General features: G+C 67.3%; 57 protein-coding genes (1 of these 57 only partly in view). 29 read left to right on the top strand and 28 right to left on the bottom strand.

From position 1 onward, the window contains the following. Positions 1-108: 108 nt before the first annotated feature. Genes E5P2_RS22750 through E5P2_RS22760 form a run of 3 tightly spaced genes read left to right on the top strand, consistent with a single transcriptional unit; the run spans position 109 to position 3,895 of the window. On the top strand, positions 109-1,737 hold the full coding sequence (locus tag E5P2_RS22750) for a class I adenylate-forming enzyme family protein (RefSeq protein ID WP_162569410.1): 1,629 nt from the start codon (positions 109-111) through the stop codon (positions 1,735-1,737). 32 nt (positions 1,738-1,769) lie between these two features. Then, positions 1,770-2,969 carry an ABC transporter substrate-binding protein gene (locus tag E5P2_RS22755; RefSeq protein ID WP_162569411.1) on the top strand — a complete coding sequence of 400 codons (1,200 nt, stop codon included), beginning with the start codon at positions 1,770-1,772 and terminating at the stop codon, positions 2,967-2,969. A gap of 5 nt (positions 2,970-2,974) precedes the next feature. Then, positions 2,975-3,895, top strand: coding sequence for an NAD(P)-dependent oxidoreductase (locus E5P2_RS22760; RefSeq protein WP_162569412.1), 921 nt, complete (start codon positions 2,975-2,977; stop codon positions 3,893-3,895). Here E5P2_RS22760 and E5P2_RS22765 read toward each other — a convergent pair. From E5P2_RS22765 to E5P2_RS22825, 13 genes are all read right to left on the bottom strand, one after another. After that, positions 3,892-4,674, bottom strand: a complete 783-nt coding sequence (locus tag E5P2_RS22765) for an enoyl-CoA hydratase/isomerase family protein (protein WP_162569413.1) — start codon at positions 4,672-4,674, stop codon at positions 3,892-3,894. The genes E5P2_RS22760 and E5P2_RS22765 overlap by 4 nt on opposite strands. 31 nt (positions 4,675-4,705) lie before the next feature. Beyond that, the gene (locus tag E5P2_RS22770; protein ID WP_162569414.1) at positions 4,706-5,866 is read right to left on the bottom strand and encodes an acyl-CoA dehydrogenase family protein; all 1,161 of its coding nucleotides are present in this window, start codon (positions 5,864-5,866) and stop codon (positions 4,706-4,708) included. Between the two features lie 63 nt (positions 5,867-5,929). Beyond that, entirely contained in the window at positions 5,930-6,889 is a 960-nt protein-coding gene (locus E5P2_RS22775; RefSeq protein ID WP_162569415.1) for a Bug family tripartite tricarboxylate transporter substrate binding protein, read from the bottom strand. 23 nt (positions 6,890-6,912) lie between these two features. Beyond that, entirely contained in the window at positions 6,913-8,070 is a 1,158-nt protein-coding gene (locus E5P2_RS22780) for an acyl-CoA dehydrogenase family protein (RefSeq protein ID WP_162569416.1), read from the bottom strand. A gap of 36 nt (positions 8,071-8,106) precedes the next feature. After that, positions 8,107-8,874 (bottom strand): SDR family NAD(P)-dependent oxidoreductase, encoded by a 768-nt coding sequence (locus tag E5P2_RS22785; RefSeq protein WP_162569417.1) that lies wholly within the window; start codon positions 8,872-8,874, stop codon positions 8,107-8,109. After that, positions 8,871-9,326, bottom strand: a complete 456-nt coding sequence (locus E5P2_RS22790; protein ID WP_162569418.1) for a MaoC family dehydratase — start codon at positions 9,324-9,326, stop codon at positions 8,871-8,873. Before E5P2_RS22790 ends, E5P2_RS22785 begins: the two co-directional genes overlap by 4 nt. 22 nt (positions 9,327-9,348) lie before the next feature. Next, a complete protein-coding gene (locus E5P2_RS22795) occupies positions 9,349-10,092 on the bottom strand; it encodes an SDR family NAD(P)-dependent oxidoreductase (RefSeq protein WP_232077234.1) in 744 nt (247 codons plus the stop codon). Positions 10,093-10,106: 14 nt separating this feature from the next. Next, positions 10,107-10,862 (bottom strand): enoyl-CoA hydratase/isomerase family protein, encoded by a 756-nt coding sequence (locus tag E5P2_RS22800; protein WP_162569420.1) that lies wholly within the window; start codon positions 10,860-10,862, stop codon positions 10,107-10,109. Positions 10,863-10,875: 13 nt separating this feature from the next. Continuing rightward, on the bottom strand, positions 10,876-12,894 hold the full coding sequence (locus E5P2_RS22805) for an oxidoreductase (RefSeq protein ID WP_162569421.1): 2,019 nt from the start codon (positions 12,892-12,894) through the stop codon (positions 10,876-10,878). A gap of 3 nt (positions 12,895-12,897) precedes the next feature. After that, positions 12,898-13,689, bottom strand: coding sequence for an enoyl-CoA hydratase-related protein (locus E5P2_RS22810; protein WP_162569422.1), 792 nt, complete (start codon positions 13,687-13,689; stop codon positions 12,898-12,900). Between the two features lie 32 nt (positions 13,690-13,721). Continuing rightward, positions 13,722-14,636, bottom strand: a complete 915-nt coding sequence (locus E5P2_RS22815; RefSeq protein ID WP_162569423.1) for an SDR family NAD(P)-dependent oxidoreductase — start codon at positions 14,634-14,636, stop codon at positions 13,722-13,724. Positions 14,637-14,671: 35 nt separating this feature from the next. Beyond that, positions 14,672-15,850: a CaiB/BaiF CoA transferase family protein gene (locus E5P2_RS22820; RefSeq protein ID WP_162569424.1), complete on the bottom strand. Its 1,179-nt coding sequence runs from the start codon at positions 15,848-15,850 to the stop codon at positions 14,672-14,674. 11 nt (positions 15,851-15,861) lie between these two features. Then, a complete protein-coding gene (locus E5P2_RS22825) occupies positions 15,862-17,022 on the bottom strand; it encodes an acyl-CoA dehydrogenase family protein (protein WP_162569425.1) in 1,161 nt (386 codons plus the stop codon). Positions 17,023-17,193: 171 nt separating this feature from the next. On the opposite strand from E5P2_RS22825, the gene gcvA reads away from it, so the two are divergent. The 6 genes from gcvA to E5P2_RS22855 all read left to right on the top strand — a co-directional run bounded on the left by gcvA (position 17,194) and on the right by E5P2_RS22855 (position 24,696). Next, complete coding sequence (gcvA, locus tag E5P2_RS22830) at positions 17,194-18,111, top strand: transcriptional regulator GcvA (protein WP_232080807.1); 918 nt, start codon at positions 17,194-17,196, stop codon at positions 18,109-18,111. Positions 18,112-18,394: 283 nt separating this feature from the next. Continuing rightward, positions 18,395-19,558, top strand: a complete 1,164-nt coding sequence (locus E5P2_RS22835) for a CaiB/BaiF CoA transferase family protein (RefSeq protein ID WP_162569427.1) — start codon at positions 18,395-18,397, stop codon at positions 19,556-19,558. 21 nt (positions 19,559-19,579) lie between these two features. Next, on the top strand, positions 19,580-20,335 hold the full coding sequence (locus E5P2_RS22840) for an enoyl-CoA hydratase/isomerase family protein (RefSeq protein ID WP_162569428.1): 756 nt from the start codon (positions 19,580-19,582) through the stop codon (positions 20,333-20,335). Between the two features lie 14 nt (positions 20,336-20,349). Next, positions 20,350-21,414 (top strand): acyl-CoA dehydrogenase family protein, encoded by a 1,065-nt coding sequence (locus E5P2_RS22845; protein ID WP_162569429.1) that lies wholly within the window; start codon positions 20,350-20,352, stop codon positions 21,412-21,414. Then, positions 21,407-22,564, top strand: a complete 1,158-nt coding sequence (locus E5P2_RS22850) for an acyl-CoA dehydrogenase family protein (protein ID WP_162569430.1) — start codon at positions 21,407-21,409, stop codon at positions 22,562-22,564. Before E5P2_RS22845 ends, E5P2_RS22850 begins: the two co-directional genes overlap by 8 nt. 14 nt (positions 22,565-22,578) lie before the next feature. Further along, the gene (locus E5P2_RS22855; RefSeq protein WP_162569431.1) at positions 22,579-24,696 is read left to right on the top strand and encodes an acetate--CoA ligase family protein; all 2,118 of its coding nucleotides are present in this window, start codon (positions 22,579-22,581) and stop codon (positions 24,694-24,696) included. A gap of 46 nt (positions 24,697-24,742) precedes the next feature. On the opposite strand, the gene E5P2_RS22860 is transcribed toward E5P2_RS22855, so the two are convergent. Next, positions 24,743-25,726 (bottom strand): Bug family tripartite tricarboxylate transporter substrate binding protein, encoded by a 984-nt coding sequence (locus E5P2_RS22860; RefSeq protein ID WP_162569432.1) that lies wholly within the window; start codon positions 25,724-25,726, stop codon positions 24,743-24,745. Between the two features lie 289 nt (positions 25,727-26,015). Here E5P2_RS22860 and E5P2_RS22865 point away from each other — a divergent pair, with 289 nt between their 5' ends. The 14 genes from E5P2_RS22865 to E5P2_RS38165 all read left to right on the top strand — a co-directional run bounded on the left by E5P2_RS22865 (position 26,016) and on the right by E5P2_RS38165 (position 38,392). After that, the gene (locus E5P2_RS22865) at positions 26,016-27,263 is read left to right on the top strand and encodes an ABC transporter substrate-binding protein (protein ID WP_197908541.1); all 1,248 of its coding nucleotides are present in this window, start codon (positions 26,016-26,018) and stop codon (positions 27,261-27,263) included. After that, positions 27,263-28,168: a 3-hydroxyisobutyrate dehydrogenase gene (gene mmsB, locus E5P2_RS22870; protein WP_162569433.1), complete on the top strand. Its 906-nt coding sequence runs from the start codon at positions 27,263-27,265 to the stop codon at positions 28,166-28,168. Before E5P2_RS22865 ends, mmsB begins: the two co-directional genes overlap by 1 nt. After that, positions 28,165-30,126, top strand: a complete 1,962-nt coding sequence (locus E5P2_RS22875; RefSeq protein ID WP_162569434.1) for an AMP-binding protein — start codon at positions 28,165-28,167, stop codon at positions 30,124-30,126. The genes mmsB and E5P2_RS22875 overlap by 4 nt, the downstream gene beginning before the upstream one ends. Before the next feature lie 72 nt (positions 30,127-30,198). Further along, the gene (locus E5P2_RS22880; RefSeq protein WP_162569435.1) at positions 30,199-30,999 is read left to right on the top strand and encodes an enoyl-CoA hydratase/isomerase family protein; all 801 of its coding nucleotides are present in this window, start codon (positions 30,199-30,201) and stop codon (positions 30,997-30,999) included. A 23-nt stretch (positions 31,000-31,022) separates the two neighbouring features. Further along, positions 31,023-31,781: an ABC transporter ATP-binding protein gene (locus E5P2_RS22885; RefSeq protein WP_162569436.1), complete on the top strand. Its 759-nt coding sequence runs from the start codon at positions 31,023-31,025 to the stop codon at positions 31,779-31,781. Then, complete coding sequence (locus tag E5P2_RS22890; protein ID WP_162569437.1) at positions 31,771-32,493, top strand: ABC transporter ATP-binding protein; 723 nt, start codon at positions 31,771-31,773, stop codon at positions 32,491-32,493. Before E5P2_RS22885 ends, E5P2_RS22890 begins: the two co-directional genes overlap by 11 nt. Positions 32,494-32,507: 14 nt before the next feature. After that, entirely contained in the window at positions 32,508-33,398 is an 891-nt protein-coding gene (locus tag E5P2_RS22895) for a branched-chain amino acid ABC transporter permease (protein ID WP_162569438.1), read from the top strand. Further along, positions 33,395-34,408: a branched-chain amino acid ABC transporter permease gene (locus tag E5P2_RS22900; protein WP_162569439.1), complete on the top strand. Its 1,014-nt coding sequence runs from the start codon at positions 33,395-33,397 to the stop codon at positions 34,406-34,408. Before E5P2_RS22895 ends, E5P2_RS22900 begins: the two co-directional genes overlap by 4 nt. A 13-nt stretch (positions 34,409-34,421) precedes the next feature. Then, positions 34,422-35,198, top strand: coding sequence for an SDR family NAD(P)-dependent oxidoreductase (locus E5P2_RS22905; RefSeq protein ID WP_162569440.1), 777 nt, complete (start codon positions 34,422-34,424; stop codon positions 35,196-35,198). 20 nt (positions 35,199-35,218) lie between these two features. Continuing rightward, positions 35,219-36,187 (top strand): Bug family tripartite tricarboxylate transporter substrate binding protein, encoded by a 969-nt coding sequence (locus E5P2_RS22910; RefSeq protein WP_162569441.1) that lies wholly within the window; start codon positions 35,219-35,221, stop codon positions 36,185-36,187. A gap of 7 nt (positions 36,188-36,194) precedes the next feature. After that, positions 36,195-36,659: a MaoC family dehydratase gene (locus E5P2_RS22915; RefSeq protein WP_162569442.1), complete on the top strand. Its 465-nt coding sequence runs from the start codon at positions 36,195-36,197 to the stop codon at positions 36,657-36,659. 20 nt (positions 36,660-36,679) lie between these two features. Continuing rightward, positions 36,680-37,438: an SDR family NAD(P)-dependent oxidoreductase gene (locus E5P2_RS22920; RefSeq protein WP_162569443.1), complete on the top strand. Its 759-nt coding sequence runs from the start codon at positions 36,680-36,682 to the stop codon at positions 37,436-37,438. A 176-nt stretch (positions 37,439-37,614) separates the two neighbouring features. After that, on the top strand, positions 37,615-37,998 hold the full coding sequence (locus tag E5P2_RS22925) for a hypothetical protein (protein WP_162569444.1): 384 nt from the start codon (positions 37,615-37,617) through the stop codon (positions 37,996-37,998). A 268-nt stretch (positions 37,999-38,266) separates the two neighbouring features. Further along, the gene (locus E5P2_RS38165) at positions 38,267-38,392 is read left to right on the top strand and encodes a hypothetical protein (protein WP_269475699.1); all 126 of its coding nucleotides are present in this window, start codon (positions 38,267-38,269) and stop codon (positions 38,390-38,392) included. 230 nt (positions 38,393-38,622) lie between these two features. On the opposite strand, the gene E5P2_RS22930 is transcribed toward E5P2_RS38165, so the two are convergent. From E5P2_RS22930 to ruvB, 4 genes are all read right to left on the bottom strand, one after another. Continuing rightward, positions 38,623-38,844 (bottom strand): hypothetical protein, encoded by a 222-nt coding sequence (locus E5P2_RS22930; RefSeq protein ID WP_162569445.1) that lies wholly within the window; start codon positions 38,842-38,844, stop codon positions 38,623-38,625. A gap of 188 nt (positions 38,845-39,032) precedes the next feature. Continuing rightward, positions 39,033-40,214 (bottom strand): glycosyltransferase, encoded by a 1,182-nt coding sequence (locus E5P2_RS22935; RefSeq protein ID WP_162569446.1) that lies wholly within the window; start codon positions 40,212-40,214, stop codon positions 39,033-39,035. Further along, complete coding sequence (locus E5P2_RS22940) at positions 40,211-41,092, bottom strand: UDP-2,3-diacylglucosamine diphosphatase (protein WP_162569447.1); 882 nt, start codon at positions 41,090-41,092, stop codon at positions 40,211-40,213. The genes E5P2_RS22935 and E5P2_RS22940 overlap by 4 nt, the downstream gene beginning before the upstream one ends. A 179-nt stretch (positions 41,093-41,271) precedes the next feature. After that, on the bottom strand, positions 41,272-42,327 hold the full coding sequence (gene ruvB / locus E5P2_RS22945; protein ID WP_162569448.1) for a Holliday junction branch migration DNA helicase RuvB: 1,056 nt from the start codon (positions 42,325-42,327) through the stop codon (positions 41,272-41,274). 95 nt (positions 42,328-42,422) lie between these two features. On the opposite strand from ruvB, the gene E5P2_RS22950 reads away from it, so the two are divergent. Continuing rightward, positions 42,423-42,854 carry a hypothetical protein gene (locus E5P2_RS22950; protein WP_162569449.1) on the top strand — a complete coding sequence of 144 codons (432 nt, stop codon included), beginning with the start codon at positions 42,423-42,425 and terminating at the stop codon, positions 42,852-42,854. 9 nt (positions 42,855-42,863) lie between these two features. On the opposite strand, the gene ruvA is transcribed toward E5P2_RS22950, so the two are convergent. Further along, positions 42,864-43,436: a Holliday junction branch migration protein RuvA gene (gene ruvA / locus E5P2_RS22955; protein ID WP_162569450.1), complete on the bottom strand. Its 573-nt coding sequence runs from the start codon at positions 43,434-43,436 to the stop codon at positions 42,864-42,866. Between the two features lie 32 nt (positions 43,437-43,468). Between ruvA and E5P2_RS22960 the strand changes: the two genes are divergently transcribed. Then, complete coding sequence (locus E5P2_RS22960) at positions 43,469-44,416, top strand: PhoH family protein (RefSeq protein ID WP_162569451.1); 948 nt, start codon at positions 43,469-43,471, stop codon at positions 44,414-44,416. Between the two features lies 1 nt (position 44,417). Then, positions 44,418-44,870: an rRNA maturation RNase YbeY gene (gene ybeY, locus E5P2_RS22965; RefSeq protein ID WP_162569452.1), complete on the top strand. Its 453-nt coding sequence runs from the start codon at positions 44,418-44,420 to the stop codon at positions 44,868-44,870. Positions 44,871-44,896: 26 nt separating this feature from the next. Here ybeY and dtd read toward each other — a convergent pair whose 3' ends face one another. The 3 genes from dtd to tyrS are packed head-to-tail and all read right to left on the bottom strand — an operon-like array spanning position 44,897 to position 47,520. Further along, positions 44,897-45,334 carry a D-aminoacyl-tRNA deacylase gene (gene dtd, locus E5P2_RS22970; RefSeq protein WP_162569453.1) on the bottom strand — a complete coding sequence of 146 codons (438 nt, stop codon included), beginning with the start codon at positions 45,332-45,334 and terminating at the stop codon, positions 44,897-44,899. Further along, a complete protein-coding gene (locus E5P2_RS22975) occupies positions 45,331-46,272 on the bottom strand; it encodes a cation diffusion facilitator family transporter (RefSeq protein WP_162569454.1) in 942 nt (313 codons plus the stop codon). The genes dtd and E5P2_RS22975 overlap by 4 nt, the downstream gene beginning before the upstream one ends. A gap of 15 nt (positions 46,273-46,287) precedes the next feature. Then, on the bottom strand, positions 46,288-47,520 hold the full coding sequence (tyrS, locus tag E5P2_RS22980) for a tyrosine--tRNA ligase (protein ID WP_162569455.1): 1,233 nt from the start codon (positions 47,518-47,520) through the stop codon (positions 46,288-46,290). A gap of 162 nt (positions 47,521-47,682) precedes the next feature. Here tyrS and E5P2_RS22985 point away from each other — a divergent pair, with 162 nt between their 5' ends. Together E5P2_RS22985 and E5P2_RS22990 are read left to right on the top strand one after the other, a co-directional pair. Further along, complete coding sequence (locus E5P2_RS22985; protein WP_162570619.1) at positions 47,683-49,032, top strand: M23 family metallopeptidase; 1,350 nt, start codon at positions 47,683-47,685, stop codon at positions 49,030-49,032. 30 nt (positions 49,033-49,062) lie between these two features. Further along, a complete protein-coding gene (locus E5P2_RS22990) occupies positions 49,063-50,175 on the top strand; it encodes an anhydro-N-acetylmuramic acid kinase (protein WP_162569456.1) in 1,113 nt (370 codons plus the stop codon). A gap of 24 nt (positions 50,176-50,199) precedes the next feature. Here E5P2_RS22990 and mdtD read toward each other — a convergent pair whose 3' ends face one another. The 4 genes from mdtD to rplM all read right to left on the bottom strand — a co-directional run bounded on the left by mdtD (position 50,200) and on the right by rplM (position 52,997). Continuing rightward, entirely contained in the window at positions 50,200-51,618 is a 1,419-nt protein-coding gene (gene mdtD, locus E5P2_RS22995) for a multidrug transporter subunit MdtD (protein ID WP_162569457.1), read from the bottom strand. Between the two features lie 60 nt (positions 51,619-51,678). After that, entirely contained in the window at positions 51,679-52,044 is a 366-nt protein-coding gene (erpA, locus tag E5P2_RS23000) for an iron-sulfur cluster insertion protein ErpA (RefSeq protein WP_162569458.1), read from the bottom strand. Positions 52,045-52,163: 119 nt separating this feature from the next. After that, entirely contained in the window at positions 52,164-52,556 is a 393-nt protein-coding gene (gene rpsI, locus E5P2_RS23005) for a 30S ribosomal protein S9 (RefSeq protein WP_162569459.1), read from the bottom strand. A gap of 12 nt (positions 52,557-52,568) precedes the next feature. Next, positions 52,569-52,997: a 50S ribosomal protein L13 gene (rplM, locus tag E5P2_RS23010; RefSeq protein WP_162569460.1), complete on the bottom strand. Its 429-nt coding sequence runs from the start codon at positions 52,995-52,997 to the stop codon at positions 52,569-52,571. Between the two features lie 208 nt (positions 52,998-53,205). Between rplM and E5P2_RS23015 the strand changes: the two genes are divergently transcribed. Then, a complete protein-coding gene (locus E5P2_RS23015) occupies positions 53,206-54,105 on the top strand; it encodes a 23S rRNA (adenine(2030)-N(6))-methyltransferase RlmJ (RefSeq protein WP_162569461.1) in 900 nt (299 codons plus the stop codon). 15 nt (positions 54,106-54,120) lie between these two features. Here the strand turns inward: E5P2_RS23015 and E5P2_RS23020 are convergent, their stop codons facing one another. Both E5P2_RS23020 and metF read right to left on the bottom strand, forming a co-directional pair. Then, positions 54,121-54,816 carry a septal ring lytic transglycosylase RlpA family protein gene (locus tag E5P2_RS23020; protein ID WP_332107555.1) on the bottom strand — a complete coding sequence of 232 codons (696 nt, stop codon included), beginning with the start codon at positions 54,814-54,816 and terminating at the stop codon, positions 54,121-54,123. Further along, on the bottom strand, positions 54,813-55,139 hold the end of the coding sequence (gene metF, locus E5P2_RS23025) for a methylenetetrahydrofolate reductase [NAD(P)H] (RefSeq protein ID WP_162570621.1). It continues 507 nt past the right edge of the window; only the last 327 of its 834 coding nucleotides appear in the window; its start codon lies beyond the right edge, outside the window; the stop codon is at positions 54,813-54,815. Before metF ends, E5P2_RS23020 begins: the two co-directional genes overlap by 4 nt.

The following is a 55,139-nucleotide window of genomic DNA, read 5'->3' on the forward strand; positions in this document are numbered from 1 at the left end:
CCCACGTCAGCAGTCGATTTAGTTTTACTGGCTGCCTCGAAAAAATAATTCGATTGTCAGCAGGGACTGTTCGCGAACCAATACGTCTCCTCGGCCAGGAGACAAGACGTGAAGGAATGGTTTCGAAGACGCACCATCGGCATGTTGCCGGCGCAGGCCGCGCGCAGGTGGGGTAGGAACGAAGCGCTGGCCTTCAACGGACAGCGCTGGACCTACGCGCAATTCGACGTCGAAGTCGACCGGGTGGCACGCGCGTTGATCGGCGCCGGCGTGGCGCCCGGCGAGCGCGTCGCGGTCTGGATGACCAACCGGCCCGAGTTCCTGTACCTCTTCTACGCCATCTGCAAGGTCGGCGCCGTCTTCGTACCGTTGAACACGCGCTACCGTACCCTCGACCTGAGCCATGGTCTGCGCCAGTGCGGCTGCGCGACCTTCATCACCGTGGAGCGTTCGGGGCCCATCGACTATCTCGACATGGCGCGAGAGGTGCTGGGCGAGGTCGACGTGGGAGCCGATGGGCTCCTGCGATCTTCCACCTGTCCCGATCTGCGCCGGGTCGTCGTCTTCGAGCAGGGCGCCTTGCCGGGCGCGTTGTCATGGACGACCTTCATGCAAGGAGCGACGGATGCCGCGGACGGCGAATTGGAGAGGCGCGCCGCAGCGGTCGACCCGGACGCCGCGGCGCTCATCATCTACACCTCGGGCACCACCGGCAAGCCCAAGGGCGTGATGCTGAGCCACATCGGCATCCGGCTCATGTCGGAGCGGGCGGCGGCGCTCGGGCTCACGAGCTCGGACGTCTGCCTGAACAACCTGCCGCTGTTCCATATCTATTCGCTCGGCAACATTGCCTTGCACAGCATCGTGACCGGTGCCAGGCAGGTGGTGACCGAGACCTTCGATGCAGAGCAGTCATTGCGCCTGATCGAAAGCGAGCGCGTCACCATGCTGTCCGGCTTCGATACGCACTATCGAGACCTGATCCATCAGAAGGCCCGCCTGCCCGCGATCGACACGAGCAGCCTGCGGGTCGGTCACTTCGGGGCTGGCCTGAAAAACGTGGAGGAACTTGCTCACGAGATTCAGCGCAAGCTGTGCCCCACGGTGGGCGCCTACGGCATGACCGAATGCTGGGGCGCGGTCAGCCACTCGTTTCTGGACGCCACGCTCGATCAGCGGACCCAGGCCTCCGGTTACCCGCTGCCCGATGTGGAGCTGCGTGTCGTCGATCCCCAGACCGGGCTGGATCTTCAACCCGGTGAACAGGGCGAGATCCTGATTCGCAGCTACACCAACATGCTCGGCTACTACAGGCAACCCGAGGCAACTGCGCAAACGATAGACGGCGAAGGATGGATCCACTCCGGCGACGCCGGCATTCTTCGCACAGATGGGCACCTGCGCTTCACCGGCCGCTACAAGGACATGCTGAAAGTGGGCGGCGACAACGTTTCACCCGCCGAGGTCGAACACCTGCTCCTGCAGATGCCGGGCATCTCCGAAGCGGCCGTGATCGGCTGCCCCGACCTCCGGCTGCACGAGGTGGTGGCAGCCTTCGTCGTCACGGCAACCGACGCGCAAATCGGCTTGCCGGAGGTCGACGCCTTTTGCCGCGGAAAGATTGCGAGCTTCAAGATTCCGCGCCGGGTCGTCGTCGTCGATGCGCTGCCCCTGACACCGAGCGGCAAGGTCCAGAAGCAATTGCTGCGCGATCGCCTGCGCGAGATCTCAGACTGAAAACACCCTCACTTTCCTTGCGAGCACCTCTCATGAATTCCAAGACAATCCTCGCGGCACTGGCCATTGCGCTGAGCCCCGCCTGTGCCTTCTCCCAAAACGATACCGGTCCCGTCCGGATCGGCTTCATCACCGACAAGTCGAGTCTCTACGCCGACATCGACGGCCCGGCCGGCGCCGAAGTCATCCATTGGGCGGTCCAGGATTTCGGTGGCAAGGTGCTTGGGCGTCCCGTCGAGGTCGTGTCCGCCGATCATCAGAACAAGTCCGACCTGGCGAGCTTGCAGGCCCGCCAATGGATGGACAACGACAACCTGGCGGTGCTCTTCGGTGGCGGCAGTTCCGCCGCGAACCTGGTGATGGCGCAACTGGCGCTTGCGAAGAAGCGACCCTTCATTTCGATCGGGGGAGCCACAGCGCGCCTGACCAACGAGGAATGTTCCCCCTACACGCTCCACTATGCCTACGACACAGTCGCCCTGGCGAAGGTGGCCGGCACCGCGTTGGTCAAGGCCGGCTACAAGAACTGGTACTTCCTGACGGCTGATTACGCGTTCGGTCATTCGCTGCAATCAGACGCCGCCGAGGTGGTGAGGGCCAATGGAGGAACCGTATTGGGCAGCGTTCAACATCCGCTGAACGCCTCCGATTTCTCCTCCTTCCTGCTGCAGGCCCAGGCCTCCAAGGCCCAGATCCTCGGGTTGGCGGATGCCGGCGGCGACTTCACGAACGCCGTCAAGGCTGCCAAGGCATTCGGAATCGACAAGACGATGAAGATCGCGGGCCTGCTGGTGTTCATCAATGACGTGCACAGCCTCGGCCTGTCGAACACGGCCGGACTGCAATTGGCGGACAGCTGGTATTGGGACCAAAGCGATGCTTCCCGAAAATTCGCAAGCCGTTTCTTCGAACGTTTCAAGCGGATGCCCTCGAGCATTCAGGCGGCGGACTACTCCGCCACCATCAACTACCTACAGGCCGTGGCGGCGGCTGGCACGATCAACGGCGACAAGGTGATGGCCGTGTTGAAGTCGAAGAAGTACGACGACTTCTATGGCAAGGGCTTCGTCCGGGCCGACGGCCGCATGATCCACGACATGTACCTGTTCCAGGTCAAGTCGCCCGCCGAGTCGACCCGGCCATGGGACTACTACAAGCTCGTCGCGACGGTTCCCGGCGAGCAGGCATTCACCACCGTCGCCGAGAGCAAATGCCAGCTCCTCAAGAAGTAGCCGCCATGGAAAGCGCACCGGTGCGCCGGGTCGGCTTCGCCGGCCTCGGCGTGATCGGCATCGAGATGGCCCGGCGGATCCTGCAGGCCGGCTTCGAACTCGAGGTCTGGAACCGCAGCGCAGACAAGGCAGCGCCCCTGGTCGCGCTCGGCGCCACGCTCGCGGCCACGCCCGCGGCGCTGGCGCGATCGGTGGACGTGCTGTGCCTTTGCGTCACCGACGCGCATGCCGTGGAGCAGGTCGTTTTCGGCGACGACGGAATCGCCACGGCCGGTCCCGCCAGTCTGCGCGATCTCGTCGTCGCCGATCACTCCACCTTGCACCCCGCGGCCACGCGAAGCATCGCCGCCCGCTTCCACGCGGCGGGCGGCGCCTGGGTGGACGCGCCGGTCACCGGCGGCCCGTCCGGTGCGCAGCAAGGCGCGCTCGCGGTGTTCGCCGGCGGCGAGCCGCGGCATGTGGAGCGCGTGCGGCCGGTGGTGATGAGCTTCGCGCGCCAGATGACGCACCTCGGTCCGGCCGGCAGCGGCCAGGCGGCGAAGGCCTGCAATCAGATGGTCAGCTTCGGCACCGCCGCGGTGCTGGCCGAAGCGCTGAACCTCGCGCTCAAGCTGGGGCTGGATGTCGCGCGCCTGCCGCAGGCCATGGAGGGCGGGCTGGCCGATTCCGCCGTGCTGCGCCGCTATGCGCCGGCCATGGTCAGCGGCGAACTCACGGGCTCGGCACGCACGGCGCTGAAGGATCTCGAGATCATCATCGACCTGGGCCGCGAAACCGGATCGCCGATGCCGCTGACCGGCCTGCTCGCGTCGCTGCACCGCATGCTGGCGAGCCAGGGCCACTTCATGGGCGGCATGGCAGGCGTCATCCGCCTGTATGCCGAGGGCGCGCTCACGGGTGCGGCCGTCGACCCTGGGGATGCCTAGTACGTCGGCGCGCGCTTGGCCTCGATGGCGTCGAGCGCCGAGGCAAAGTCGGGGCCGGACAACAAGCGGCCCTGCTGCAGCAGGTTGAACTCCCACTCGCCGGCCAGCGTGCCCTCCATGGAACGGCGCAGCGCCACCTTGGCGGCGCGCAGGGCGTCGGCCGAGCGGCAGGCCAGGTCCTTCGCGAAGGCCTGGCCCTCGTCGCGAAGCTGGGCATCGTCCTGCGCCAGATGCGTCGCCAGGCCGATCCGCACGGCCTCCTCGCCGTACACGCGCTGCGCCCGCATCACCATGTTGGCGGCGCGCTCCAGGCCGATCAGGCGCGGCAGGAGGTACATCGCGCCCAATGGCGGGATGCAGCCGATCGCCGTCCAGTTCTCGTGAAAGAAGGACTTCTTCGAGACCACGCGGAAGTCGGTCGCGAGCGCCAGATCGCAGCCCGTGCCGACCGCCGCGCCGTTGACCACGGCCACGGTCGGCTTGCTGCACAGCTTGATGAGGCGCACCGCGCCCTGGAAGAAGCTGTAGACGTTCTTTTGCACTTCGTCCGGCGTCATCTTCTGGACCTCGCGCAGGAAGCCCTTGTCGCCGCCCGAGGAAAAATCGGGGCCGTTGCCGGTGAACAGGATGACGCGCACGCCGGGGTCGGCCTCGAAGGCCTTCACGGCCTCCATGACCTCGCCGAGAAACTGCGGCACCAGGCCGTTGCGGGTCTCGGGGCGGTTGAAGATGATCTGGGCCACGCGGTCTTCCACGCGGGTCTGCAATTGGTCGCTCATCGGAATGGTCCTTGATTGGGGAATGCGGGTGTCAGTGCAGCGCCGAAGCGGCGCGCACCAGGTGCTTGGCGATGGTGATCTGCTGGATCTGGGTCGTGCCTTCGTAGATGCGGAAGATGCGCGCGTCCCGGTACAGCCGCTCGACGGCCGAGTCCTGCATGTAGCCCGCCCCGCCGAAGACCTGGATGGCGCGATCGGCCACGCGGCCCACCATTTCGGATGCGTACATCTTGCAGCAGGCCGCATCCATCGAGAAGTCCTCGCCGCGGTCGCAGCGCGCCGCGGTCTGCAGCACGAGCGCACGGGCCGCGAGATGCTCGGCGCGGCTGTCCGCGAGCATGGCCTGCACCAGCTGGAACTGCGCGATGGGCTGGCCGAACTGGCGCCGCTCCAGCGCGTAGCGCAGCATCTCGTCGATCAGGCGGCCTGCGAGACCCACCGACGCCGCGCCGATGTGAAGGCGCCCGCGATCGATGGTGCGCATGGTGAGCTTGAAGCCCTTGCCCTCTTCGCCCAGCAAGGCATCGGGCGGCACCACGCAGTCCTCGAAATGCAGATCGCCGGTGTGCGCGCCCTGCTGGCCCATCTTGCGATCGGGCGGCGCCTGCACCAGGCCCGGCGTGCCGCGCTCGACCAGCAGCACCGACACGCCACTGCCCCCGGTCGAACCCGGCTCGGTGCGCGCGACGACGTTGATCACATCCGCTTCGGAGGCGCCGGTGATGAAGCGCTTGCCGCCGTTGATGACCCAGCAGCCGTCGGCGCGGCGGTGCGCGCGCGTGTTCAATGCCGTGGCGTCGGAACCGCTGCTCGGCTCGGTCAGCGCAAAGGCGGTGAGCAATTCGCCCGACGCGATGCGCGGCAGGTAGTGGTCGCGTTGCCTGTCGGTGCCGCCCCACAGGATGGCGCGGCCGCCGAGGCTGTTGTTGGCGCCGATGTAGCCGCGAAAGGCCGGCGCGGCGTAGCACAGCTCGAACACGACCTGCACTTCCTCGCAGGCATTCAGTTCGAGGCCGCCATACTTCTGCGGCAAGGTCATGCCGAACAGGCCGAGCTTGCGCATGTCGGCGATCACCTCCTCGGGGATGCGGTCCTCGGCCGCCACCCGCGCCTCGGCGGGGATCAATCGGTCGCGCACCAGGCGCGCCACGCTGGCGACGAATTGCTTCAGGTCTTGGGGATCGAGGGCCAAGCTGTTTTCCTTTGTTTGCTCGGTGGTACGGTCTCGCGGTCTCGGATCGTCCTTGACGATCGACTACGTCTTCTTGAGGATCGCGCCCCACTGCGCGTACTCGCGCTTCTGTTGCGCATCCAGGTCGGCGGAAGATCCCGGCATCGGTTCGTAGCCCAGCTTGACCAGGGCCGAGCCGTACTTCGGCGCCACCTGCGCGCGCTGCAATTCGGCGTTGAGTCGAGTCACGATCGCGGGCGGCAGTCCCGCCGGCCCATAGAGGCCGAACCAGCCCACGTGGTGGTAGCCGGGGATGGTCTCGCTGACCGTCGGCACGTCGGGCAGCAAGGGCAGGCGCCTGGCGCCGGTGGTGGCCAGCGGGCGCAGCTTGCCTTCGCGGATCAACGCGTCCACGCCGCCGACGATGTCGACGATCAGGTCGATGTGGCCGCCCAGCAGATCCACCACGGACTGCGACGCGCCCTTGTACGGCACATAGGTGAATTCGGAGCCGGTCTTGCGTGCGAGCAGCACCGTCGCGAGATGGTTGCCGGTGCCGGGCCCGGTGGTGCCGAAGCTCAGCTTGCCCGGCTGCGTCCGGCCGATCGAGATCAGCTCGTCCAGCGTCTTGATCGGCGACGAGGAAGAGACGACGAACACGTACTGGAACTGCGCGAAGCCGCCGATCGGTACGAACGATTTCATCGGGTCGTAGGGCAACGGGATTTCGGTCACGTAGGGCAGCATCGTCTGCAGGCTGTTCGGGATCGTGCCCAGGGTGTAGCCGTCGGGCGCTGCACGGGCCAGGCGCTCCAGGCCGATGGCGCCCGAAGCGCCGGTGATGTTCTCCACCACCAGCGGCTGGCCGAGCGCGTTCGACAGCTGTTCGGCGGCCAGGCGCGAGAAGGCGTCGGTGGAGCCGCCCGCGGCGAAGGGCACGATCCACTTGATCTGGCGCTCGGGCCAGCCCGACGCTGCGCGCACGGCCGGCGCGGCCACGGCGGCCGCGATGCCGGCCATCGCCATCCTGCGATTGATGTTCATGTCTTGTCTCCTGGAGTTTGATTTCAGGCCGTCTCGGCGCGGCGGATCATGTGCTTGGCGATCGTGACCTGCTGGATCTGGGTCGTGCCCTCGTAGATGCGGAACACGCGCACGTCGCGGTAGAGGCGCTCGACCACGCTGTCCTGCATGTAGCCCGCGCCGCCGAAGATCTGCACCGCGCGATCGGCGATGCGGCCCACCATTTCGCTGGCGAACATCTTGCAGCAGGAGGCTTCCATCGAGATGTTCTCGCCGGCATCGCAACGCGCGGCGCTTTCGATCACCAGCGCGCGCGCCGCCGCCATCTCGGCCTGGCTGTCGGCCAGCATCGCCTGCACCAGCTGGAAGTCGGCGATCGGCTTGCCGAACTGGCGCCGCTCCATCGCGTACTTCAGGGCCTCGTCGATCAGGCGGCGGGCGACGCCGACGCAGATCGCGCCCATGTGCAGGCGGCTGCGGTCGATGCCCTGCATCGTCAGCTCGAAGCCGCGCCCCTCCACGCCGAGCAGGGCGTCCGCGGGCAGCCGGCAGTCGTCGAAGGCGAGTTCCGCCACGTGCGTGCCCTGCTGGCCCATCTTCTTCTCGGGCTTGCCGCGCAGGATGCCGGGCGTATCGCCGGGGACCAGGAACACCGACACGCCCTTGCCGCCGGTGGATTGCGGATCGCTGCGCGCCACCACGATGAAGAGGTCGGCGATGTCGGCATGCGTGATGAAGGTCTTGCGTCCGCTCAACACCCAGGCGCCATCGGCCTGCTTCGTCGCCCTGGTCTTCAGTGCCGCGGCATCGGAGCCGGTCTCGGGCTCGGTCAGCGCGAACGCGGTCACGAGTTCGCCGGAAGCGACCCGCGGCAGGTACTTGTCCTTCATCGCCTCGCTGCCGCCGACCAGGATCGCCCGGCCGCCCAGGCCGTTGTTGGCGCCCAGGTAGCCGCGGTAGGCCGGCGCGGCGTAGCACAGCTCGAAGACGACGCGCACCTCTTCCGCGGCATTGAGTTCGAGGCCGCCGAATTTCTCCGGCAATGTCATGCCGAACAGGCCCAGCTCGCCCATGCCGCGAAGCAGCTCGGCCGGGATGTGGTCCTCTTCGGCAACCCGGGCCTCGGCCGGGATCAGCCGCTCGCGCACGAAGCGGGCGACGGTGTCGGTGAACTGGTTCAGGTTGTCAGCATCGAGTGCCAAGGCGCTCTCCTTCGTGGAATGTGATTCGGGTCATCGTCACCAGCCACCGAACGACAGGCCGCCGTTCACGCTCAGCGTCTGGCCCGTGATCTGGCCAGCGCCATCGCCGGCCAGGAAGGCCACGGCTTCGGCCACTTCCTCCGCCTTCGGCGCACGGCCCGAAGGAAAGCGCGCGACGGCCTTGGCGAACAGCCCGTTGCCGAATTGCGGGTTGGCGAACATGCGCTCCCAGCCGACCGTGTCGGAGGTGATGGTGAGCGCCACGGCATTCACGCGGATCTTGTCGCGCGTCAGTTCGCGGGCGAGCGATTTGGTCAACAGAATGATGGCGGCGCCCGAGGCGCCGATCACCGACTCGCCGGGCGTCGGATGCCGCGCCGCATCGGTGGTGAGCAGCACCACGGAGCCGTTGCCGGACCGGCGCAGGAACGGAATGGCCGCATGCACCGGCAGGATCCGCCCCATGACCCGGATGCGAAAGCCCTCTTCGATCTGCGCCGGCGTCATCTGCTCGAAGGGCAGCGGTCCCAGCGGGGTCTGCGCACCGGCGCTGACCAGCACATCCAGGCCGCCCAGCCGGCGCGCCGCCTCGGCCACCGCGGCGGCGCCCTGGGCGGCATCGACGGCATCGCCCTGCACGAAGAAGCTGCCGGGCGAGAGCGCATCCAGCACCTGCCCGGCCGCCGCGCCGGTCTCGGCCGAACGGCCGGTGACGGCCACCCTGTGACCCTGGCTGGCCATCAGCTTGGCCACGGCGAAGCCCGCGCCGGCGCTGCCGCCGGTGACGAGGACGGCCTTGCTCACCGGTACCGCCGCTGCACGAATTCGGCGATGCAGACCGGCTTGGTCTCGCCCTCGCGCTCCACGTTCATGTCCCAGGTGAGCTGCAGGCCGTTGTCCGCCACTTCCTCGCAGGCCAGCAGCTTGATGCGGCAACGCAGCCGGCTGCCCACCGGCACCGGCGCAGGAAATCGAACCCGGTTCATGCCGTAGTTGAGGCCCATGCGCATCTGCTCGACCTTGATCGCCGTCGCGTACATGATCGGCAGCAGCGACAGCGTGAGGAAGCCGTGTGCGATGGTGGTGCCATAAGGGCCGGCCTTCGCACGGACCGGGTCCACGTGCAGCCATTGGTGGTCGCCTGTGGCCTCGGCGAACAGGTCGATCTGTTCCTGCGTGACCGTGATCCAGTCGCTGGTCGCCACGTGCTGGCCGACCAGCGGGACGAGCTCGTCCAGCGTCGCGAATACTCTCATTGCTTGTTCTCCGGGTGCCGGCTCAGCCGGCCATGGTCAGGCCGCCGCTGACGCTCAGGACCTGGCCGGTGACGTAGTTCGAGTGCGGTCCCATGAGATAGCGCACGGCCTCTGCGATGTCCTCGGGCTGGCCGAGACGGCGGAACGGGATGGCGCTGATCAGCGCCTCGCGCAGCCCTTCGGAGGCCTGGGCATTGAACAGCGGCGTGTCGGTCGGACCGGGGCACACCACGTTGACATTGATCTGATGGCGCGCCATCTCGCGCGCCAGCGATTTCGTGAAGGCGATCAGGCCGCCCTTGGTCGCCGCGTAGGCCGTCTCGCCCATGCTGCCGACCCGGCCGGCGTCGCTGGCGATGTTGACGATCTTGCCCGCGTTGGCCGAGATCATCGATGGCAGCACCAATTGCGTCAGCCGCATCGCGCCCAGCAGGTTGACCGCCACCAGCCGTTCCCACAGCGCCGGATCGTTCTTGATGAAAGGGCCGACCTTGTCGAAGCCGGCGGCATTCACCAGCCCGTCCACCCGCCCATGCCGCGCCAGGACTTCCGCGGCGAACGCCTTCACGGAATCCGCCTGTGCCAGATCGAGCGCCGCCGCCGACACCCGGCCGCCCTCGCAGCCCTCGGCCGTGCCCTGCGCGCCCGCGAGGTCGAGGTCGCCGACGTGCACGACGGCGCCATGCGCGGCCAGCACCTGCGTGGTCGCCCGGCCGATGCCCGAGGCGCCGCCGGTGACCACGATGATCTTGTCCTTCAATTCCACGAAGTCTCCTTGAGTCATTGGGTCGATCGGGCGAGGAACTCGCCGACCAGTTGCTGCGTGCGCGGATGCGCGAGGCAGCCCTTCACGCATTCCGTCTCCACCGCGTAGCCGTCGCGCTGGGTGTCGAAGGCCGCGCGGATCGCGGCCTTGGCCGCCTGCGCTGCGTGCGGCGCGACGGCAGCGAACTGCTGGAGCACGGCCTGCGCGCGCGCGTCGAATTCCCCCGCGGGAACGGCCCACTGCACCAACCCCATCGCCAGGGCCTGCGCGCCGGTGACCGGCTCGCCGCTGAGGATCAGCTTCATCGCATTGGCCATGCCGACCGCGCGCGGCAGCCGCTGCGTGCCGCCCGCACCCGGCATCAGGCCGAGCTTCACTTCGACCAGGCCGAGCTTGGCTTCTTCCGATGCCATCCGCAGATCGCAGGCCAGCGCCAGCTCCAGCCCGCCGCCGAGCGCACTGCCCTTGAGCAGCGCGATGGTCGGCTGCCTGAGCGCTTCGATGCGCGCGAACAGTTTCTGATAGCGACTGCCGGCGCTCGCCTGCACCTCGATCCCGCGGCCGAAGTTGGCGCCGATCTGCTTGAGGTCGGCACCGCCGCAGAAAAGCCTGAGTGCACTGCGCACGCAGAAGATCGACCAGTCCTCCCGCGCATCGAGTTGATCGAGCAGCGCGTGGAAGCCCTCGACCCAGGCATCGTTCATCGCATTGACCGGCGGCCGCGCCAGGGTCACGGTGGCGATGGAATCGGCGACTTGAAGTTCGAACATCATCTGCTCCTGCTCACAGCGCCCAGGCCAGCCGGGTGCCTTCGTCGATGGCGCGCACCGCATCGAGCTCGCTCGCGATATGGGCGCCGCCGATGACGTCGACCTGCATGCCGGCCGCCAGCAGTTCGTCGGCCAATGCGCGGTTGACCTCCTGGCCGGCGCAGACCACGACGGTGTCCACCGCCAGCACCTTCGGCTCGCCGTTGACGGTGATGTGGAAGCCGTCGTCATCCACCCGCTCGTACGCGCAGCCGGTCAGCGTCTTCACGCCGCGGCGGCGCAGCTTGCCGCGATGGATCCAGCCGGTGCTGAGGCCGAGGCGCTCGCCCACGCGCGTGTTCGAGCGCTGCAGCAGCGTCACCTGGCGCTCGGCCGGCGGCGTGTGCATCGCCTTCAGGGCGGTCGGCGAGGCCGCCGCGGTATCGACACCCCAGTCCTCGAAGAATTCCTCCGGCGTCTCGCGATGGCCGGCCTCGTGCGGCGAGGTCAGCAGCTCGGCGACGTCGAAGCCGATGCCGCCCATGCCGATGATGGCCACCTGGCTGCCAGCCCGCCTGCGGCCGGTGATGATGTCGACATACGAGGCCACCTTGGCATGGCCGGCCCCCGGGAATTGCAGCTCGCGCGGCAGGATGCCGGTCGCGACGATCACGCGGTCGAACTCGCCCGACGCGAGCTGCGCCGCCGTGGCGCGCGTGTTCAGGCGCAACTGCACGCCGCTGCGCGCGATCTGCTCGCGGAAGTAACGCAGCGTCTCCGCGAACTCGATCTTGCCGGGCACGCGCACGGCCAGGTTGAGCTGGCCGCCGATGACATCGGAGGCTTCGAACAGCGTGACCTGATGGCCGCGCCCGGCCGCCTGGGTGGCAGCGGCAAGCCCTGCCGGGCCGGCGCCCACCACCGCGACGCGCAGCTTGCGCGCCGGCGCGGGCGACTCGAAGTCGATCTCGCGGCCGGCCTGGGGGTTGACCATGCAGCTGGTCGCCTTTTCCGAGAACGCGTTGTCGAGGCAGGCCTGGTTGCAGGCGATGCAGGTGTTGATCGTCTGCGGCAGCCCGGCCGCGGCCTTGGCCGCGAAGAAGGGGTCCGCCAGCAGGGGACGCGCCATCGACACCATGTCGGCATCGCCGCTGGCGATCATCTCTTCCGCCATCTCCGGCATGTTGATCCGGTTGGAGATGACGACCGGCAGGCGCACGGCTTTCTTGAGCCGCGCCACCGCGAAACGGAATGCACCGCGCGGCACGGGGTAGGCGATGGTGGGCACGACCGATTCGTGCCAGCCGATGCCGGTGTTGAGCAGATCGGCGCCGGCGGCTTCCACGCCCTGCGCGAGGGCGGCGATCTCTTCGGCGCTCGCACCGCCCTCGGCCAGGTCCAGCGCGGAAATGCGGTAGACGATGATGAATCCGCTGCCCACCGCGGCGCGGATGCGGCGCACGATCTCGACCGGGAAGCGGCGGCGCTTCTCGGCGCTGCCGCCCCATTTGTCGCTGCGGTTGTTGCAGCGCTCGGTGGCGAACTGGTGCACCAGATAGCCCTCGGAGCCCATGACCTCGACGCCGTCGTAGCCGGCCTGTTCGGCCAGCTTCGCGCAGCGCACGAAGTCCTCGACCGTGCGCTCGACTTCCTCGCTGGCCAGCGCGCGCGGGGTGCGCGGATTGATCGGCGAGCGGATGTCGGAAGCGCCGACAAGGGCGTCGATCTTGCCGTTGCGGCCCGAATGGAGCAATTGCAACAGGATCTTGCCGCCGTGCCTGTGCACCTCGTCGGTCACCGGCCGGTGTTCGTGCAGCTGCGCCTCGTTCGTCAGCATCGGCGCGCCGGGCTCGATCAGCCCCTCCTCGTTCGGCGAGCAGCCGCCGGTCACGATCACCGCGACGCCGCCCCTGGCGCGCTCGCCATAGAACGCGGCCATGCGGCGCACGGGCTGGTCTTGCGTGTCGATGCGTGTGTGCATCGAGCCCATGTAGACGCGGTTGCGCAGCACGGTGCGCCCGAGGTCCAGCGGGGCCATCAGATGCGGGAACATCGCTCAGGCCTTCCGGTCGCGCGCGGCGCGGAAGTCCGGCTTGCGCTTCTCGCGGAACGCGTTGGCGCCTTCCTTCGCCTCGGGCGTCTGGTAGAACAGCGCCAGCGCCTCGAGCCCGGCATTGCCGATGCCGCGGATGTTGTCGCTGTCGGCATTGAACGAGCGCTTGGCAATGGCGATGGCGGTCGGGCTCTTCTCGAGCAGCTCCGCGCACCAGGCATCGACGGTCGCGTCGAGCTGATCATGCGGCACCACCACGTTGACGAGCCCCATCGCCTGCGCTTCGGCGGCGGTGTAGCGGCGGCAGAAATACCAGATCTCGCGCGCCTTCTTCTCGCCCACGATGCGCGACAGGTAGGCCGTGCCCCAGCCCGGGTCCACCGAGCCGACCTTCGGGCCGACCTGGCCGAAGACCGCTTTCTCGGAAGCAATGGTGAGGTCGCACATCGTGGCGAGCACGTTGCCGCCGCCGATCGCATAGCCCTGCACCCGTGCGATGACGGGCACGCGGCAGTCGCGGATCAGGGTCTGCAATTCCTCGATCGGCATGCCGGCCACGCCGCGGCCCGCATATTTGCCGTCGTGCGAAGACTGGTCGCCGCCGGTGCAGAAGGCGCGCTCCCCGGCGCCGGCCAGCACGATGGCGCCGATCGACGGATCGGCATCGGCGTCGCGAAAGGCCAGGATCATCTCCTCGACCGTGTCGGGGCGAAAGGCGTTCATCACCTTCTCGCGGTTGATCGTGATGTGCGCCACGCCGTTCTTCTTGGCGTAGAGGATGTCGTTGAATTCCATGTCGTCGGTTTCCTGGGTTGGCGTTGCTTGTCTCAGAGGGGGTCCCAGCAGAACACGTCCTGCGAGCGCTCCAGCGGGGTGAATTGCGCGCGCATCGCGGGCATCGCCTGTTCGGCGATCCTGGCCGGCGTCCAGCCTTCGGCGTTGTGGACCGAGCGCACCGGACGCGGCTGCGAGAACAGGAAGATCTCGTTCGCCCGCACGCCGAAGATCTGCGCGCTCACATCCTTGGCCTGATCGCTGGCGAGGTAGACGGCCAGCGGCGCGATCTTGGCCGTCTCCATGGTCTTCAGCCGGTTGACCCGCTCCACCTGGTCGGGCGTGTCGGTCGGAATGCTGCTGATCATGCGGCTCCATGCGAAGGGTGCGATGCAGTTGGAGCGCACGTTGAACTTGGCCATGTCCAGCGCCACCGCACGCGACAGCCCGACGATGCCCAGCTTGGCCGCCATGTAGTTGGCCTGGCCGTAGTTGCCGATCAGCGCGGAGGTCGATGTCATGTTGACCAGCGCGCCGCGGTTGTCGCTCTTGAAGTGCGGCGCCGCCGCGCGCGCCATGAAGAAGGAACCCTGCAGGTGAACGTCGATCACCGACTGCCATTCCTCCATCGACATGTTGAAGAAGAAACGGTCGCGCAGGATGCCTGCGTTGTTGACGACGCAATCGATGCGCCCGAAGCTGTCCACCGCCGTGGCGATGATGCGCTGTGCGCCGGCCCAGCTGGCCACGCTGTCGGTGCTGGCCACGGCACTGCCGCCGTTCTCCTTGATCTGCCCGACCACGCGCTGCGCGGGTCCGTCGTCCAGGCCCTCGCCCGCGAGCGAAGCGCCAATGTCGTTCACCACCACGCTGGCGCCTTCGGCCGCCATGGCCAATGCGATGTCACGGCCGATGCCGCCGCCGGCGCCGGTGACCACCACGACCTTGTCCTGCAACCACGCTGCCATATCCGTCTCTCCTTTGTCAGTTGGGTACGGCGCGTTCAGACCGCGCCGGCTTTCCTCAATGCCTCGATGTCGCTGCCGGCCAGGCCGAGCTCGCGCAACACCGCATCCGTATGTTGCCCGAGGGCCGGCACGGCATCCATGCGCGGGTTGTCCTCGCGGCTCATGCCGGGCGGCAGCAGCGCGCGCAGCTTTCCGGCCGGCGAATCGATCTCGGTCCAGCGGTCGCGGGCCTTGAGCTGCGGGTGATCCCACACGCCCTGCATGTCGTTCATGCAGGCGTTGGCGATGCCGGCTTCGTCCAGCCGGGCCACCAGCTGCTGGCCCGTCAGCCCTTGCAGCACGCCGTCGACCACCTGCTTGAGTTCATCGCGCAGCGCCACCCGCCGGGCGTTGCCGGCATAGGCCTCGTTCGCCAGCACGTCGGGCCGCTGCAGCACGGTGCGGCAGAAGGACTCCCACTCGCGCTCGTTCTGGACCGCCAGGATCACCGTCACGCCATCGCCGGCGGTGAACGGCCCATAGGGAAAGATGGCCGAATGCGAAGCGCCCGCGCGCGCGGGCGGCTCGGCGCCGTCGTAGGTGTAGTAGAGCGCATAGCTGGTCCACTCGGTCATCGCTTCCAGCATCGACACCTCGATGTGCGAGCCCTTGCCGCTGACGCCGCGTCGCAGCAGGGCGGCCAGCACGTTGCTGTAGGCATACATGCCAGCGGCGATGTCGGCCACGGAGGCGCCGGTCTTGGACGGATGCTCGGGCGTGCCGGTGATCGACACCAGGCCGCCCTCGCTCTGGATCAGCAAGTCGTAGGCCTTCTTGTCGCGGTAGGGACCGTCCGGCCCGTAGCCGGAGATATCGCACAGCGTGAGGCGCGGATGCTTGGCCGACAGCGCCTGCCACGACAGGCCCAGGCGCGCGGCGGCGCCCGGTGCCAGGTTCTGCACCACCACATCGGCCTTGGCCATCAGCGCGTCCAGCACCCCCTGCGACGCCGGGTGCTTGATGTCGAGCGTGACGCTTTCCTTCGAGCGATTCACCCAGACGAAGTGCGAGGCCAGGCCGCGCGTGCGCGTGTCGTAGGCGCGCGCGAAGTCTCCGCTGCCGGGGCGCTCGATCTTGATCACGCGCGCACCGAGGTCGGCAAGCTGACGCGTGCAGAACGGTGCGGCGATCGCGTGCTCGAACGTGACGACCGTCAAGCCTTCCAGTGTCCTCATCGCAGGTGCTTTCAAAACGAGCGCGGCAGACCGAGCACGTGCTCGGCCACATACGACAGGATCATGTTGGTGGAGATGGGCGCGACCTGGTAGAGGCGCGTTTCGCGAAACTTGCGCTCGACGTCGTACTCGGTCGCGAAGCCGAATCCGCCGTGGAACTGGATGCACGCGTTGGCCGCTTCCCACGAGACATCGGCCGCCAGCAGCTTGGCCATGTTGGCCTCGGCGCCGCAGGGCTGGCCGGCGTCGAACAGGGAGGTCGCCTTGAAACGCATCAGGTCGGCGGCCTGCAGATTGACCCAGGCCCGTGCGATCGGAAACTGCACGCCCTGGTTCTTGCCGATCGGGCGGTCGAACACCACCCGCTCGCTGGCGTACTTCACGATCTTCTCGATGAACCAGTGCGCATCGCCGATGCATTCGGCGGCCACCAGCGTGCGTTCGGCATTGAGGCCGTCGAGCAGATACTTGAAGCCCTTGCCCTCCTCGCCGATCAGGTTCTCTGCCGGAATCTCGAGGTTGTCGAAGAACAGCTCGTTGGTCTCGTGATTGACCATGTTCGAGATCGGCCGCACGGTCATGCCCTTGCCCGTCGCCGCCTTCACGTCGACCAGGAAGATCGACATGCCGTCGGAGCGGCGCGCGACCTGGTCCACCGGCGTCGTGCGCGCCAGCAGGATCATCAGTTCCGAATGCTGCACGCGCGAGATCCAGACTTTCTGGCCGTTGACCACGTAGCGGTCGCCCTTCTTCACGGCGGTGGTCTTGAGCCGGGTGGTGTCGGTGCCGGTGGTCGGCTCGGTCACGGCCATCGACTGCAGCCGCAGCTCGCCGGTGGCGATGCCGGGCATGTAGCGTTCCTTCTGCGCCTTCGAGCCATGGCGCAGCAAGGTGTTCATGTTGTACATCTGGCCGTGGCAGGCGCCGGCATTGCCTCCGCAGCGATTGATCTCTTCCATGATCACCGAAGCCTCGGCGAGGCCCAGGCCCGAGCCGCCATATTCCTGCGGCACCAGCGCGGCCAGCCAGCCGGCCTGGGTCAAGGCATGGACGAACTCTTCGGGATAACCGTTCTGCTCATCGACGCGCCGGAAGTAGTCGCCCGGCAACTGGGCCACGAGGCTTCGAATCGCGTCACGCACATCCTGATAGGGGTCATGGGTACTCTGCATGGTTCGCGAGCATCGTCCCCGCCCCTGGCACTGACAATCGAATTGTTTTGCCGACGATTGAGCAAATCTAAATGCGAGCGCAATGCAAGCCGCTCTCCAGGTGGCTTGAAGTATCATCGTTCGCTCCACCCAGACTCACTCAACCCACCCACAGTTGCGACCGTGCGGGAAATGCCTCCCCTGAATGCGTTGCGCGCATTCGTATCGACCGCTCGCCATCTCAGCGCGACCAAAGCCGCGGTGGAACTCCACGTGACACTCGGTGCGGTGAGCCATCAGTTGCGCGCACTCGAGGAGTTCCTGGGCGTCGACCTGTTCGTGCGCGGCCACCGCAAACTCACACTGACCGACGCCGGAGAACGCTACTTCCGCGAAGTGTCGGCGGCCTTCGATTCCATCCGGGCCGCCACCACGGCGCTGGTCGAACCCGGCAACAGGGACATGCTCAAGCTGCGGGCCTACACCACCTTCTCGCTGCGCTGGCTGATCCCGCGGCTGTCCAGCTTCTATGCCGAGAACCGGTCGGTGGAACTCGTGCTGTCCACCAGCAACGAGCCGGTCGATTTCAGCCGCGAGAAACTCGACTTCGCGATCCGCCTGGGCAATGGCGAATGGCCGGGCTCGATCGCCGAGCGGCTGATCCCCAACATCGTGGCGCCGGTATGCAGCCCGTCCCTGCTCGCGCGCGGGCCCGAGGTCAGCAAGCCCATCGACCTGATGCGGCATGTGCTGTTGCAGTCGACCTGGCCCGAGCGCCGCGACGACTGGCCGACGTGGCTGGCCGAGCAGGGCGTGGCGACGCTCGATGACTTCAGCTTCCTGTATTTCGAGAGCTCGGCGCTGAGCTACCAGGCCGCCATCGAAGGACAGGGCTTCGTGATGGCGCAGATGGCGCTGGTGCAGGACGACATCGCCGCCGGCCGGCTGGTGTGCCCCTTCGACCGTTGCCTGGACCGGGGCGACTTCACCTACTACCTGATCTATCCGGAAAGCCGCCGGCTCACGTCGCAGATGGAAACCTTCCGGCAATGGCTGCGCGCGCAATGCGCGGCATTCAACGAAGCGCCCTCCTCGCTCCCCAGCGCCTGAGAGATTGCGCGTCGATCCGCGCGCCTGAAGACCGCCCCGATCTTCATCGCCGTCGGCCGTCGCGGTCGAGCACCGGACTCCTGCGCGCTTGAATTGCATTCAACAAGCGCCGGCAAAAAGTCAATTGTCAGGGCCTTCGGCCTCGGACAACATGCAAGCTGAAAAGGAGACTTCCGGCATGCTGAACACACGCGTCCTCGCCAGCGCCGCACTCCTCGGGGCGGCATTCGTTTTCAATGATGAATGCACGGCCTGATCATCCGAATACCAGCCAAGGAGCCGCATGGGACCGCTTGCCGGACTGAAGATCGTTGAATTCGCTGCCGTGGGTCCCGCGCCGATGTGCGCGATGCTGCTGGCGGACCTCGGCGCCACGGTGCTGCGCATCGACCGCGTCACGCCGGTGGAGCTGGGCAAGAAGCGGCCGCTCCAATTCGACCTGCTGCTGCGCAATCGCGAGGGAATGGCGCTGGACCTGAAATCGCCCGAGGGCCGGGCCATGGCGATGGACGTCGTGGCCGGTGCCGACGCGGTGATCGAAGGCATGCGGCCCGGCGTGATGGAACGCCTGGGGCTCGGTCCGGACGACTGCTTCAAGCGCCAGCCGAAGTTGGTGTACGGCCGCATGACAGGCTGGGGCCAGACGGGTCCGCTCGCGGACGCGGCGGCGCACGACCTCAACTACATCGCCGTGACCGGCGCGCTCGACGCGATAGGCCGCGCAGGCCAGCCGCCCAGCATCCCGATCAACCTGCTGGGCGACTACGCGGGCGGATCGCTCTATCTGGCACTGGGCATCCTGGCTGCCTTGCGCGAGAGCGAGCGCTCGGGCCGGGGCCAGGTGGTGGACGCCGCGATCACGGACGGCGTGAGCTCGCTGATGACGAGCATGTTCGGCCTGATGGCCGCGGGGATGTGGAAACTCGAACGCGGCACCAACATCGCCGATTCGGGGACGCCCTTCTACGACGTCTACGCCTGCGCCGATGGGAAGTTCGTGACGGTGGCGCCGATCGAGACGCGCTTCTTCGAGGATCTGCTGCGGCGCCTGGACATCGCGCCGGCCGACTTTCCCGACCGCTGGGACCGCACGCAATGGCCGCGGATGCGCGAAACGCTGGCCGCCCGATTCCGCACCCGCACGCGCGACGATTGGTGCGCCCTGCTGGAAGGCAGCGACGCCTGTTTCGCGCCGGTGCTCACGATGGCCGAAGCACCGCATCACGCGCACGCGGCGGCACGCGAAGCCTTCGTGGAGGTGGGCGGCGTGCAGCAACCCAGGCCCGCGCCGCGCTTCAGCCGCACGTCGCCCGCACTGCCCCGAGCCCCGCGCGCAAGCACCCGCGACGAAGCGCTGGCTTCGCTGCGCGACTGGTTCGGCGAAGCCCGCTACAGCCAGCTCGAGCAAGCGGGGAAACTCGCAGCGGTGCAAGGCAGCGAAGCCTGAATTCAAGACGAAAGTGAGCCCATGATCATTCAATCCCACGAGGCCGGCGTCGCGACCGTCCGCATGAACGACCCCGAGCGCCGCAACGCCTTCTCGATGCCGATGCGCATCGCATTGCTCAACACCTTTCGCGCCCTCGAAGCCGACCAGACGGTGCGCGCCGTGGTGTTCACCGGCGGCGACAAGCTTTTCTGCGTCGGCGGCGACGTGACCGCGATGGGCAACCAGCCGATGGGCGCCGCGCTCGACCGCATGCGCATCGTGCACGACCTGGTGCGGCTGATGGCGCAAAGCAGCAAGCCCTTCATTGCCGCGGTGGAAGGCTGGGCGGTCGGCGGCGGTCTGTCCCTCGCGCTCCTGTGCGACACCATCGTCGCCGGCGAGTCGGCGCGCTTCAAGGCCGGCTTCGGCGAGATCGGCATGGCGCCCGACACCGGCATCCTGCATTCGCTGCCCGCGCGCGTGGGGACCGGCCGGGCGCGACAGATCCTCCTGTACAACGAGGTCTTCAGCGCCAAGCAGGCGCTCGACTGGGGCGTGGTCGACACCCTCGTTGCCACGGGCGATGCGCAGAAGGAGGCGACGCGGCTGGCCAAGCTCCTGGCCGCCAAGGCGCCCTTGCCGATCGCGCTGACCCGCTCGGTTTTCGCTTCGGGCCTGGACGAGGTCCTGCTGAGAGAACGCGAGATCCAGGCGATGCTGTTCAGTTCCACCGACCACGATGAAGGCAAGTCGGCTTTCTTCGAGAAACGCACGCCCGTCTTCAAGGGCAGTTGAAAGGAGAAGGCCACATGTCAGAGATCCAGGACGACGCCCGCGAGCGGCTCGCGCTGATCCGCGAGAGCGCCGCCTCGCTGCTGCCGCGCGAAGACGGCGCGGCCCGCGCACGCGCGCTTCGTTTCCAGGCGCCAGGTTTCGATCGCGCACTCTGGAAAAAGATGTGCGGACTGGGCTGGGCCGGCCTGCGTGTGCCCGAAGCCGGCGACGGCAGCGGCTTCGACGTCGAGGCGCTGTGCGCCGTGGCACAGCAGCTGGGCGAGTCGCTGAGCCCCGAGCCCTTCATTCCCGTCACGGCGGCCGCACAGCTGCTGCCGGACGACTGGCGCGCGCGCGTGATGGCGGGCGATCGCATCGTCGTTCCTGCGTGGATGGAGCGCGCGCACGAACTGCCGTCCGCCGCGCGCACGACATTCCGCCATGGCAAGGTGAATGGCACCAAGCGCCTCGTCCCTTGCGCGCTCGGTGCCGACGCATTCGTCGTCGCCACGCATGACGGCCTGGCGCTCGTGCAGCGCGAGAGCGCCGGCGTCGCGCTCGAACCGGTGAGCCTGCACGACGGCGGCTTCGCGGCCGATGTCGTGTTCAAGGACGCGCCCGGCGAAGCGCTCGATGCCGCCTTCGACGGCGTCTTCGAGGAATGCGCGCTCGCCCATGCCGCCTACCTCCTCGGCGTGATGGAAGCCGCGTTCGACATCAGCCTGGCCTACATGACCGTGCGCAAGCAATTCGGCCGGCCGATCGGCAGCTTCCAGTCGCTGCAACACCGCGCCGTCGACCTGAAGATCCAGCTGGAACTCACGCGCGCCGTCGTCCATGACGCAGCAATCGCCTGCAACGACCCCTCGGCATCGCAGGCACATCGTCAGTCGCTGGCCTCGCGCGCCCGCATGCGTGCGGGCGATGCCGCACTGCGCATGGCCCAGGAGACGGTGCAGTTCCATGGCGCGATGGGCATGACCGACGAATGCGACATCGGCCTGTATGCACGAAAGATCCTTGCCGTGCAGAACGACTGGGGCTCCACCCTTGCACATCGACAGCGCTTCACCGCCATCGAGCTCGCCCGAAATGATTGAAACCGCCACCGACTACAACGCGATGACCGACGACGCATTCCGCACCATGGTGCGGGACTTCGTCGAGGCCCACTACCCGCCCGCGCTGCGATTCCAGATCGGCCAGTTGCCGCACTCGGTGACGCGAGGCTGGTATGGGAAACTGGCCGAACGCGGCTGGGTGGCCCCGGCGTGGCCGCGCGAATACGGCGGCATGGGGCTGAGCCCGATCAAGCGGATCATCATGGCGCGCGTGTTCGACGAACACGGCTGCTCCCGCTACGCCGACAACGGCGTGATGATGACCGGGCCGCTGCTGATCAAGTTCGGCACGCCCGCGCAGCAGGCGTATTTCCTGCCGAAGATCCTGTCGGGCGAGCATGTCTGGTGCCAGGGCTACAGCGAACCCAATTCGGGCTCCGACCTTGCGAGCCTGCGCACCGAGGCCGTGTGGAACGGCGACGGCTGGACGATCAGCGGCCAGAAGATCTGGACCTCGCGCGCCAACCAGGCGCAGTGGTGCCACATGCTCGCGCGCACCGACAAGACCGCGGCAAAGCCGCAGGACGGCATCAGCTACTTTCTGGTGCCGCTCGACGCGCCCGGCGTGACCATCCGGCCCATCAAGATCCTGTCGATGCAGGACGACTTCTGCGAGGTCTTCTTCGACCAGGTGAAAGTGCCGGCCGACGCCCTGGTCGGCGAAGCCCATCACGGCTGGTCGATCACCAAGGCGTTGATGGGCGGCGAGCGGCTGTTCCTCGGCGCATCGGCGCAGTCCTTCAATGCGCTCGCGCTGCTGCGGCAGATCGCCAGGGCCGTGGGCAGCTGGGGCGAGCCGGTGTTCATGGAACGCTACGCGCGCCTGGCCGCCGATCTGGCGGACCACAACAGCTTGTACGAGGCGGGCCTGGAAAAGGTCCGCGCGGGCGGCGAGCTCGGCCCGGAGGGCGCGATGCTCAAGGTCCACCAGACCGAGATGTACAAGCGAATTGCCGCCACCGCGGTCGAGATCGCGGGGCCGTATGGCGGCCTGAGCGGCGCCAGTGACGCGGTGAACGAGATCCAGGTCGCGGCCACTTTTCTGGCCTCCATGGCCGGGACCATCTACGGCGGCTCCTCCGAAGTCCAGCGAAACATTCTTGCCAAGCAAGTCCTGCATCTGCCTTGAACGATTGACGTCCGATGTTCCACTCCGCTTCCACCGATGGTGCCCGCGTCCGGGCATTTCTCAAACCCCGCTCGATCGCGATCATCGGCGCCTCGGCCGACGAGACCAAGATCGGCGGCCGGCCGATCCGCTACCTCCGGCTCGCCGGATACCAGGGCCCGATCTACCCGATCAATCCCGGCCGCGAGGTCGTCCAGGGCCTGAAGTCCTACCCGACGCTTCAGGCCGTCGATGCCGAGGTCGATCTCGTGGTGATCGCGGTCCCGGCCCAGGACGTGCTGGCGGCCGTCGAAGCCTGCGCGGCAAAGGGCGTCAACGGCGCGATGGTGTTTTCGTCCGGCTTCGCCGAAGTCGACGAGGCCGGCCGCGCATTGCAGGCGCGCATCACCGAGGCCGCGCGCAAGGGGAACGTGCCATTGCTCGGACCCAACTGCGCCGGCACCTTCAACGTGCGCGAGGGACTGCTGGCCACCTTCACCAGCGGCATCATCGACAAGCCGCCGCGCATCGGCTCCATCGGCATGGTGAGCCAGTCCGGCGCATTCGGCATCCACATGATCGTGCTGGCCGCCGAGCGCGAACTCGGTCTGTCGATGTGCCTGACCACGGGCAACCAGTCCGACGTCGACCTGTCCGAAGCCCTGGCCTATATCGTCGAGGATCCCGAGACCGAGGTGATCGTGGCCATCATCGAAGGCGTCATCAATCCGCCGCGGCTGCTCGCCGCATTCGAAGCCGCACGCCGCAAGCGCAAGCCGGTGATCGTGCTCAAGCTCGGCCGATCCGAAGCGGGCGCGCGGGCCGCGGCATCGCACACCGCGAGCCTGGCCGGCTCGGACGAGATCTTCGAAGCGATCCTGCGTCAGAACAATGTCTACCGTGCGCATTCGATCGAGGAACTGATGGACGTGGCCTACGCCTGCTCGCTCAAGCGTTTCCCGATCAATGACAAGGTCGGCCTGATCACGGTGTCCGGGGGCGTGGGCATCCTGATGGCGGACCAGGCCGAGGCGGCCGGTCTGCAGGTGGCGGAACTGCCGGCCGAGTCGCAGCGCGTGATCAAGGAACTCCTGCCCTTCGCCGCCGCGCGCAACCCGGTGGATGTGACGGCCCAGGTCATCACGCACCCGCAATTGATCGGCCCGATGTTCGAGCAGCTGCTGACCGGCGGAGGCTTCGGGTCGGCGGTGTGCTTCATCACGCACATTGCGCGCAACAAGGATCTGTTCGGCAAGCTGCTGCCTCATTTCGAGGAGGTGGCTCGCAACCACGCGGACCGCTTTCTGGTGCTGTCGGCCCTGGCGAGCCCCGAAACCCGAAAACATCTGGAGGGCATGGGCTACGCGGTGTTCGAGGATCCGGGACGCGCGCTGAAGGCGATCAGCGCGCTGGTGAAATTCCGCCATGCGTTCGAGGCCGCGCCGCCCGAGACCGCGCCTGCGGTTCCCTCGGGCGCACTGGCCGTCCAGCACGGCCACACGTACGACGAATTTCAAGCCAAGAAGATGCTGCTGTCGGCCGGCATCCCTTGTGCCGCCGAGAGCCTCGCGACCTCGGCGCAGGCAGCCGTCGTCGAAGCGGAAAGGATCGGCTTTCCCCTGGTGATGAAGATCGTCTCGCCGGATATCCAGCACAAGTCGGAAATCGGCGGCGTGCTGCTCAACGTGAGATCCGTCCAGGAAGTTCGCGAAGGCTACGCGACGCTGATGGACCGGGCCGAGACCCATGCGCCGGGCGCGCGCATCGCCGGCGTGCTGCTCGCGCAGCAAGTCCAGGGCGGCGTCGAGACCATCCTGGGCGTCATGCGCGACCCGGTGTACGGACCCATGGTGATGTTCGGTCTCGGCGGGGTGTTCGTCGAAGTGCTCAAGGACGTGACCTTCCGCCGTGCGCCCTTCGGCCCTTCCGAGGCGCGGCGCATGATCCGCGAAGTGAAGGGCTACGCGATGCTTCAGGGCGTGCGTGGCGCGCCGCCCGCCGACGAGGACGCGCTGGTCCAGGCGCTGACGCGCCTGTCCGCCTATGCGGCCGCCCAGGGCGATGCGCTGGAGAGCATCGACGTCAACCCCTTCATCGTGCTGCCCAAGGGACGCGGCGCGCTGGCGGTCGATGCGCTGATCCAGTCGAACTGAAAGACGCTGCGCCCGGCGGCCTTCGAGGCCGCCGGGCGCAGTCCGCTCATTCCTCGGTGCTGATGCCCGTGCGGTCGATCACCTTCTTCCACTTGGCCAGTTCCGAGTCGACGTGACGGGCCAGGTCGGCCGGCGTGCCGCCCTTGACCACGCCGCCGCTGTTGGTCACCCAATCGGCCACCGCCGGCGCTTTCAATGCCTTGTTGGCCGCGGCATTGAGGCGCTGGACGATCGCCTCCGGCACGCCGGCCGGATAGTGCAGGGAAATCCACGACACGACCTCGAAGTCCTGCATGCCGGGCGTTTCGGCCACGGCAGGAATGTCCGGCGCGGCCGGCGACCGGGTCTTGCTGGTCACCGCCAGCGCGCGCAAGGCACCGGTCTTGACGTGCGGCATGGCCGTCGAGAAATCGGAGAAGACGATATCCACCTGCCCGCCGAGCAATGCGGTAATGGCCGGTGCGCCGCCCTGATAGTGAATGCCGGTGATGAAGACGTTGGCCATCGACTTGAACAATTCCGCCGACAGGAAGAACGTCGTGCCGATGCCGGCTGAACCGTAGTTGAGCGCACCGGGCTTGGCCTTGGCGAGCGAGATGAGTTCCGCCACGTTCCGGGGCGAGCGCGTCGGGTTGATGACCAGCACGTTCGGATGCGCGGCCAGCAGGATCACCGGCTCGAAGTTCCTGACGGGGTCGTAGCCGAGCTTCTTGTGCAGGGCCGGCAGAGAACCGTGAGAGGCGATCTGGCTCAGCAGCACGGTGTAGCCATCGGGCGCGGCCTGCGCCGCGACGCGAGTGCCGAGCAAGCCGGCGGCTCCGGGCCGGTTCTGCACGATGACCGACTGGGCCAGCGAGGTCGAGAGTTCCTTGGCCACCAGCCTGGCAAGCACATCGGTCACGCCACCCGGCGGGAACGGCACGATGATGGTGATGGGCTTGTCGTGCGGCCATTCCGCGTGGGCGGCGCCTCCCATCGTCATGGCCAGGGCCACCAGCCCCGACATGAGAAATCTGTTGAGTCTGCGCATCGATTTGTCTCCTGAATGCTCGTTGCTCCGCACGGGAAGGTGTGCCTGGAGAAGCGTGGATTGAAGGCCGTCGCGGCCACGTCGACAATCGAAAAGTTTTGTGCTGTCTTCAAGCTGGCTCAAGCCAGTTGCGCAGCGCGGCCACCCGCACCAAGGGTTGAGAATAAGTATGCGTAGCCGCAAAACAATTCGATTGAGAGCGGCGAACGCGTTTGACACACTGCGGCCACCAACAACCTGGGACACGGAGCGCACGATCAGTCGCCCGCCAGACAAGGAGACAAGCCGCATGAAGACTCACGCCAGCGCAAGCTCGGTCATCCACGCGCCACGGCGCCTCGCCATGCGCGCCGCCGTGGCCGCCGGACTCCTGCTGTCCTTCGGCTGCATGGCCCAATCACCGGCGCCGATCAAGATCGGCGTGCTCAATGACCAATCGGGCATCGCCGCGTCGCTGAGCGGCCAGGGCAGCGTGGTCGCGGCCCGCATGGCGGTCGAGGACTTCGGCGGCAGCGTCGCCGGCCGCAAGGTCGAAGTGGTCTATGCCGACCATCAGTACAAGCCCGATGTCGGGTCCGCGATCGTGCGGCGGTGGTTCGATACCGAAGGGGTCACGGCGGTGGTCGACGTGCCGAGTTCGGCGGTCGCGCTCGCGGTCCAGGAAGTCACGCGGCAGGCCAACCGGGTCGCGCTGTTCACCTCGCCGGCAGCGTCGCAGCTGACGGGCAAGGCCTGCTCGCCGAACGGCATCCAGTGGGCGCAGGACACCTACGGCATGGCCAATGGCGCGCCGCCCGAACTGCTCAAGACCGGCAACGACAGCTGGTACTTCATCACCATCGACTACGCCTACGGCACCGCCACCGAGAAAGACGCCCGCGACGTGATCGAGGCCCATCACGGCAAGGTGGTGGGCTCGGTCAAGCATGCGGCCAATGCGGGCGACTTCTCGTCGCAGCTGCTGCAGGCACAGGCCTCCAAGGCCAAGGTGATCGCGCTCGCCACTGCCGGCGACGACATGTCGAATCTCGTGAAGCAGGCGGCCGAGTTCGGCATCTCGGGCCATGGGCAGACCATCGCGCCGCTCACCACGGCGATGTTCAACGCGGTGCATGGACTCGGCCTGAAGAGCGCGTCCGGCCTGGTCTTCACCGAATCCTTCTACTGGGACCGCAACGACAAGTCGCGCCAGTTCTCCAAGCGCTTCCTCGCCAGGCACGGCACCATGCCCTCGGCCATCCAGGGCGATACCTACAGCGCGGTCACGCACTACCTGAAGGCGCTGGCGACCGGCGTGAATCCGATGGACGGCATCGCGGTGGTCAAGGCCATGCGCGACATCCCCGGCGACGATTTCGGCTCGCCCGCGAAGGTGCGCGTCGACGGCCGCGTCGAACGCGACCTCTACATGTTCAAGGTCAAGACGCCCGAACAATCGAAGTACGCGTGGGACTACTACACCCTGCAGAAGACGCTGCCCGCCGCCAGCGTCACGCGGGCACCCACGACCGAGTGCTCCCTGGTCAAGGCGCTCTGATGCCGGAGCCGGTCGCATTCCTGGGCATCGGCAACCTCGGCCTGCCGATGGCGACGAACCTGCTGAAGGCAGGCTATCCGGTCGTCGCCTTCGATCCCTCTGCCGAGCGCGTCGCGCTGCTCGCGCAGCGCGGCGCGCAGGCGGCCCGCCATGGCGCCGATGCGGTGCGGGAGGCCGGCGTCGTCGTGACCATGGTGCCGAGCGGCAAGGAACTCCGGCAGGTGTTCTTCGACGACGGTGTGCTTGCCGCGGCCCGACCCGGGACGCTCTTCATCGACTGCTCGACCGTCGACACGGAAAGCGCGCGCCATGTGAAGCAGGCGGCGCACGCCGCCGGCCACATGATGGTCGACGCGCCGGTTTCCGGCGGCTCGGTGCGCGCCGAACAGGCCACGCTGACGATCATGGTGGGCGCCACCGACGAGGCCTTCGCGCGCGCGAGGCCGGTGCTGGCGGCGATGGCATCGGTGGTGCGGCACCTGGGGCCCGAGGGCACCGGCCTGCTGGCCAAGATCTGCAACAACATGATCGCCGGCGTGACGCAGGTGGCGGTTTCCGAGGCCTTCGTGCTCGCGCGGCAGCTGGGCCTCGACACCCAGCAGTTCTTCGAGGTCGTCGCGAACTCCTCGGGCCAGTGCTGGGCCGTGACCACCAACTGCCCGGTGCCGGGACCGGTGCCGAGCTCGCCGGCGAACTTCGACTACCGGCCCGGCGGCGCCGCCACGATGCTGCAGAAGGATCTGTCGCTGGCCCAGGCTGCCGCGCGCGAGGCGGGCGTGCCGATACCGATGGCGAGCCAGGCCCTGAGCCTCTACACGCAGCTCTGCGATTCGGGGCTGGGGCATCTGGACGTCTCGGCCATCATCAAGTTGTATTCCCCTGTGCACACGCCCGCGCCGAAATGACAGCCGCCATACCTCCACAGGCCGATGACGGTTTCCGCTGGCGTCCGACCGCGCAGCAGACCTCCGCGAGCCGCCTCGCCGCGCTGCTGCGCCATGTCGGCCTCGGCAGCTATCACGCGCTGGTGGCATGGTCGCGCGAAGAGCCGGATCGCTTCTGGGCCTCGATCCTCGAATTCAGCGGCATCCGGTTCTATCGTCCCTATGAGCGTCTCTGCGACCTGAGCGAGGGCGTGCAATGGCCCCGCTGGTGCGTGGGCGGCACCACCAACCTCGTGCTCAACACCCTCGACCGGCAGATCGCTGCCGGGCGCGGCGCGCATCCGGCGCTGGTCTGGGTGGGGGAGGACGGAAGGTCGGTCAGCTGGGACTACGACGAGCTTCAGCGCCAGACGTGCCGCATCGCCGCCAGCCTGGTCAAGCTGGGCTGCAAGGCCGGCGACTCGGTCGCGCTCTTCATGCCGATCCTGCCCGAGACGGTGGCCGTCTTCTATGCCGTCGCCAAGATCGGCGCGATCGCGCTGCCGCTGTTCTCGGGCTTCGGCGCCGATGCGGTCGCCACCCGCGTCAATGCGGGGGGTGCCAGGCTGATCGTCACGGCGGACGGCGCACGCCGGCGCGGCAAGACCCTGCCGATGAAGACCGTCATCGATGCGGCCCGGCCCGCGATGCCGCAGCTGGCGCACGTCGTCGTTCTCGACGCACTCGGCTGCGGATGGGATCGCCAGCCGGGCGACCTCGGCTGGGATGAATTCCTCGCGGGCGCACCGACCGACTACCCGACCGCGCAACTCGATGCCGAGGCGCCCCTGATGGTGCTCTACACCTCCGGCACGACGGGCGTTCCCAAGGGCGCGGTCCACACCCACGTGGGCTTCCTCGCGAAGATGTCCCTGGACTACAACATCTTCAACGAGACCGGGCCCGACGACCGCTTCATCTGGATGTCGGACCTCGGCTGGCTGGTCGGGCCGGCGCAGATCGCGACGACGGGCATGGTCGGCGCGACGCTCGTGCTGGCGGAAGGCGTGCCCGACTATCCGGCCAACGACCGCCTGTTGCGGCTCGCGTCGCAGCACAAGGTGACTGTGTTCGGCCTGTCGCCGACGCTGGCCCGCATGATGAAGGCGGGCGTCTCGGCCGGCGCGCCGCGCATCGACATGTCCGCGATCCGGATCGTGATCTCCGGCGGGGAGCCATGGGATCTTCCGACCTGGGAATGGACGATGGACTACATGTGCCGCGGCGTCGCGCCGATCATGAATCACTGCGGCGGCACCGAGATCGGCACGCTGGTGCTGAGCTCCATTCTCGACCCGATGAAGCCGGGCGGCTTCTCCGGCCCCGCGCCGGGCACCGGTGCGGACATCGTCGATGCCGACGGCCGCAGCCTGCCGCCGGGCGAGATCGGCGAGCTCGTGATGAAGCAGGCGTCGATGGGCACCACCAGGGGCCTCTGGAAGGACCGCGAGCGCTACCTCGAGAGCTACTGGTCGCGCATCCCCGGCATGTGGGTGCAGGGCGACCTGGCATCGCGCGATGCGCAGGGCATCTGGTACGTGCACGGCCGATCGGACGACACGCTGAAGATCGCCGGCAAGCGAACCGGACCGACCGAGATCGAGACCGCGCTGCTCTCCTCCGGTGAACTGGGCGAGGCCTGCGCGGTCGGCGTGCCGGATGCGGTGAAGGGCTACGCGCTGGTCTGCGTCGTGGTGCCGCGGCCGGACACCCGGATGGAAGGCCTGCCGGATCGCCTGAAGGCCGTGGTGGTGTCGAAGCTCGGCGCCTCCTACGCGCCGAAGGAGGTGATCACGGTCGAGGCGCTGCCGAAGAACCGCACCGGCAAGCTGGTGCGGCGGCTGGTGCGCAACGCCTTGTCGGGGCAGCCGCTCGGCGACCTGTCGTCGATCGTGAACCCCGACGCGGTCGACGTGCTGCGCGCACGCGCGGCCGCCTGAGCCGAACGCAGTTTTGCAACCGTCCCGGCGATGCGGATCGGCCCGCTCGTCCGCTCGCAAAGAGATACCGCCATGCACTATCCAGACTACGAATCGATCATCCTCGACCGCCCGGCGCCGCGCGTGCTGCGCATCACGATGTCGCGCGGCGACATGAACGGCATGGACTATCAACTGCACCACGACATGGGCGAGATCTGGCGGCTGATCGACGACGACCCGGACACCAGCGTCGCGATCGTCACCGGCCAGGGCCGCGCGTTCTCCGCCGGCTCCGACTTCGAGGGCCTGGACAAGATCGTCGACAGCCACGAGTGGCGCGAACGCATGTGGAAGGACGGCCGGCGCATGGTGGAGAACATGATCCACATGAGCAAGCCCGTGATCTCGGCCATCAGCGGCACCGCGGCCGGCGGCGGCCTGGTGGTGGCGCTGCTGGCCGACATCTCGGTGGTGGGCAAGACGGTCAAGCTGGTCGACCCGCACACGCGCATCGGCGTCGCGGCCGGCGACCATGCGGCGCTGATCTGGCCGCTTCTGTGCAGCTTCGCGAAGGCCAAGTACTACCTGATGCTCGGCGAGCCGATCCTCGGCGAGGAGGCCGAGCGGATCGGCCTCGTGACCATGGCCGTCGACGATGACCAGGTGATGCAGCGCGCGCTCGCGATCGCCGAGCGGCTGGTTCAGGCGGCGCCCGGCGCGGTGCGTTTCACCAAATACTCGATGAACAACTGGCTGCGGATGATGTGGCCTTCCTTCGATGCCTCGCTGGCGCTCGAGATCCTGGGCTTCTCCGGCCCGGAAGCGCGCGAGGGCGTGGCCGCGCTCACGCAGCGCCGCAAGCCGCGCTTCGATCCCGGCTCCGCCGCCTGAGCCTCACCCTCACACGCCATCCGATGACCTCCGACATCGTGCTGCAGACCGAAGACCTGAGCCGGGACTTCCTCGGCTTCGTGGCCGTTGACCGGGTCAACCTGCGCGTCAGGCGCGGCACCATCCACGCGCTCATCGGTCCGAACGGCGCGGGCAAGACCACCCTCTTCCATCTGCTGACCGGCTTCCTGGCGCCGAGCAGCGGCCGCATCCGCTACCGGGACCGGGACATCACGCGGAGGAACCCGGCCGACCTGGCCCGTGAGGGCCTGGTGCGCTCGTTCCAGATCTCCGCGGTCTTTCCGCACCTCCCGGTGCGCGAGAACGTGCGGCTGGCGCTGCAGCGCCGGCGCGGCGACTCGTTCCACTTCCTGCGCTCCGAACGCAGGCTGGCGGCACTCGACGCGCGCGCGGACGAGTTGCTCGATGCGGTCGGCCTCGCGTCCTTCGCATCGATCAGCGCGGCCGAGCTGTCGTACGGACGCAAGCGGGCGCTCGAGCTGGCCACCACGCTCGCGCTCGACCCCGAGGTGATGCTGCTGGACGAACCCATGGCCGGCCTGGGCCTGGAGGACGTCGCGCTCATTTCGGCGCTGATCAAGAAGGTGGCGCGCAACCGGACCGTCCTGATGGTGGAACACAACCTGAACGTGATCGCCGAGTTGTCGGACTGCATCACCGTGCTCATGCGCGGCCAGGTCCTGGCCGAAGGCGATTACGCCGGCGTCTCGGCCAATCCCGAGGTCCGCGCGGCCTACCTGGGAGTCGAAGATGCACCCTGACGCGCCCGACGCCACCGCCCTGCTGTCGGTGCGGGGCCTGCAGGCCTGGTATGGCGAATCGCACGTGCTGCACGGCATGGACATCGATGTGCGCCGCGGCGAGGTCGTGACCCTGCTCGGGCGCAACGGCGCCGGCAAGACCACCACGCTGCGCGCGCTCATGGGCGTGCAGGAGAAACGCCAGGGCTCGGTGCGCTTCGCGGGCCAGGAAACCATCGGCCTGAGTTCGGACCGCATCGCGCGCCTGGGCCTGGCCTACTGCCCGGAGGAGCGCGGCATCTTCGCCTCGCTCGACGTGGAAGAGAACCTCATGCTGCCGCCGGTGATCGCCAAGGGCGGCATGACGGCCGAGGAGATCTTCACGCTGTTCCCCAACCTGCGCGAGCGTCGCCGCAGTCCGGGCACCAAGCTGTCGGGCGGTGAACAGCAGATGCTGGCGATCGCCCGGATCCTGCGCACCGGCGCGTCGATGCTGCTGCTCGACGAGCCGACCGAGGGCCTGGCGCCGATCATCATCCAGCAGATCGGCGCGGCCTTGCGGCTGCTCAAGCAGCGCGGCTTCACGATCATCCTGGTCGAGCAGAACTTCCGCTTCGCCGCCACCGTCGCCGACCGTCACTACGTGGTCGAGCACGGGCGCGTGATCGACGGTTTCGCGAACAGCGAGATCGCCCGCAACATGGACACGCTGCGCCGCGCGCTCGGCGTCTGAGGGGACATTCCAGCATGTTCGAGCTACTCGGCATTCCACCCCAGGCGCTGTTCGGCCAGCTGCTGGTCGGCGCCATCAACGGCGCCTTCTACGCCTTGCTGAGCCTCGGGCTCGCGGTGATCTTCGGCCTGCTGAACATCGTCAACTTCGTTCACGGCGCCCAGTACATGCTGGGCGCGTTCTGCGGCTGGATGCTGCTGCGCTATGCGGGCATCGGCTACTGGTGGGCGCTGATCCTGGCGCCGCTGGCCGTGGGCGCGCTGGGCGCGCTGATCGAAAGACTCCTGCTGCGCCGCATCTACAAGTTCGACCCCATGTACGGGCTGCTGCTGACCTTCGGCCTCGCCCTCGTCATCGAAGGCCTGCTGCGCAACGGCTTCGGCTCGACCGGCCAGAACGCGCCCGTGCCCGAGCTGCTGCGCGGCGGACAGAACCTGGGCTTCATGTTCCTTCCGAACTACCGGCTGTGGGTCATCGTGGCCTCGGTGCTGGCCTGCGCATCGACCTGGTTCCTGATCGAGAAGACGCGCCTGGGCGCCTACCTGCGCGCGGGCACCGAGAACCCGGTGCTGGTGCGCGCCTTCGGCGTCAACGTGCCGCGCATGATCACCATGACCTATGCCTTCGGTGTCGGGCTCGCCGCCTTCGCGGGCGTCATGGCGGCGCCGATCTACCAGGTCAGCCCGCAGATGGGCGCGAACCTGCTGATCGTGGTGTTCGCGGTGGTGGTGATCGGCGGCATGGGCTCGCTGCCGGGCGCGATGATCTCGGGCTTCGCGCTCGGCCTGGTCGAAGGCCTCACCAAGGTGTTCTATCCGCAGGCCTCCAACGTCGCGGTCTTCGTCGTGATGGCGGTCGTCCTGCTGGTGAAGCCGTCGGGCCTGTTCGGGAAGGAAGTGCGATGAAGCAAGGGCTGGGTTCGGACCTGCACAGGCCGCTGATCGTGCTGCTGGCCGTTGCCGCGCTGCTGGCACCGCTGGTGTTCTATCCGGTGTTCCTGATGAAGGCGCTGTGCTTCGCGCTCTTCGCCTGCGCCTTCAACCTGCTGGTGGGCTACACCGGCCTGATGTCCTTCGGCCATGCGGCCTTCTTCGGCCTGGGCTCCTACGTCACGGCGCACGCCATGAAGAACTGGGGCGTCACGCCCGAACTGGCGCTGCTGGCATCGATCGCCGCCAACGCGCTGCTCGGGCTGGTGTTCGGCTGGCTGTCGGTGCGCCGCGTCGGCATCTATTTCTCGATGGTGACGCTGGCCCTGTCGCAGATCGTCTACTTCTATGCGCTCCAGGCGCCGTGGACCGGCGGCGAGGATGGCATCCAGGGCGTGCCGCGCGGCGCGCTCTTCGGCTTCATCGATCTGCGCGATTCCTTCCATCTCTATTACTTCGTGCTGGCCGTCTTCGTGGCGGGCTTCGCGCTCATCCAGCGCACGGTGCATTCGCCGTTCGGCCATGTGCTCAAGGGCATCCGCGAAAACGAACAGCGCGCGCTCTCGCTGGGCTACCGGGTCGAGCGCTACAAGATCCTCGCCTTCACGATCTCGGCCGCGCTGTCGGGGCTCGCCGGCGCAACCAAATGCCTGGTGTTCGAGTCCGCGAGCCTCGGCGACATCTACTGGCCGATGTCGGGCGAGGTGGTGCTGATGACGCTGATCGGCGGCATGGGCCTGCTGTGGGGGCCGGTGGTCGGCGCCTTCGTGCTCGTGGCGATGGGCCTCTACCTGGCGCAGTTCGGCGCCTGGCTCACCGTGATCGAGGGGCTGATCTTCGTGGTGTGCGTGCTGTGCTTTCGAAGCGGGCTCGCCGGACCGATCGCGGCCCTGCTGGAGCGCTTGCGCACGCCGCCGAGCGCGCAGCCGATGAAGGCCGCGGCATCGCCCGTCGAGGCCGCGGCCGATGTCCCACCCCTCAACTAAGGAGCAAGCAAGCATGCGATTCTCGAACAAGACAGCCCTCGTGACCGGCGGCGGGGGCGGCATCGGCGGCGCGACCTGCCGCCTGCTGGCCCGCGAGGGCGCCAAGGTCATGGTCACGGACCTGGTTGCCGAGGGAGGACGCCGAACCGTCGAGGACATCCGGGCGGCAGGCGGGGAGGCTGAATTCGTTGCCGGCAACATCACCGATTTCGGCTCTGCCAACGACGTGGCGAACGCGACCCGCGAGCGCTTCGGCCGCATCGACCTGCTGGTCAACGTGGCCGGCGGCGCTGCGGGTCCGGTGATCAAGACCGGCCACCAGAGCTTTGCCCAGTCGGGCCCGGAGCGCTGGCACGAAATGATCGATCTCAACCTGGTCGGCACCCTCAACGTGACGCGGGCCGTGGTCAACACCATGATCGAACAGGGCAGCGGAAGCATCGTCAACGTGGCGTCGATCGCGGGCGTGATCGGCGGCCCGAACCTCACCGACTATTCGGCGGCCAAGGGCGGCGTGATCGCGTTCACCAAGGCATTGGCCAAGGAGCTCGCGCCCAGCGGCATCCGCGTCAACAGCATCGCGCCCGGCGTCGTCGGCACCGACCGGATCCACGGCCTGCCGCAGGAAGTGCGCGATGCCTACCTGGTCGGGATTCGTCTGGGCCGCTTCGCCAAGGCCGAGGAGATGGCCACCGTGATCCTGTTCCTCGCCTCGCCCGACGCCAGCTACGTGACCGGCCAGAACATCAACGTGGACGGCGGCTGGAGCATGGGGCCGTCGAATTTCTGAGTGACCCAGGAGACAAGCAGATGGTGACGAGACGAACCCTGGTGAAGAGCGCCCTTGCCTTCACGACATGGCGCGGTGTCGCGCAGGCTCAGCAGCCGTGGCCGGCACGGCCGATCCGGTTGATCTGCCCGCTCAGCGCGGGCGGACCCACGGACGCGCTGGCGCGTCAGGTCGCCAAGCAGCTCGGCACCAGCCTCGGACAATCGCTGGTGGTGGAAAACGTGTTGGGCGCGGCCGGCCAGGTCGGCCTCGATCAGCTGCGCAGGTCGCCCGCCGACGGCTACACCATCGGCATCAGCGCCAACACCATCCAGGCCATCGCACCGCATCTGCGCAAGCTGCCTTACGACACGATCAAGGATTTCACGGCGCTCGGAGGCCTGGCCGGTTTTCCCTATGCGCTGATGGTCAGCGCCAAGTCACCGATCAATTCGGTGCAGGATCTGGTGGCACGCGCGAAGGCCGAGCCGGGCAAGCTGGTCGCGGGCTCCGCCGGGGTCGGCACCGGCACCGAATTGACGATCGCGATGCTCGCGCAGCATGCCGGCCTCAGCTTCAACCAGGTGAACTACAAGGGATCGGCCCCGGTGACGCAGGATCTTCTGGCCGGCAACATCGACTTCACCATGGACGTGATCAGCAGCACGGTACCGATGTGGAAGCAGGGCATGGTGAAGGTGCTGGCGACCACCGGCGCCAAGCGCCACAAGGTGATCAAGGACGCCCCGGCCATGAACGAGATCTATCCAGGCTTCGAGTTCTCGGCCTGGTTCGCCATGTACGGGCCTGCCGATCTCCCGGCCGCGGTGACCCACCGCATCTCCGACGAGTTGCTCGCGATCCAGAAGACGCCGGAATTCCAGGCCTTCATCGAGAACCGTGGCCTGGATGCGATGCCGGCCTCGGCCGAACAGTTGGCCAAGTCGACCCGCGACGAGTTCGCGAAATGGGGCGCGCTGATCGCCAAGATGCCCAAGCGCGAGTCGTAGACCCGCCATGCCCCAACGCGTATTCAAGAACGTCGCGGCGCTTGCCGCTGCTGCAGGCGAGGAACTGGGCGTGAGCGACTGGTTCGGCCTGGATCAGGGCCGCATCGACGGCTTCGCCGGCGTCACCAAGGACGACTTCTGGCTGCACACCGATCCGGAGCGCGCCGCGCGCGAATCCCCGCACGGAAAGACCCTGGTGCACGGCATGCTGACCTTGTCGTTGATGGCGCACCTGGCGCGGCGGATCTGGAGGCTCGACACCATGGCATCCGGCGTCAACTACGGCTACGACAAGGTGCGATTCATCGCACCGGTGCACCCGGGCGACAGGGTGCGCCTGCGCCGCACCCTGCTGGCCGTCGAACACACCGAGCACGGCTGCAAATTGCGTTTCAAGGACGTGATGGAGATCGAGGGTCGCGACAAGCCGGCCTGCATTGCCGAAAACATCAGCATCTACCAGGCCGCCTGAGCGCGCACCCGAGGAATCCCATGAATGCATTCGATCTGAAGGGCAAGGTGGCGATCGTCACCGGCTCCAGCCGCGGCATCGGCCGGTCCATCGCGGAGCATCTGGCCGCGGCAGGCGCCCGTGTCGTCATCACGAGCCGCACGGCCGAGGCCTGCGAGAAAGTGGCCGGATCCATCCGTGCCAACGGCGGCGTGGCGCTCGCGCTGCCGGCGAGCATCTCACGCAAGCCGGAGCTGGAAGAGATGGTGCGCCGCACCCTCGCCGAGTGGGGCCGCGTCGACATCCTGGTGGCCAACGCAGCGACCAATCCTTACTACGGGCCCACTGCGTCGGCAAGCGACGAAGTCTTCGACAAAGTCATGCACAACAACGTGCAGTCGAACCTGTGGCTGGCCAACCTGGTACTTCCCGACATGGCGCAGCGGCGCGACGGCGCGGTGATCTTCATCGGCTCGATCGGCGGCTATCGCGGCCGCGCCGCACTGGGCCTCTATGGCATGTCCAAGGCCGCCGAGATGCAGATGGCGCGCTGCCTCGCGCTCGAATGGGGCCGCCACAACATCCGCATCAATTGCATCGCGCCCGGCCTGATCCGAACCGACTTCTCGCGAGCGATCTGGGAGAACCCCAAGCTGCTGAGCGAGCGCGAGCAAATGCTCCCGCTGGGCCGCATCGGCGAGCCCGAGGACATCGCAGGCATCGCCCTGATGCTGGCAAGTCGCGCCGGTGCCTTCATCACCGGCCAGGTCATCACCGCCGACGGCGGCGAGACCGCCTGATTGTCTTTTTCGGGGCTTCTCGGCAGGCTTTGGCACGGCCGGCGCAGGCATCCCGGTACTTCTTCACGGAACACCGTTTCCCCTCACACAGGCAAGTGAGAACTTAGGTCTTATGTAACTAAAATTGGTTACATGAAACAAGGTCCTCACAATGAAACCGACACCAATTTCGGTTGGTGGACGGACAAGCCCGAGCGTCCGGCCCGGCCATCGAATTCGCCCTGGAGGAACCCGGTTCCTTCGCGGCGTGGCGCACGCGTCTGGTGGAAATCGGGGTTGATCATCGGACTCATGTTCGCATTCGGATGGTCGCTCAAATCGCTCGCCGGATGGTGATGGTGCTGCAGCCGCGGGGAACCCCGTCCCGCCACAGCTCGACCTTCATATCCCGGGAGGTTCGCGTGTGCTGGATCAAGGGCCTGGCGGCCCATGGCACGCAGATGGGCGGCCTGTGGCATCCCGACACGCCGAAGAACCGCACCAAGCTGACGGCGATCATGCAGGTCGGCAACGAGATTTTCGGCCGCGGCACCCACTGGCTCGAAGAGCGCCAGGCCTGAACCTCACGCACCGCAACGCCCGCCGGCCGCGTTCCTGCGGGCGACGCACATGAGCGACAGCGCGCTGTGCTTCGCATCGGGATGACGGCCTGAAAGCACATTGCCCAGCCGGTATTTCCACTCGGCTTTTCCAGGCTCTCCAGCCGGTGCCTCCGCGCCGATCTCATGGTGGCGGGGGCATTGGTCAGCCACCATTCAGCATGAAGAAGGCACAGTCCGCGCGTGTTCTGCACGCAGATGTGCAGGGCTTGACCAGAAAGTCGATTCCTTGAAAAAAACCAAAGGCGAACTCGCCCTCAGCCGATCCGTCGCACGACGCATGGTCGCGCTCACCCTGATCGTGGCCGGGATCGGCATCCTGTTGTCCGGCATCGACGCTGCGTTCTTCCACTAGCGCAGCGGCACTCCGGCGACAGCTGCGCCGATTCAGTCAGTTGCTGCTGGCTGAAAGCTTCTACAAGAGCCTCCTGTCCCGGAGGCTCCCATGCGTAAAACGACTCGGGTTCGATTCGGCGAAACTGGCGAAGCGCTTGCCGATATCGCACTGCTCGCCACGATCATCGTGACCGCTTCGCTTCTGGTCTTTCCGCCCTGGTAGATCGCCTCGGCGAAAGACGGACTCGGTCAGTGGCTCCGCTGAACGGCTCCAGCGACACCCACCCACGGCGACGACGTCTGGAAGGATCCGAGCTTCTCGTCTGCCGGCAGTGTTTCGATCGACAAATCGATCGATTCGCCAGCCGCGCACGGATCGGCGGCATCGCCGCTGACCCGTTGCGGCATGCGGCGCACCAGACGGCGATGCTCGAGCATCGAGATCAGATATTTGACGCGCGCTGTGCCCATGTAAGGGAATCTCATGCTTGTCTCCGTCTGGGTGTGGATGCCGGCGCGCACGACACATCGCAGTGTGAAGGCGCGGGCTGACCGACTTGCCGAGCCAGACACGATAGCCCAAGCCGCGGCCGTTGACCAGCAACGAGATGTGACTTCGGCGCTCAGATGTGGCGCTCCGGGCGCTTCGCCCATCGCCGTCAACGGTGAATCCCGACGGCGCCCTGGACGGCCTCGCCTTGCGGCATGTCGGCCCGCGCGAGGATGCCGTCCAGGATCGCCGGCACTTCGAAGACCGCGCGGTTTCGCATGCGGCCTGCCGCAGACCGGAAGCGGTCGAGGTGGCGGGTCATTTCATTCACCGCGCGATCCACTTCGACAAAACTCGAACAGACCAGCCCGACGCCCTGCTCGCGCACCCACTGCGCGTTGTATCGCTCCTGGGGCAGGGTCCAGCGGTTGCGCACCACGAGCACCGGCAATCCCATCTGCACTGCTTCGCTGAGGCTGCCCGGGCCGGGCTTGCCGATGAAGAAATCGGCCAGTTGCATATAGCGCGCGACATCGGACGTGAATCCGAGCACCAGCTTCGGCGCGCGCGACGGCAGGGCGCGCAACGCCCTGGCCAATGCGTCGTTGTGACCGCAGACCAGGATGAGCTGGGTGTCGGCCAGGCGCTTCGCGATCCCGAGCATCGCCTTCGAGCCCTGCCCGCCGAACAGCACCAGCGCCGTCGGACGATCGGGGTCGAGCTTCAGGCGCCGCCGCTCGGCCGCGCGGTCGATCGGCTGGGCCTCGTAGAACGCCGAGCGGATCAGCATGCCCGATGTCGCATGGATGCGATCTTCCGCACAACCGGCCGCGCGCGCCTGCTGCACGGCCTTGGCCGAACCGCAAACCAGATGTTGATCCAGCCCCGGCTCGATCCAGAAGTTCGGCGGATGGTCGGCCAGGTCGGTCAGCACCGTCACGAATGGCACGCCCGGAAGCGCCGAGGCCAGCGATTCGCACAGCACGCGGTTGAAGTTCGGAATCAGCGACACCACGAGGTCCGGCTCGCTTCTCAGCCAATGCTGCTGGAGCTGGCGCGCGAGCGCTGCGTGGCCCCAGCGGATCATCCCCTGGAGCAGCTTGAGTTCCTGTGCCAGCCCGAGCGTCCAGCCGCGCGCGAGCCGCTTGTTGTAGACATCCTCGGGATCCATGCCGGTGAGCTTGCGGAAGCTGTCCCTGGGGTCGAGCACCTCGCGCAAGTTGATCAGCCTGACTTTCCAGGGCAGACCCTGACGCCGGATGGCCGACTCGAGCGCCAGCGCGGAGGCCCGATGGCCGCCGCCGGCGTTGAAGTACACGAGGTCGACGGAGCGGTCCGGCGCAACGCTCATGCTTTCGCCAACTCGCGCCGCGAAGCACCGCGACCCGATCGCGTGGCGACGGGCATGTGTTGGGCCCAATGCAGGATCTCGAGCGATCCGTCGGCCCGTTCGGCCAGCGCCGTCAGGCTCTCGACCCAGTCGCCGTCGTTGGCGTAGAGGATGCCGTCGATGTCGCGCAGCTCCGCATGATGAATATGACCGCAGACCACGCCGTGCACGCCGCGTTTGCGGGCCTCCCGCACCACAGCGTGCTCGAAGTCGCCCACGTAGCTCACTGCGCGCTTGACCTTCAGCTTGAGGTATTTCGACAGCGACCAGTACGGCAAGCCCATGCGCGCGCGCAGCGAGTTGAGATGGCGATTCAGTTTCAGCGTGAATTCGTAGAGCGAGTCGCCCACGTGGGCCAGCCACTTCGCGCACTGGATCACGCCATCGAACAGGTCGCCGTGCATGACCCACAGCTTGCGGCCGTCCGCCGTCTCGTGGATCCATTCCTCCGCCACGTCGATGCCGCCGAAGTTGTGGTGCAGGTACTTGCGCGCGAATTCGTCGTGGTTGCCCGGGATGAAGATCACCCGCGTGCCCTTGCGTGCCTTGCGCAGCAGTTTCTGGATGACATCGTTGTGCGCCTGCGGCCAGTACCAGTTGCGCCGCAACTGCCAGCCGTCGACGATGTCGCCGACCAGGAACAGCGTCTCGCACTCGGTGTGCTTCAGGAAGTCGAGCAGCGCACGTGTCTGGCAACCCGGCGTGCCCAGGTGCAGGTCCGAAATCCAGAGCGTGCGGTAGTGCTGCGGCGGCCGCGTGGCCTCATCGTCGTCAGACGCGCCGGAATCCAGGCCGCCCGAGTCGCGCCATGCACGAAGAAAAGCATCGTCGCGTTGCATGGGTTGTCATCGTCGCGGCGGCGAGTGACCGCGCAGTGGCAACCCAGTGAAGCTTCAATGACGCCCCCATGACCCCGTCTTCTTCGTGGAACACCGCGGATCCGGCTCCGCCGGTCCGCCGGTGTTGCCCCCGGTAGGGGGTGGGCGGCCACACGAAGTGGGCAAGCCTGGGGGCGAGCTCAGGCCGTGAACATGTCGCCATCGCGCTGCGGCGGCGCGACACCCAGATGGCGGTACGCGGCCAACGTGGCGATGCGACCGCGCGGCGTGCGCTGCAGATAGCCTTGCTGGATCAGATAGGGCTCGATCACGTCCTCGATGGTTCCCGATTCCTCGCCGATGCTGGCCGCGATGTTGTCCAGCCCGACCGGCCCGCCGTCGAAACGGTGGATCACGGCTTCGAGCAGCTTGCGGTCCATCAGGTCGAAGCCCTGCGGGTCGACGTCGAGCATCGCCAGCGCCTTGTGCGCAACCTCTTCGGTGATGCGTCCGTCGCTCTTCACCTGCGCGTAGTCCCGCACGCGCCGCAGCAGCCGGTTGGCGATGCGGGGCGTTCCGCGCGAGCGTCGCGCGATCTCGAAACCGCCGGCCGCGTCCGTCGGCACCGCCAGCAGTCCGGCACTGCGGTGCACGATGCGCGCCAGCTCTTCGGGCGTGTAGAACTCGAGCCGCGCGACGATGCCGAAACGGTCGCGCAACGGATTGGTCAGCATGCCGGCGCGCGTGGTGGCGCCGACCAGCGTGAAGGGCTGGAGATCGAGCTTGATGCTGCGCGCGGCCGGGCCTTCGCCGATCATGATGTCGATCTGGTAGTCCTCGAGCGCGGGGTAGAGGATTTCCTCGACCACCGGCGACAGGCGATGGATCTCGTCGATGAAGAGCACGTCATTGCGCTCGAGGTTGGTGAGCAGCGCGGCGAGGTCCTTCGGCTTCTCGAGCACCGGGCCCGAGGTCTGGCGCAGGTTCACGCCGAGCTCGGCCGCGATGATGTGCGACAGCGTGGTCTTGCCCAGCCCCGGCGGCCCGAACAGCAGCACGTGGTCGAGCGCCTCGCCGCGCTGGCGGGCGGCGCCGATGAAGATCTCGAGCTGCTCGCGCACCTTGGCCTGGCCGACGTATTCGTCGAGCAGCTTGGGGCGCAGCGCCCGCTCGATCGCTTCCTCGTTGGGCGAGGCAGGCGCGGCGGACACCACGCGTTGCGGGGCCGGTGCGAAGTCGTCGGTCTGGATGGTCATGGCAGGTCGGGCTGAGCGCGCAGTTTAGTCGGCTGGGCGGCCTCGGCCGGTGCCGCAGCGCGCGCTGGCAGAATGCTCCGCCGAGAAAGAATCCCATGAGCGAGAACGACCGGGCACTCTGTGCCGCCGCTGCGAGCCTGTTGCGCGCCAGCGCCGTGATGGCGGCCTGCGGCCTGGGCCTGAGCTGCGTGTCCCTGCTCGTGCTGGCGCTGACCGCGCGTTCGCTGCCGGCGATCTCGTGCATGGGCTTCGGCGCGACGATCGTCATCGGCGTCTTCGAGCGCTACCTCGCAGCGCGGCTGCGCTTCGACGGCGGGCTGCTCGAGAGCCTGGCCACGGGCACCATCACGTCGATGCCTGCGCTGGACAGCGCCACGCACCGCCTCGGCCTGCGCTTCGCGTCCGATGCCTCGCGCACGCTCGAAGAGCGCGTGCAGGATGCGCGTCAGCTGATCCAGCGCCACAGCATCGTGATCGCATGCCAGGGTGCGATGTTCCTGCTCGCGCTGCTCACGCAGGACCTCTGACGCGCAGGTTCACTTGGCCAGCGCGCGCAGCGCCAGCTTGATCCCCTCGCCCACCGGCACGTCCTTCGGCAGCGCCTTGAGCGAGGCGGCGGCCTCCTTGTCGCTGTAGCCGAGCGCGATCAGCGCCTGCAGGATGTCGGCCTGCGCATCGGTGGCGGCGTGCGCGGGCAGCGGAAGCTCGGCACCCAGCTTGCCCTTGAGTTCGAGCAGGAGGCGTTCGGCGGTCTTCTTTCCGATGCCGGGAATCTTCACCAGCCGCCCCGCTTCCTGCAGCGTGATGGCCTGTGCGAGCTCGCCCACGCTCATGCCGCTGAGCACGCCCAGTGCGGTGCGCGGCCCGACGCCCGAGATCTTGATCAGCTGGCGAAAAGCTGCGCGCTCCGCGGCCGTGCCGAAGCCATAGAGGATCTGCGCATCCTCGCGCACCACGAAGTGCGTGAGCAGCGAAACGCGCTCGCCGCTCGCCGGCAGGTTGTAGAAAGTGCTCATCGGCACGTCGACCTCGTAGCCGACGCCATGGCAGTCCACCACCACCTGCGGCGGATTGCGTTCGGCCAGGATGCCGGTGAGTTTGCCTATCATGGGTGCCCTTCTCGCTCTTGAATGAAATCCGCGTGATTCTGCGACACACCTTCGCCCCACCCAACAACACGCGCCTCGGCCACCTCTGCGGGCCGCTCGATGCGCACCTGCGGCGTATCGAGGAAGCGCTCAACGTCAAGATCGCGCATCGGCACGAGCAGTTCAAGATCGACGGCCCCAAGGTCAATGCGCAGCGCGCGATGGAGGTGCTGCAGGCGCTCTACGAAATCGCGCAGCGGCCGATCGATGCCGCGGTCGTCCAGCTCACGCTGGCAGGCGACGGCGCGATGGACGAAGCGCCCGACGGCGCCATCACGCTCGCCACGCGCCGCACCGACCTGCGCGCGCGCACGCCCAATCAGAGCGTCTACCTGCACAACATCGCGAACCACGACATCACTGTCGGCATCGGCCCGGCCGGCACCGGCAAGACCTACCTCGCCGTCGCCTGCGCGGTCGACGCGCTGGAGCGCAGCGCGGTGCAGCGCATCGTGCTGACACGGCCCGCGGTCGAAGCCGGCGAGCGGCTCGGCTTCCTGCCCGGCGACCTCACGCAGAAGGTCGATCCGTATCTGCGGCCGCTCTACGATGCGCTGTACGACCTCATGGGCTTCGACCGGGTGCAGAAGGCCTTCGAACGCAACGCCCTCGAGATCGCGCCGCTGGCCTTCATGCGCGGGCGCACGCTCAACAACGCCTTCGTGATCCTCGACGAGGCCCAGAACACCACGCCCGAACAGATGAAGATGTTCCTCACGCGCATCGGCTTCGGCGCCAAGGCCGTGGTGACGGGCGACGTGAGCCAGATCGACCTGCCCAAGACGCAGTTGAGCGGGCTGGTCGATGCCGAACGGGTGCTGCGGCGCGTCAACGGCATCGCGATCACGCATTTCACCAGTGCCGACGTGGTGCGGCATCCGCTGGTGGCGCGCATCGTCGACGCCTACGACAACGCCCGCAAGCGCACCGCAAGGCATTGACATGGCACTCGCCGTTCTTTCGCTGTCGCTGCAGTTCGCGCGCTTCAAGGGCGTGGACCGCCACCGCGCCGCATTGCCGCGGCACAGCGTCGCACGCTGGGTCCGCCACGCGCTCGACCGCGAGGGGGAGATCACCGTGCGCATCGTCGATGCCGAAGAAGGCCAGCGGCTCAACCGCGAGTTCCGCGGCAAGGACTACGCGACCAACGTGCTGACCTTCGACTATGCGCAGGAGCCCGTGGTGATGGCGGACCTGGTGCTGTGCGCGCCCGTGGTGGCGAGCGAGGCCAGGGCGCAGCGCAAGACATTGGCGGCGCACTACGCGCACCTGCTGGTGCACGGCACGCTCCATGCGCAAGGCTGGGACCACGAGACCGGCGAGGAAGACGCCGAGGCGATGGAAGCGCGCGAGATCGAGATCCTCGCCGGACTCGGGATCGCGAACCCTTATTGAACGGCGCGTGAGCGGCGCGCCGGCCGCTACATCTGCAGCGGGATGGTGACCGGGCCGTCGTTCACCAGGTGCACCTGCATGTCGGCGCCGAACTCGCCGGTGGCCACCACCGGATGCGCGGCCTTCGCCAGCGCGACGAAATGATCGTAGAGCCGCCGCCCTTCGTCAGGCGGCGCCGCCTGCGTGAAGCTCGGGCGGTTGCCGCCGCTCACGTCGGCAGCCAGCGTGAACTGGCTCACCACGAGCAATCCGCCGCCGATGTCCTGCACGCTGCGGTTCATCTTGCCGGCGTCGTCCGAGAAGATGCGCAGCTTCAGGATCTTCGCCAGAAGCCGCTCGGCCACCGCATCGGCGTCGCCGCGCTCCGCGCAAAGCAGCACGAGCAGGCCGGCCTCGATGGCGCCGACGGCGCGGCCGGCGATGTCGACACGCGCCGAAGCCACCCGCTGCAGCAGCGCCTTCATGGCGCGTCCTCGCGTTGCGTGGCGCGGGCTTCCATGCCGAGCGGCAGCAGTTGGATGGTCACGCGCAGGCCGGGCACGGCATCCATCAGAGCCTGCTCGACCGCATCGCGCAAGCCGGCCGCGCGCTGCAGCGACCAGTCGCCGGGCACATGCATGTGCAGGTCGGCAAAGCGGCGCTGGCCGGCACGGCGGGTGACGATGTCGTCGAAACGCAGCTGCGGCCCTTCGGGCACCCGGGCCAGGAATCGATCCAGCGTGGCTTGCAGCAGTGCCAGCGTTTGTGGATCGAGCGCCGCGTCCATCAGCCCCTGCGACGAGCGCCAGACCAGCTTCGCGCCTTCGCGCACGATGTTCAGCGCGACGCCGATCGCGAGCACCGGATCGAGCCAGAGCCAGCCGGTCAGGGCGACCGCCACGATGCCGACCACGACCGCGGCAGAGGTCCAGACGTCGGTGACCAGATGGCGCGCGTCCGCTTCGAGGGCGATGGAGCGATGGCTTCGCGCGGCCCGGAAGAGCACAACGGCCAGGGCGGCATTGAAGCCCGAGCTGACGATCGACAGCGCCAGCCCCCAGCCGAGCTGCTCGAGCGGCTGGGGCGAGAGCAGCCGCACCACGGCCGCCCCGAGGATGGCGATGGCCGCGGCGATGATCAGGATGCCTTCGAAGCCCGACGAAAAGTACTCGGCCTTGTGGTGGCCGTAGGGGTGGTCCGTGTCGGGCGGCCGCGCGGCGATCGTGACCATCGCCAGCCCGAAGGTGGCGCTGGCCAGGTTCACGAAGGATTCCATGGCATCCGAGATGAGGCCCATGGAGTTCGTCACGTAGCCGGCCCAGCCCTTGAGCGCGATCGTGACCAGCGCGACCGCGATGGACACCCGCAGCAGCGCCGAAGGACTCCATGCGCCGCGTGGCGAGGGGCGATCGGCGACGGACACGGGCGGCGCCGCAGCTCAGCTCAGATGGACGCGCGCGAACTTGCGCTTGCCGACCTGCACGACGTAGCTGCCGGCGGACAGCTTGAGCGCCTTGTCGCTGACCACGCCCGAATCGATGCGCACGCCGCCGCCTTCGATCAGGCGGTTGCCTTCCGAGGTCGAGGGCGCAAGCCCGGCCTGCTTGAGCAACTGCGCAATGCCCAGCGGCGCACCTGATAGCGTGAGCTCGGGGATTTCGTCTGGCACGCCACCCTTGCTGCGGTTGATGAAGTCCTGCTCGGCTGCGTCGGCGGCGGCGGCGCTGTGGAAGCGCGCAGTGATTTCCTTGGCGAGCGCGACCTTGGCGTCCTTCGGATTGCGGCCGGCCTCGACTTCGGCCTTGAGTGCCTCGATCTCTGCCAGTGACTTGAAGCTCAGCAGCAGGTACCAGCGCCACATCAGCGTGTCGGAGATCGACAGCACCTTGGCGAACATGGTGTTCGGATCCTCGCTGATGCCGATGTAGTTGTTCTTGCTCTTGGACATCTTCTCGACGCCATCGAGCCCTTCCAGCAGCGGCATGGTGAGTATGCACTGCGGTTCTTGGCCATATTCCTGTTGCAGATGGCGCCCCACCAGCAGATTGAACTTCTGGTCGGTCCCGCCCAGTTCGAGATCGGACTTCAGCGCCACCGAGTCGTAGCCCTGCATCAGCGGATAGAGGAATTCGTGGACCGAGATCGACTGGCCGGCCTTGAAGCGCTTGCTGAAGTCGTCGCGCTCCATCATTCGCGCCACGGTGTACTTGGCCGCGAGCTGGATCATCCCGCGTGCACCGAGCGGGTCGCTCCATTCGGAGTTGTAGCGGATCTCGGTCTTCGAGGGGTCGAGCACCAGGCTGGCCTGCCGGTAGTAGGTCTGAGCGTTGGCCTCGATCTGCTCGCGCGTCAAGGGTGGCCGGGTGCTGTTGCGGCCGGACGGGTCACCGATGGTGGTCGTGAAGTCGCCGATCAGGAAGATCACGGTATGCCCGAGATCCTGCAGCTGGCGCATCTTGTTGAGCACCACCGTATGGCCGACGTGGATGTCGGGCGCCGTGGGATCGAGGCCCAGCTTGATCCGCAGCGGCGTCCCGGTCGCCTCGGAGCGTTGCAGCTTGCGCACCCACTCGTCCTGGGGCAGCAGCTCGTCGGTCCCACGGAGTGAAATTTCGAGAGCTCGTCCTACAGCGTCGGACAGACTTGTGGATGTAACAAAATCGGGGTTCATTGGCTTTTCTGGCTGTTTTCTCTATGGCCGAAGCTATACTCAGCCCGACTTTCAAGCGTCGAATTCTAAGCGGCGCTTTTTCCGCACCGTCCTGCCGCCCGTTCGACACGGCCCCTCGCAGCGCGGATTTGCAGAACCTGAGCTGGAATTCGAAGTTTGAGTCTGATCAACGGCATTCTTGTCGCGGAGGAGCTATTTGCTTCCCGCGTGGCCTACACGTTCCGAACGTACTCCAGGCAGATCACCGCGGTGATCGCCTCGTTGCTGTTGACGGCCGGCGGCGGCGCGTTCGCCGTCGCCTCGCTCGGACCGGATGCGGCCAAGCTGCCCGTCAAGCAGGTTTTCGAAGCCGTGACGCCGCTGCCCGTCGCCGATCAGATGGAGGCACTCGACAACCACAACTTCACGCTGTTCCGTACGGAAAGCACGCGTTCGAGCGACACGGCCGAAGCGCTCCTCGGCCGCCTCGGAATCGCCGACCCGGCGGCGGCTGCCTTCGTGCGCGCCAATTCCGACGCCCGTGCCGCCTTGCTCAGCCGCCCGGGCCGCACCGTGACGGCGGAAGCCACGCAAGAGAACACCCTGCTGAAGCTCAGCGCGCGCTGGATCCCCGATGGCGACGGCAACTTCAAGCGCCTCATCGTCGAAAAGGCCGGCGCCGGCTTCAGAGTGCGCAGTGAAACCGACGCGCTGACGCCCGGCACCCGCCTGGCGAGCGGCGTGGTGCGCAGCTCGCTCTTCGCGGCCACCGACGACGCCGGGATTCCCGATGCGGTGGCGGGCCAACTGGCCGACATCTTCTCCGGCGATGTCGACTTCCGCACCTTGCGCAAGGGCGATCGCTTCGCAGTCGTCTATGAAACCTTCGATGCCGACGGCCAGTCGCTGCGCACCGGCCGCGTGCTGTCCGCCGAGTTCGAGACCAACGGCAAGCTGCACCAGGCGCTGTGGTTCCAGGAATCCGGCCAGAAAGGCAGCTATTACCGCCCCAACGGCGACAGCCTGCGCCATGCCTACCTGAGTTCACCCGTCGAGTTCTCGCGGGTGTCGAGCGGCTTCGCGATGCGCCTGCATCCGATCCTCAACACCTGGCGCCAGCACCATGGCATCGACTTCGCGGCGCCCACGGGCACGCCGGTGCGCGCCGTGGGAGACGGCTCAGTGGAATTCGCCGGCACGCAGAACGGCTACGGCAACATCGTGATCCTCAAGCACGGCCACAACCAGGAAACCGCGTATGCGCACCTGAGCCGCATCGACGTCAAGGTCGGCCAGAGCATCGCGCAGGGCCAGACCCTGGGCGCGGTCGGCATGACCGGCTGGGCGACCGGCCCGCACCTTCATTTCGAATTCCGCGTGAACGGCGAATACGAAGATCCGGCCACCATCGCGCAACAGGATGGCGGCACGCCGATCGCGGCGGCCTCGCGGCCTGCGTTCGAGCGCATGGCGGTCGCGACGCGCGCGGAGTTGTCCGCCGCATTCTCCGTGGTCCAGGCCAGCGCGGACTGAACGCCGGCCTGAACTTCTTCGACCCCGCAGATGGCTGACCTCTTCATCGGCCTGATGTCCGGCACCTCGCTGGATGGCGTCGATGGCGTGCTGGCGGATCTCTCCGGCGATCGGATCGATGTCCAGGGGCACGCCGCAGCACCCTTTCCCGTCGGCCTGCGCGCCGAACTGATGGCGCTCAATGCACTGGGCGGCGACAACGAACTGCACCGTGCCGCCCTGGCCGGCAACGGGCTCGCGCGGGTCTATGCCGACGTGGTGGCGCAATTGCTCGCCGAGACCGGCACGAGCGCCAAGGCGGTCGTGGCGATCGGTGCGCACGGCCAGACCGTGCGACACCGTCCCGGCGAATTCGACGGCGTCGGCTACACCCTGCAGATCAACAATCCGTCGCTGATCGCGGAGCTGACCGGCATCGAAGTGGTGGCCGATTTCCGCAGCCGCGACCTTGCGGCGGGCGGCCAGGGTGCACCACTGGTCCCCGGCTTTCATCGGGCGCTGTTCGGACGCGACGACCAGGCCGTCGCCGTGCTCAACATCGGCGGCATCTCGAACCTGAGCCTGCTTCCGGCCGGCCGTGGCACCGTCCTCGGCTTCGACTGCGGACCCGGCAATGCGCTGCTCGACCACTGGTGCCAGAGCCACATCGGCAAGCCCTTCGATACGTCGGGCGAGTGGGCAGCCAGTGGCCGCGTGCGGCCTGAACTGCTGTCGCGCCTGCTGGCCGAAACGTACTTCACCAAGTCACCGCCCAAGAGCACGGGCCGCGATCTCTTCAATCCCGATTGGCTGGCCGCACATCTGGGAACCTCGAACGCCGACCCGGCCGACGTGCAGGCGACATTGGCCGAACTCACCGCGACCATCTGCGCCACCGACCTGCAGCGCCACGGCGCCGACAGCCAGGTGCTGATCGTCTGCGGCGGCGGCGCGCTGAACGACCACCTGCTCGCCCGCCTGCAGGCGCTGCTTCCCGCGCTGCAAGTGATCTCGTCCGCGGAGCGCGGCCTGCCGCCACAGCAGGTCGAGGCCGCCGCGTTCGCCTGGCTGGCGCGCAGCACGGTGCGGCGAGAGGCGGGCAATCTCGCCAGCGTCACGGGCGCGCGCGGCGCGCGGGTGCTGGGCGCGATCTATCCCGCCTGATTTCCCCACCCGCGCCTCAGCGCCTCAGCCCTGCCCCGACACCTCCGGTTGCCCCGGCGGGACGGCGTGCGCCTCCGGCGGAAGATGCCAGAAGATCAATGCAGAGGCCAGGGTGACCAGTCCCATGCTCGCGAATGTCGCCTGGAACGCATGCAGGGTCGCGACCGGCGTTGCGCTGCCGAAGATGTCGGCATAGCCGCCCAGCACGGCGCTGGCGGCGGCCACGCCGAGGCTCATTGCCAGCATCTGCACCATCGATAGAAGGCTGTTGCCGCTGCTTGCCAGGCTTTCGTCCAGGTCCTTGAGCGTGATCGTGTTCATGGCGGTGAACTGCAAGGAATTGAACGCGCCGAAAGCAATCAGCTGGACAAGATGAAAGGCCACATGCTGGCCGGGCGCCATCAGGCCGAAACTCGCCATCGACAAGCCCACCAGAGAGGTGTTGGCGACCAGCACCCTGCGGTAGCCGTAGCGCATGATCAGCGGCGTCGTGAGGCGCTTCATCGCCATGCCCGCCAGCGCGATCGGCAGCATCGTGAGCCCGGCCCGCAGCGGCGTGTAGCCCAGGGACACCTGCAGCAGCAGCGGGACCAGGAATGGCATGCACCCGCTGCCCAGCCGGGAGAACAGATTTCCCAGCAGGCCGATGCTGAGCGTCGGGATCCCAAACAGAGAAGGCTCGAACAACGGATCGGGACGGCGCATCGCATGCAGCCAGTAGGCCGTGATGCTCGCGAAGCCGAAGACCAGCAGCACCAGCACGCCGACCTGCCGCAGTCCCAGTTCGGACACGCCGTCGAGCGAGAGCGAGATCGCCACCATGCCGAAGGCCAGCATGGCATAGCCCGCACCGTCGAAGGGCCGCTGGAAGGCCCCGCGCAGATCGGGCATCACCTTGAGCGTCGCGATACAGCCCGCCAGACCCACCGGCACGTTGATCAGGAAGATCCAGTGCCAGGACGCGTACTGCACCAGCCACCCGCCCAGGGTCGGGCCGAGCAGCGGGCCGATCAGGCCCGGGATCGCGACGAAGCTCATCGCCGAGAGAAATTCCACGCGCGGCACGGTGCGCAGCAGCGCCAGCCTGCCGACCGGCAGCAGCAGCGCCCCGCCCATTCCCTGGACCACCCGCGCCGCCACCAGCTGCCCGATATCGCGCGACATGGCACACAGCACCGACCCGAGCACGAACAACAAGATGGCCGAGAAGAAAATCCGTCGCGTGCCGAAGCGATCGGCGATCCATCCCGATGCGGGGATCAGCATCGCCATCGTGAGCGCATAGGCCACCACGACCGACTGCATGCGCAGCGGGCTTTCGCCCAGGCTGGCCGCCATGGCGGGCAGCGCCGTATTGATGATGGTGGCGTCCAGCGTCTGCATGAAGAAGCCGACGGCGACGAGCCACAACAGGCTTTTGCGCGGGGAACTCGAGGTGTTCATGGAAAGCGACAGGCAGCAAAAAGCCGCCCGAAGGCGGCTTCCTGGCAGCGACTCATGGCATCAGGCCGAGAAGCTCGATCCGCAGCCGCAGGTGCTGGTGGCGTTGGGGTTCTTGATCACGAACTGGGCGCCCTGCAGATCTTCCTTGTAGTCGATCTCGGCGCCGACCAGGTACTGGTAGCTCATGGCGTCGATCAGCAGGGAGACGCCGTTCTTGGTCATCGTGGTGTCGTCCTCGTTGGTGATCTCGTCGAAGGTGAAACCGTACTGGAATCCCGAGCAACCGCCGCCTTGCACGAACACGCGCAGCTTGAGTTCGGGGTTGCCTTCTTCGGCGATCAGATCGGCCACCTTGGCAGCAGCGCTGTCGGTGAACAGGATCGGCTCGGGCATCTGGGGTTGGATGTTTTCGGCAACGGCACTCATGGGCAGAACTCCTGATAAGGGGCCGAACGTGCGGCCAATCGGCTCATGCTACCGCAACCAACAAAAAACCGCCCGAAGGCGGTCCTTTGACAGTGCGAGCGGTAAGCCCAAAACGCGGATCAACGCTTGGAGAACTGCTTGCGGCGACGTGCGGAATGCAGACCGACCTTCTTGCGCTCGACCTCGCGCGCATCGCGCGTCACGAAGCCGGCCTGGCTCAACACCGGCTTGAGCGTCGCGTCGTAGTCGATCAGCGCACGGGTGATGCCGTGGCGCGCGGCGCCGGCCTGGCCCGATTCGCCACCGCCCGCCACGTTGATCATGATGTCGAAGGCTTCGACATTGTTCGTCAAGAACAGCGGCTGCTTGGCGATCATGATCGACGTCTCGCGGCCGAAATAGGCCTGGATGTCCTTGCCATTCACCGTGATCTTGCCGGTACCCTTTTTCATGAACACACGGGCGACGCTCGATTTGCGACGGCCGGTGCCATTGTTCCATTCACCAATCATTCTCAAGGCTCCTTACAGTTCCAGCACTTTGGGCTGTTGGGCGGTATGCGGGTGCTCTGCGCCACCGTACACCTTGAGTTTCTTGATCATCGCGTAGCCGAGCGGGCCCTTGGGCAGCATGCCCTTGACGGCCTTTTCCAGGGCGCGGCCCGGATGCTTGGCTTGCATGTCGCGGAAGTTGGTGGCCGTGATGCCGCCCGGATAGCCCGAGTGGCGGTAGTACACCTTGTCGAGCGGCTTGGCGCCGGTGACGCGCAGCTGGGCTGCATTGATGATGACGATGAAGTCACCGGTATCGACGTGAGGCGTGTAAATGGCCTTGTGTTTGCCGCGCAAACGGAGAGCAACTTCGCTGGCTACTCGTCCGAGGACCTTGTCGGTCGCGTCAATCACAAACCACTCGTGCGTCACGTCAGCGGGCTTGGCGCTGAACGTTTTCATGAGTTTCCTTGGAAGGACAGGTTTGGGCGGGCCCTTTTCCACGGTCGGCGTTCCTCTGGCGGGAATCTCTTAGGTGGGGTTCAAATCCTCGCCGCGGGGCCACAAAAGCGCTGCGAAGCCTTCCATTATACGAACAAAAGCGTCTCTGACCAACCCATACGACACCAGTCAACTCCCTCGAAGACTCTAGGGTGGTTAACATCCAGCGATGTTCAGCTACCGCCACGCCTTCCATGCCGGCAACCACGCCGACGTGCTCAAGCACACGGTGCTGATTGCCACGCTCGACCATCTGCTCGAAAAAGAGACGCCGCTCACGGTGGTCGATACGCACGCAGGCGCCGGCCTGTACCGGCTGGATGGCGACTACGCAGGCACCAGCGGCGAAGCGGCGGAAGGCGTGCTGCGTCTGGTCGCCGGGCAGAAAGCGGCAGCAGCGGCGCCGCTCGCCGACGCACTGGCGCGCTACCTCGGCGTGATCGGCGACTTCAATCCCAAGGGCGGCGCGAAAATCTATCCCGGCTCGCCCTTCATCACCCACCATCTGCTGCGCGAGCAGGACCGGCTCAAACTCTTCGAGCTGCACCCGACCGATGCGCGCACGCTCGATGCCAACATCGCGCAGCTCGAGGCCGGGCGCCAGATCGCCGTGCTGCGCGACGACGGCTTCGGCAGTGCGACCCAGTTCCTGCCACCGCCCTCGCGGCGCGCGCTGGTGCTGTGCGATCCGAGCTACGAGATCAAGAGCGACTACGCGCGCGTGCTCGGCTTCGCCGGCGAGGCGCTCAAGCGCTTCGCGACCGGCACCTATGCCGTGTGGTATCCGATCATCCCGCGCCCCGAAGCGCACGACCTGCCGCGCCGCCTCAAGACGCTGGCGACCAAGGCCGGCAAGCCGTGGCTGCATGCGACGCTCACGGTCAAGTCGAGCAAGATCGTGACGGATGCGTCGGGCGCCACGCACCGCCCGGGCCTGCCGGCGAGCGGCATGTTCCTGATCAATCCACCCTACACGCTGAAGCCGCTGCTCGAAGCCGCGTTGCCGCAGATGGTGGAGCGGCTGGCACAGGATCGCCACGCTGCCTTCTCGCTCGACAGCGGCAGCTGACGCGCGACCCGCGCCTCAGCGGCGCTTGCGCGGCGCCACCTTGCGCACCGGCCTGGCCCTGGATTTCGCCTTGGCCTGCGCCGATGGCGGATCCTGCGCCGTCGATACCGGCGCTATCGCCGCATCCGCGACGGCACTGCCGCCGCAGCGGTCGGTGTCCTTGTCCATGATCGACAGCGCGACCTGCTTGATGCCCTGACCCAGCATCCCGATCGACTCGGCCGCGGCACGGCTCAGGTCGATGATGCGGCCGGCCGCGTAGGGCCCGCGGTCGTTGATGCGAACCAGCACCTCACGCCCGTTGACCAGGCTGCGCACGCAGACGCGCGTGTTGAACGGCAGTGTCTTGTGGGCCGCGGTGAAGGCGGTCATGTCGAAGCGCTCGCCGCTCGCGGTCTTGCGCTGGTGGAACTGGATGCCGTACCACGATGCGCCGCCGCGCTCGAAGATCTCGCGCGACCCTTCGTCGCCCGGCACGCCGTCGTCGGGCACTTCCCCATAGCCCGATACGGCGAGGTCATAGCGCACCGAGGGCACCTGCGAACGCGGCGCCGCGCCGGGCGGAAGCGCGGGCTGCGCCGCCAGGGGACGCAGCCCGTTCTTGCCGGCGTCGTCCTTCGACATCTGCGGCCCCGTGGTGCAGGCGGCCAGTGTGCAGATCACGACCGCAGACAGCGCTGCACGAAGGGCGCCGCGGCGCCGCAAACTCATTCGCTCCAGCCCAGCCGCTGCAGCACGCCGAGCGTCGCAACCGACTGGTTCATCGTGTAGAAATGCAGCGCCGGTGCGCCACCGGCGCACAGCCGCTCGCACAGCGCCGCGACCACGTCGAGGCCGAAGGCCCTGATCGATGCCGTGTCGTCGCCGAAGCTCTGCAGCCGCAGGCGAATCCAGCGCGGAATCTCCGCGCCGCAGGCATCGGAGAAGCGCATCAGCTGCGTCGAACTCGTGATGGGCATGATGCCCGGCACGACCGGCACCGCAAGGCCGAGCTTGCGCACGTCGTCCACGAAGCGGAAGTAGGCCTCGGCGCT

The organism is Variovorax sp. SRS16, from assembly GCF_901827165.1.
Classification (GTDB): domain Bacteria; phylum Pseudomonadota; class Gammaproteobacteria; order Burkholderiales; family Burkholderiaceae_C; genus Variovorax.

What these genes read in the sequence shown, in the direction of transcription:
- E5P2_RS22885 (WP_162569436.1), top strand. Translation starts at nt 31,023, where the DNA reads ATGACCTCCGACATCGTGCTGCAGACCGAAGACCTGAGCCGGGACTTC.
- E5P2_RS22835 (WP_162569427.1), top strand. Translation starts at nt 18,395, where the DNA reads ATGGGACCGCTTGCCGGACTGAAGATCGTTGAATTCGCTGCCGTGGGT.
- erpA (WP_162569458.1), bottom strand. Translation starts at nt 52,044, where the DNA reads ATGAGTGCCGTTGCCGAAAACATCCAACCCCAGATGCCCGAGCCGATC.
- dtd (WP_162569453.1), bottom strand. Translation starts at nt 45,334, where the DNA reads ATGAAGGCGCTGCTGCAGCGGGTGGCTTCGGCGCGTGTCGACATCGCC.
- ruvB (WP_162569448.1), bottom strand. Translation starts at nt 42,327, where the DNA reads ATGACCATCCAGACCGACGACTTCGCACCGGCCCCGCAACGCGTGGTG.
- E5P2_RS22815 (WP_162569423.1), bottom strand. Translation starts at nt 14,636, where the DNA reads ATGGCAGCGTGGTTGCAGGACAAGGTCGTGGTGGTCACCGGCGCCGGC.
- E5P2_RS22825 (WP_162569425.1), bottom strand. Translation starts at nt 17,022, where the DNA reads ATGCAGAGTACCCATGACCCCTATCAGGATGTGCGTGACGCGATTCGA.
- E5P2_RS22950 (WP_162569449.1), top strand. Translation starts at nt 42,423, where the DNA reads ATGAGCGAGAACGACCGGGCACTCTGTGCCGCCGCTGCGAGCCTGTTG.
- E5P2_RS22800 (WP_162569420.1), bottom strand. Translation starts at nt 10,862, where the DNA reads ATGTTCGAACTTCAAGTCGCCGATTCCATCGCCACCGTGACCCTGGCG.
- mdtD (WP_162569457.1), bottom strand. Translation starts at nt 51,618, where the DNA reads ATGAACACCTCGAGTTCCCCGCGCAAAAGCCTGTTGTGGCTCGTCGCC.
- E5P2_RS22900 (WP_162569439.1), top strand. Translation starts at nt 33,395, where the DNA reads ATGAAGCAAGGGCTGGGTTCGGACCTGCACAGGCCGCTGATCGTGCTG.
- E5P2_RS22755 (WP_162569411.1), top strand. Translation starts at nt 1,770, where the DNA reads ATGAATTCCAAGACAATCCTCGCGGCACTGGCCATTGCGCTGAGCCCC.
- gcvA (WP_232080807.1), top strand. Translation starts at nt 17,194, where the DNA reads ATGCCTCCCCTGAATGCGTTGCGCGCATTCGTATCGACCGCTCGCCAT.
- E5P2_RS22875 (WP_162569434.1), top strand. Translation starts at nt 28,165, where the DNA reads ATGACAGCCGCCATACCTCCACAGGCCGATGACGGTTTCCGCTGGCGT.
- E5P2_RS22895 (WP_162569438.1), top strand. Translation starts at nt 32,508, where the DNA reads ATGTTCGAGCTACTCGGCATTCCACCCCAGGCGCTGTTCGGCCAGCTG.
- E5P2_RS22820 (WP_162569424.1), bottom strand. Translation starts at nt 15,850, where the DNA reads ATGAGGACACTGGAAGGCTTGACGGTCGTCACGTTCGAGCACGCGATC.
- E5P2_RS22775 (WP_162569415.1), bottom strand. Translation starts at nt 6,889, where the DNA reads ATGAACATCAATCGCAGGATGGCGATGGCCGGCATCGCGGCCGCCGTG.
- E5P2_RS22990 (WP_162569456.1), top strand. Translation starts at nt 49,063, where the DNA reads ATGGCTGACCTCTTCATCGGCCTGATGTCCGGCACCTCGCTGGATGGC.
- E5P2_RS22760 (WP_162569412.1), top strand. Translation starts at nt 2,975, where the DNA reads ATGGAAAGCGCACCGGTGCGCCGGGTCGGCTTCGCCGGCCTCGGCGTG.
- E5P2_RS22890 (WP_162569437.1), top strand. Translation starts at nt 31,771, where the DNA reads ATGCACCCTGACGCGCCCGACGCCACCGCCCTGCTGTCGGTGCGGGGC.
- E5P2_RS22840 (WP_162569428.1), top strand. Translation starts at nt 19,580, where the DNA reads ATGATCATTCAATCCCACGAGGCCGGCGTCGCGACCGTCCGCATGAAC.
- E5P2_RS22810 (WP_162569422.1), bottom strand. Translation starts at nt 13,689, where the DNA reads ATGGAATTCAACGACATCCTCTACGCCAAGAAGAACGGCGTGGCGCAC.
- E5P2_RS22805 (WP_162569421.1), bottom strand. Translation starts at nt 12,894, where the DNA reads ATGTTCCCGCATCTGATGGCCCCGCTGGACCTCGGGCGCACCGTGCTG.
- E5P2_RS22765 (WP_162569413.1), bottom strand. Translation starts at nt 4,674, where the DNA reads ATGAGCGACCAATTGCAGACCCGCGTGGAAGACCGCGTGGCCCAGATC.
- E5P2_RS22855 (WP_162569431.1), top strand. Translation starts at nt 22,579, where the DNA reads ATGTTCCACTCCGCTTCCACCGATGGTGCCCGCGTCCGGGCATTTCTC.
- ybeY (WP_162569452.1), top strand. Translation starts at nt 44,418, where the DNA reads ATGGCACTCGCCGTTCTTTCGCTGTCGCTGCAGTTCGCGCGCTTCAAG.
- rplM (WP_162569460.1), bottom strand. Translation starts at nt 52,997, where the DNA reads ATGAAAACGTTCAGCGCCAAGCCCGCTGACGTGACGCACGAGTGGTTT.
- tyrS (WP_162569455.1), bottom strand. Translation starts at nt 47,520, where the DNA reads ATGAACCCCGATTTTGTTACATCCACAAGTCTGTCCGACGCTGTAGGA.
- E5P2_RS22845 (WP_162569429.1), top strand. Translation starts at nt 20,350, where the DNA reads ATGTCAGAGATCCAGGACGACGCCCGCGAGCGGCTCGCGCTGATCCGC.
- E5P2_RS22910 (WP_162569441.1), top strand. Translation starts at nt 35,219, where the DNA reads ATGGTGACGAGACGAACCCTGGTGAAGAGCGCCCTTGCCTTCACGACA.
- ruvA (WP_162569450.1), bottom strand. Translation starts at nt 43,436, where the DNA reads ATGATAGGCAAACTCACCGGCATCCTGGCCGAACGCAATCCGCCGCAG.
- E5P2_RS23015 (WP_162569461.1), top strand. Translation starts at nt 53,206, where the DNA reads ATGTTCAGCTACCGCCACGCCTTCCATGCCGGCAACCACGCCGACGTG.
- E5P2_RS22850 (WP_162569430.1), top strand. Translation starts at nt 21,407, where the DNA reads ATGATTGAAACCGCCACCGACTACAACGCGATGACCGACGACGCATTC.
- E5P2_RS23020 (WP_332107555.1), bottom strand. Translation starts at nt 54,816, where the DNA reads ATGAGTTTGCGGCGCCGCGGCGCCCTTCGTGCAGCGCTGTCTGCGGTC.
- mmsB (WP_162569433.1), top strand. Translation starts at nt 27,263, where the DNA reads ATGCCGGAGCCGGTCGCATTCCTGGGCATCGGCAACCTCGGCCTGCCG.
- E5P2_RS22905 (WP_162569440.1), top strand. Translation starts at nt 34,422, where the DNA reads ATGCGATTCTCGAACAAGACAGCCCTCGTGACCGGCGGCGGGGGCGGC.
- E5P2_RS22940 (WP_162569447.1), bottom strand. Translation starts at nt 41,092, where the DNA reads ATGCAACGCGACGATGCTTTTCTTCGTGCATGGCGCGACTCGGGCGGC.
- E5P2_RS22920 (WP_162569443.1), top strand. Translation starts at nt 36,680, where the DNA reads ATGAATGCATTCGATCTGAAGGGCAAGGTGGCGATCGTCACCGGCTCC.
- E5P2_RS22935 (WP_162569446.1), bottom strand. Translation starts at nt 40,214, where the DNA reads ATGAGCGTTGCGCCGGACCGCTCCGTCGACCTCGTGTACTTCAACGCC.
- E5P2_RS22860 (WP_162569432.1), bottom strand. Translation starts at nt 25,726, where the DNA reads ATGCGCAGACTCAACAGATTTCTCATGTCGGGGCTGGTGGCCCTGGCC.
- E5P2_RS22865 (WP_197908541.1), top strand. Translation starts at nt 26,016, where the DNA reads ATGAAGACTCACGCCAGCGCAAGCTCGGTCATCCACGCGCCACGGCGC.
- E5P2_RS22930 (WP_162569445.1), bottom strand. Translation starts at nt 38,844, where the DNA reads ATGGGCACAGCGCGCGTCAAATATCTGATCTCGATGCTCGAGCATCGC.
- E5P2_RS22790 (WP_162569418.1), bottom strand. Translation starts at nt 9,326, where the DNA reads ATGAGAGTATTCGCGACGCTGGACGAGCTCGTCCCGCTGGTCGGCCAG.
- E5P2_RS22880 (WP_162569435.1), top strand. Translation starts at nt 30,199, where the DNA reads ATGCACTATCCAGACTACGAATCGATCATCCTCGACCGCCCGGCGCCG.
- E5P2_RS22915 (WP_162569442.1), top strand. Translation starts at nt 36,195, where the DNA reads ATGCCCCAACGCGTATTCAAGAACGTCGCGGCGCTTGCCGCTGCTGCA.
- rpsI (WP_162569459.1), bottom strand. Translation starts at nt 52,556, where the DNA reads ATGATTGGTGAATGGAACAATGGCACCGGCCGTCGCAAATCGAGCGTC.